Annotated in this window: 57 protein-coding genes; 36 read left to right on the top strand and 21 right to left on the bottom strand. The window is 68.6% G+C overall.

The genetic code is table 11. The features are described from left to right. Together A5764_RS08595 and A5764_RS08590 are read left to right on the top strand one after the other, a co-directional pair. On the top strand, nucleotides 1-521 hold a 521-nt coding region (locus tag A5764_RS08595; protein ID WP_067111608.1), incomplete at its 5' end, for an RDD family protein. Between the two features lie 54 nt (nucleotides 522-575). Beyond that, nucleotides 576-1,754 carry a cystathionine gamma-synthase gene (locus tag A5764_RS08590; protein WP_067111606.1) on the top strand — a complete coding sequence of 393 codons (1,179 nt, stop codon included), beginning with the start codon at nucleotides 576-578 and terminating at the stop codon, nucleotides 1,752-1,754. A gap of 13 nt (nucleotides 1,755-1,767) precedes the next feature. Here A5764_RS08590 and greA read toward each other — a convergent pair whose 3' ends face one another. Together greA and A5764_RS08580 are read right to left on the bottom strand one after the other, a co-directional pair. Next, nucleotides 1,768-2,262, bottom strand: coding sequence for a transcription elongation factor GreA (gene greA / locus A5764_RS08585; RefSeq protein WP_067111631.1), 495 nt, complete (start codon nucleotides 2,260-2,262; stop codon nucleotides 1,768-1,770). 216 nt (nucleotides 2,263-2,478) lie between these two features. Further along, nucleotides 2,479-2,913, bottom strand: a complete 435-nt coding sequence (locus A5764_RS08580; RefSeq protein ID WP_067111603.1) for a DUF4307 domain-containing protein — start codon at nucleotides 2,911-2,913, stop codon at nucleotides 2,479-2,481. A 121-nt stretch (nucleotides 2,914-3,034) separates the two neighbouring features. Here A5764_RS08580 and mca point away from each other — a divergent pair, with 121 nt between their 5' ends. From mca to A5764_RS08560, 4 genes are read left to right on the top strand one after another with little or no spacing between them, the layout of a single operon-like run. Further along, a complete protein-coding gene (gene mca / locus A5764_RS08575; RefSeq protein WP_067111600.1) occupies nucleotides 3,035-3,907 on the top strand; it encodes a mycothiol conjugate amidase Mca in 873 nt (290 codons plus the stop codon). Continuing rightward, nucleotides 3,904-4,206, top strand: coding sequence for a hypothetical protein (locus A5764_RS08570; protein ID WP_067111597.1), 303 nt, complete (start codon nucleotides 3,904-3,906; stop codon nucleotides 4,204-4,206). Before mca ends, A5764_RS08570 begins: the two co-directional genes overlap by 4 nt. Beyond that, entirely contained in the window at nucleotides 4,193-6,208 is a 2,016-nt protein-coding gene (locus tag A5764_RS08565) for a thioredoxin domain-containing protein (protein ID WP_067111628.1), read from the top strand. Before A5764_RS08570 ends, A5764_RS08565 begins: the two co-directional genes overlap by 14 nt. Nucleotides 6,209-6,229: 21 nt before the next feature. Then, the gene (locus A5764_RS08560; RefSeq protein ID WP_067111594.1) at nucleotides 6,230-6,610 is read left to right on the top strand and encodes a nuclear transport factor 2 family protein; all 381 of its coding nucleotides are present in this window, start codon (nucleotides 6,230-6,232) and stop codon (nucleotides 6,608-6,610) included. A gap of 6 nt (nucleotides 6,611-6,616) precedes the next feature. Here A5764_RS08560 and A5764_RS08555 read toward each other — a convergent pair whose 3' ends face one another. Beyond that, a complete protein-coding gene (locus A5764_RS08555; protein ID WP_067111591.1) occupies nucleotides 6,617-7,375 on the bottom strand; it encodes a hemolysin III family protein in 759 nt (252 codons plus the stop codon). A gap of 155 nt (nucleotides 7,376-7,530) precedes the next feature. On the opposite strand from A5764_RS08555, the gene A5764_RS08550 reads away from it, so the two are divergent. The 5 genes from A5764_RS08550 (at nucleotide 7,531) to A5764_RS08530 (ending at nucleotide 12,777) form a co-directional block, all read left to right on the top strand. Beyond that, nucleotides 7,531-8,319, top strand: a complete 789-nt coding sequence (locus A5764_RS08550) for a (2Z,6E)-farnesyl diphosphate synthase (RefSeq protein ID WP_067111625.1) — start codon at nucleotides 7,531-7,533, stop codon at nucleotides 8,317-8,319. Between the two features lie 42 nt (nucleotides 8,320-8,361). Next, the gene (locus tag A5764_RS08545; RefSeq protein ID WP_067111589.1) at nucleotides 8,362-9,744 is read left to right on the top strand and encodes a hypothetical protein; all 1,383 of its coding nucleotides are present in this window, start codon (nucleotides 8,362-8,364) and stop codon (nucleotides 9,742-9,744) included. A 232-nt stretch (nucleotides 9,745-9,976) separates the two neighbouring features. Next, the gene (locus A5764_RS08540) at nucleotides 9,977-11,065 is read left to right on the top strand and encodes a methyltransferase (protein ID WP_067111586.1); all 1,089 of its coding nucleotides are present in this window, start codon (nucleotides 9,977-9,979) and stop codon (nucleotides 11,063-11,065) included. 29 nt (nucleotides 11,066-11,094) lie between these two features. Then, a complete protein-coding gene (locus A5764_RS08535) occupies nucleotides 11,095-12,183 on the top strand; it encodes a methyltransferase (protein WP_067111583.1) in 1,089 nt (362 codons plus the stop codon). A gap of 159 nt (nucleotides 12,184-12,342) precedes the next feature. Beyond that, entirely contained in the window at nucleotides 12,343-12,777 is a 435-nt protein-coding gene (locus A5764_RS08530; protein ID WP_067111580.1) for a hypothetical protein, read from the top strand. Nucleotides 12,778-12,828: 51 nt separating this feature from the next. On the opposite strand, the gene coaA is transcribed toward A5764_RS08530, so the two are convergent. Further along, nucleotides 12,829-13,767, bottom strand: coding sequence for a type I pantothenate kinase (coaA, locus tag A5764_RS08525; RefSeq protein WP_067111577.1), 939 nt, complete (start codon nucleotides 13,765-13,767; stop codon nucleotides 12,829-12,831). A 127-nt stretch (nucleotides 13,768-13,894) separates the two neighbouring features. Between coaA and glyA the strand changes: the two genes are divergently transcribed. The 5 genes from glyA (at nucleotide 13,895) to A5764_RS08500 (ending at nucleotide 20,252) form a co-directional block, all read left to right on the top strand. Then, nucleotides 13,895-15,175: a serine hydroxymethyltransferase gene (glyA, locus tag A5764_RS08520; protein WP_067111574.1), complete on the top strand. Its 1,281-nt coding sequence runs from the start codon at nucleotides 13,895-13,897 to the stop codon at nucleotides 15,173-15,175. A gap of 88 nt (nucleotides 15,176-15,263) precedes the next feature. After that, complete coding sequence (locus tag A5764_RS08515) at nucleotides 15,264-16,091, top strand: acyl-ACP desaturase (RefSeq protein ID WP_067111622.1); 828 nt, start codon at nucleotides 15,264-15,266, stop codon at nucleotides 16,089-16,091. Nucleotides 16,092-16,351: 260 nt separating this feature from the next. Further along, on the top strand, nucleotides 16,352-17,653 hold the full coding sequence (locus A5764_RS08510) for a PhoH family protein (RefSeq protein ID WP_067111571.1): 1,302 nt from the start codon (nucleotides 16,352-16,354) through the stop codon (nucleotides 17,651-17,653). Between the two features lie 133 nt (nucleotides 17,654-17,786). Further along, nucleotides 17,787-18,662, top strand: coding sequence for a polysaccharide deacetylase family protein (locus A5764_RS08505; protein ID WP_067111568.1), 876 nt, complete (start codon nucleotides 17,787-17,789; stop codon nucleotides 18,660-18,662). Between the two features lie 120 nt (nucleotides 18,663-18,782). Further along, entirely contained in the window at nucleotides 18,783-20,252 is a 1,470-nt protein-coding gene (locus A5764_RS08500; RefSeq protein ID WP_082951582.1) for an adenylate/guanylate cyclase domain-containing protein, read from the top strand. On the opposite strand, the gene A5764_RS08495 is transcribed toward A5764_RS08500, so the two are convergent. From A5764_RS08495 to glpX, 3 genes are read right to left on the bottom strand one after another with little or no spacing between them, the layout of a single operon-like run. Continuing rightward, complete coding sequence (locus A5764_RS08495) at nucleotides 20,242-21,258, bottom strand: hypothetical protein (protein ID WP_067111564.1); 1,017 nt, start codon at nucleotides 21,256-21,258, stop codon at nucleotides 20,242-20,244. The two genes, A5764_RS08500 and A5764_RS08495, sit on opposite strands and share 11 nt — an antisense overlap. 31 nt (nucleotides 21,259-21,289) lie before the next feature. After that, complete coding sequence (locus A5764_RS08490) at nucleotides 21,290-22,714, bottom strand: class II fumarate hydratase (RefSeq protein ID WP_067111561.1); 1,425 nt, start codon at nucleotides 22,712-22,714, stop codon at nucleotides 21,290-21,292. A gap of 27 nt (nucleotides 22,715-22,741) precedes the next feature. Then, entirely contained in the window at nucleotides 22,742-23,812 is a 1,071-nt protein-coding gene (gene glpX, locus A5764_RS08485) for a class II fructose-bisphosphatase (protein ID WP_156664572.1), read from the bottom strand. Nucleotides 23,813-23,892: 80 nt separating this feature from the next. On the opposite strand from glpX, the gene A5764_RS08480 reads away from it, so the two are divergent. From A5764_RS08480 to A5764_RS08470, 3 genes are read left to right on the top strand one after another with little or no spacing between them, the layout of a single operon-like run. Further along, nucleotides 23,893-24,567 (top strand): DUF4245 domain-containing protein, encoded by a 675-nt coding sequence (locus A5764_RS08480; protein ID WP_067111556.1) that lies wholly within the window; start codon nucleotides 23,893-23,895, stop codon nucleotides 24,565-24,567. A 24-nt stretch (nucleotides 24,568-24,591) separates the two neighbouring features. After that, on the top strand, nucleotides 24,592-25,389 hold the full coding sequence (locus tag A5764_RS08475; protein WP_067111553.1) for a dienelactone hydrolase family protein: 798 nt from the start codon (nucleotides 24,592-24,594) through the stop codon (nucleotides 25,387-25,389). Nucleotides 25,390-25,396: 7 nt separating this feature from the next. Then, nucleotides 25,397-26,953: a carboxylesterase/lipase family protein gene (locus tag A5764_RS08470; protein ID WP_067111550.1), complete on the top strand. Its 1,557-nt coding sequence runs from the start codon at nucleotides 25,397-25,399 to the stop codon at nucleotides 26,951-26,953. Between the two features lie 6 nt (nucleotides 26,954-26,959). Here the strand turns inward: A5764_RS08470 and A5764_RS08465 are convergent, their stop codons facing one another. The 5 genes from A5764_RS08465 to A5764_RS08445 all read right to left on the bottom strand — a co-directional run bounded on the left by A5764_RS08465 (nucleotide 26,960) and on the right by A5764_RS08445 (nucleotide 31,427). Beyond that, a complete protein-coding gene (locus A5764_RS08465; protein ID WP_067111547.1) occupies nucleotides 26,960-28,093 on the bottom strand; it encodes an AI-2E family transporter in 1,134 nt (377 codons plus the stop codon). 79 nt (nucleotides 28,094-28,172) lie between these two features. Beyond that, nucleotides 28,173-29,273, bottom strand: a complete 1,101-nt coding sequence (locus tag A5764_RS08460) for an NAD-dependent epimerase/dehydratase family protein (protein ID WP_067111544.1) — start codon at nucleotides 29,271-29,273, stop codon at nucleotides 28,173-28,175. 72 nt (nucleotides 29,274-29,345) lie between these two features. Then, on the bottom strand, nucleotides 29,346-29,591 hold the full coding sequence (locus A5764_RS08455; RefSeq protein WP_067111541.1) for an exodeoxyribonuclease VII small subunit: 246 nt from the start codon (nucleotides 29,589-29,591) through the stop codon (nucleotides 29,346-29,348). Next, nucleotides 29,581-30,831 (bottom strand): exodeoxyribonuclease VII large subunit, encoded by a 1,251-nt coding sequence (gene xseA, locus A5764_RS08450; RefSeq protein ID WP_067111537.1) that lies wholly within the window; start codon nucleotides 30,829-30,831, stop codon nucleotides 29,581-29,583. Before xseA ends, A5764_RS08455 begins: the two co-directional genes overlap by 11 nt. After that, a complete protein-coding gene (locus A5764_RS08445; protein ID WP_067111534.1) occupies nucleotides 30,828-31,427 on the bottom strand; it encodes a lipid droplet-associated protein in 600 nt (199 codons plus the stop codon). The genes xseA and A5764_RS08445 overlap by 4 nt, the downstream gene beginning before the upstream one ends. Before the next feature lie 87 nt (nucleotides 31,428-31,514). Here A5764_RS08445 and A5764_RS08440 point away from each other — a divergent pair, with 87 nt between their 5' ends. Next, nucleotides 31,515-32,513, top strand: coding sequence for a 4-hydroxy-3-methylbut-2-enyl diphosphate reductase (locus tag A5764_RS08440; RefSeq protein ID WP_067111531.1), 999 nt, complete (start codon nucleotides 31,515-31,517; stop codon nucleotides 32,511-32,513). On the opposite strand, the gene A5764_RS08435 is transcribed toward A5764_RS08440, so the two are convergent. Next, complete coding sequence (locus A5764_RS08435) at nucleotides 32,510-33,730, bottom strand: DUF6542 domain-containing protein (protein WP_082951581.1); 1,221 nt, start codon at nucleotides 33,728-33,730, stop codon at nucleotides 32,510-32,512. The two genes, A5764_RS08440 and A5764_RS08435, sit on opposite strands and share 4 nt — an antisense overlap. Nucleotides 33,731-33,850: 120 nt before the next feature. On the opposite strand from A5764_RS08435, the gene ychF reads away from it, so the two are divergent. From ychF to A5764_RS08415, 4 genes are all read left to right on the top strand, one after another. After that, nucleotides 33,851-34,942: a redox-regulated ATPase YchF gene (gene ychF / locus A5764_RS08430; RefSeq protein WP_067111528.1), complete on the top strand. Its 1,092-nt coding sequence runs from the start codon at nucleotides 33,851-33,853 to the stop codon at nucleotides 34,940-34,942. 34 nt (nucleotides 34,943-34,976) lie between these two features. Next, complete coding sequence (locus tag A5764_RS08425) at nucleotides 34,977-35,384, top strand: hydrogenase (protein WP_067111525.1); 408 nt, start codon at nucleotides 34,977-34,979, stop codon at nucleotides 35,382-35,384. A gap of 133 nt (nucleotides 35,385-35,517) precedes the next feature. After that, nucleotides 35,518-35,898, top strand: coding sequence for a DUF2255 family protein (locus A5764_RS08420; RefSeq protein WP_067111522.1), 381 nt, complete (start codon nucleotides 35,518-35,520; stop codon nucleotides 35,896-35,898). A 243-nt stretch (nucleotides 35,899-36,141) separates the two neighbouring features. Further along, entirely contained in the window at nucleotides 36,142-36,570 is a 429-nt protein-coding gene (locus tag A5764_RS08415) for a hypothetical protein (protein WP_067111519.1), read from the top strand. An 89-nt stretch (nucleotides 36,571-36,659) separates the two neighbouring features. Here A5764_RS08415 and A5764_RS29675 read toward each other — a convergent pair whose 3' ends face one another. Then, nucleotides 36,660-36,839 (bottom strand): DUF2510 domain-containing protein, encoded by a 180-nt coding sequence (locus A5764_RS29675; RefSeq protein ID WP_156664574.1) that lies wholly within the window; start codon nucleotides 36,837-36,839, stop codon nucleotides 36,660-36,662. A gap of 252 nt (nucleotides 36,840-37,091) precedes the next feature. Here A5764_RS29675 and A5764_RS27310 point away from each other — a divergent pair, with 252 nt between their 5' ends. The 5 genes from A5764_RS27310 to A5764_RS08390 all read left to right on the top strand — a co-directional run bounded on the left by A5764_RS27310 (nucleotide 37,092) and on the right by A5764_RS08390 (nucleotide 39,745). Continuing rightward, on the top strand, nucleotides 37,092-37,490 hold the full coding sequence (locus A5764_RS27310) for a hypothetical protein (RefSeq protein WP_197501239.1): 399 nt from the start codon (nucleotides 37,092-37,094) through the stop codon (nucleotides 37,488-37,490). 79 nt (nucleotides 37,491-37,569) lie between these two features. After that, entirely contained in the window at nucleotides 37,570-37,968 is a 399-nt protein-coding gene (locus A5764_RS08405) for a VOC family protein (RefSeq protein ID WP_067111514.1), read from the top strand. Between the two features lie 8 nt (nucleotides 37,969-37,976). Continuing rightward, complete coding sequence (locus A5764_RS30015; RefSeq protein WP_082951580.1) at nucleotides 37,977-38,336, top strand: hypothetical protein; 360 nt, start codon at nucleotides 37,977-37,979, stop codon at nucleotides 38,334-38,336. Between the two features lie 216 nt (nucleotides 38,337-38,552). Further along, nucleotides 38,553-39,095: a glycoside hydrolase gene (locus tag A5764_RS08395; protein ID WP_067111511.1), complete on the top strand. Its 543-nt coding sequence runs from the start codon at nucleotides 38,553-38,555 to the stop codon at nucleotides 39,093-39,095. A 326-nt stretch (nucleotides 39,096-39,421) separates the two neighbouring features. After that, a complete protein-coding gene (locus tag A5764_RS08390) occupies nucleotides 39,422-39,745 on the top strand; it encodes a putative quinol monooxygenase (RefSeq protein WP_067111508.1) in 324 nt (107 codons plus the stop codon). Here the strand turns inward: A5764_RS08390 and A5764_RS08385 are convergent. Then, a complete protein-coding gene (locus A5764_RS08385) occupies nucleotides 39,742-40,422 on the bottom strand; it encodes a guanylate cyclase (protein ID WP_067111505.1) in 681 nt (226 codons plus the stop codon). The two genes, A5764_RS08390 and A5764_RS08385, sit on opposite strands and share 4 nt — an antisense overlap. Before the next feature lie 184 nt (nucleotides 40,423-40,606). Here A5764_RS08385 and A5764_RS08380 point away from each other — a divergent pair, with 184 nt between their 5' ends. Then, entirely contained in the window at nucleotides 40,607-40,816 is a 210-nt protein-coding gene (locus A5764_RS08380; RefSeq protein ID WP_067111610.1) for a hypothetical protein, read from the top strand. On the opposite strand, the gene A5764_RS08375 is transcribed toward A5764_RS08380, so the two are convergent. Beyond that, a complete protein-coding gene (locus A5764_RS08375; protein ID WP_067111502.1) occupies nucleotides 40,768-41,601 on the bottom strand; it encodes an adenylate/guanylate cyclase domain-containing protein in 834 nt (277 codons plus the stop codon). The genes A5764_RS08380 and A5764_RS08375 overlap by 49 nt on opposite strands. A 123-nt stretch (nucleotides 41,602-41,724) precedes the next feature. Here A5764_RS08375 and A5764_RS08370 point away from each other — a divergent pair, with 123 nt between their 5' ends. After that, a complete protein-coding gene (locus tag A5764_RS08370; protein ID WP_067111499.1) occupies nucleotides 41,725-43,134 on the top strand; it encodes a glucose-6-phosphate dehydrogenase in 1,410 nt (469 codons plus the stop codon). A gap of 15 nt (nucleotides 43,135-43,149) precedes the next feature. Beyond that, nucleotides 43,150-44,172 (top strand): phosphogluconate dehydrogenase (NAD(+)-dependent, decarboxylating), encoded by a 1,023-nt coding sequence (gnd, locus tag A5764_RS08365; protein WP_067111496.1) that lies wholly within the window; start codon nucleotides 43,150-43,152, stop codon nucleotides 44,170-44,172. 107 nt (nucleotides 44,173-44,279) lie between these two features. Here gnd and A5764_RS08360 read toward each other — a convergent pair whose 3' ends face one another. Then, entirely contained in the window at nucleotides 44,280-45,146 is an 867-nt protein-coding gene (locus tag A5764_RS08360; protein WP_067111493.1) for an alpha/beta fold hydrolase, read from the bottom strand. A 136-nt stretch (nucleotides 45,147-45,282) separates the two neighbouring features. On the opposite strand from A5764_RS08360, the gene A5764_RS08355 reads away from it, so the two are divergent. From A5764_RS08355 to A5764_RS08345, 3 genes are all read left to right on the top strand, one after another. Further along, nucleotides 45,283-45,765 carry a VOC family protein gene (locus A5764_RS08355; RefSeq protein WP_067111491.1) on the top strand — a complete coding sequence of 161 codons (483 nt, stop codon included), beginning with the start codon at nucleotides 45,283-45,285 and terminating at the stop codon, nucleotides 45,763-45,765. A gap of 121 nt (nucleotides 45,766-45,886) precedes the next feature. Further along, nucleotides 45,887-46,792, top strand: coding sequence for an alpha/beta fold hydrolase (locus tag A5764_RS08350; protein WP_067111488.1), 906 nt, complete (start codon nucleotides 45,887-45,889; stop codon nucleotides 46,790-46,792). A 30-nt stretch (nucleotides 46,793-46,822) separates the two neighbouring features. Continuing rightward, complete coding sequence (locus tag A5764_RS08345; RefSeq protein ID WP_067111485.1) at nucleotides 46,823-48,058, top strand: WS/DGAT domain-containing protein; 1,236 nt, start codon at nucleotides 46,823-46,825, stop codon at nucleotides 48,056-48,058. A gap of 1 nt (nucleotide 48,059) precedes the next feature. Here the strand turns inward: A5764_RS08345 and A5764_RS08340 are convergent, their stop codons facing one another. The 3 genes from A5764_RS08340 to A5764_RS08330 form a co-directional block, all read right to left on the bottom strand. Next, nucleotides 48,060-48,674, bottom strand: a complete 615-nt coding sequence (locus A5764_RS08340) for a hypothetical protein (protein WP_067111482.1) — start codon at nucleotides 48,672-48,674, stop codon at nucleotides 48,060-48,062. Then, complete coding sequence (locus A5764_RS08335) at nucleotides 48,671-50,296, bottom strand: pyruvate, phosphate dikinase (protein WP_231989650.1); 1,626 nt, start codon at nucleotides 50,294-50,296, stop codon at nucleotides 48,671-48,673. The genes A5764_RS08340 and A5764_RS08335 overlap by 4 nt, the downstream gene beginning before the upstream one ends. Before the next feature lie 71 nt (nucleotides 50,297-50,367). Continuing rightward, nucleotides 50,368-50,982 carry an NADPH-dependent F420 reductase gene (locus A5764_RS08330; RefSeq protein WP_067111477.1) on the bottom strand — a complete coding sequence of 205 codons (615 nt, stop codon included), beginning with the start codon at nucleotides 50,980-50,982 and terminating at the stop codon, nucleotides 50,368-50,370. 45 nt (nucleotides 50,983-51,027) lie between these two features. Here A5764_RS08330 and A5764_RS08325 point away from each other — a divergent pair, with 45 nt between their 5' ends. After that, entirely contained in the window at nucleotides 51,028-51,537 is a 510-nt protein-coding gene (locus A5764_RS08325) for a DoxX family protein (protein ID WP_067111474.1), read from the top strand. Between the two features lie 102 nt (nucleotides 51,538-51,639). On the opposite strand, the gene A5764_RS28805 is transcribed toward A5764_RS08325, so the two are convergent. After that, nucleotides 51,640-53,204 (bottom strand): hypothetical protein (locus tag A5764_RS28805; RefSeq protein ID WP_067111471.1); only part of this gene is annotated, 1,565 nt, incomplete at its 5' end.

Genomic DNA, 53,204 nt, shown 5'->3' with positions numbered 1-53,204 from the left:
GCTACGCACCGCCGCCGCCCGGGCCAGCGATCCGCACCCTGCCCACGGAGGCCTACGCCCCGTGGGTTTCGCGAGCGCTGGCCTTCGTCATCGACTACCTGCCGTACGTCGTCCTGCAGGCCATCGGGTCGTGGATCATGTTCGCCACCCAGCAGTCGGGGTGCGTCACCGATGTCACCCAGTACACCGTGAACCAGTACTGCGCGACCCAGGACTCCACCACCGGCGTGCTGGCGCAGTGGTTGGCGACGCTGATCGGTCTGGGCTACCTGGTGTGGAACTACGGCTACCGCCAGGGCACCACGGGGTCGAGCGTCGGCAAATCGGTGACGAAGATCAAAGTGGTCAGCGAGGTCACCGGCCACCCCATCGGTTTCGGGATGTCGGTCGTTCGCCAGATCGCGCACATCGTCGACGCGATCGTCTGCTTCATCGGTTTCCTTTTGCCGCTGTGGGATTCCAAGCGGCAGACGCTGGCCGACAAGATCATGTCGACGGTGGTCCTGCCGATCGAACAATGACGGCGTTGCGTGGTGACGGAGCCGGGGCCGCGGCTGTCACTAGGCTTGTCGTCGATGAGCGACGACCGTAACGGCCACCACGGGTTCAACGGGCTAGCCACCAAGGCCATCCACGCCGGCTACCGTCCGGATCCGGCGACCGGGGCGGTCAACGCCCCGATCTATGCGAGCAGCACCTTCGCCCAGGACGGTGTCGGGGGCCTGCGCGGGGGATTCGAATACGCGCGCACCGGCAACCCGACCCGGGCCGCGCTGGAGGCTTCGCTGGCCGCCGTCGAAGACGGCGCGTTCGGTCGGGCGTTCAGTTCGGGGATGGCCGCCACCGACTGCGCCCTGCGGGCGCTGCTGCGGCCCGGCGACCACGTGGTCATCCCCAACGACGCCTACGGCGGCACCTTCCGGCTGATCGACAAGGTGTTCACGCAGTGGAATGTCACCTATACGCCGGTGGGGCTGTCCGACCTGGACGCCGTCCGCGCCGCCATCACGCCGCAGACCCGGCTGGTGTGGGTGGAAACCCCGACCAATCCGTTGCTGTCCATCGCCGACATCGCGGGCCTCGTCCGGCTGACGGCCGAGCTCGGCACACAACGCTCGGCAAAGGTGTTGGTGGACAACACGTTTGCTTCACCGGCCCTACAACAGCCGTTGCCGCTGGGCGCCGACGTCGTGCTGCACTCGACGACCAAATACATCGGCGGCCATTCCGACGTGGTGGGCGGCGCGTTGATCACCAACGATCAAGAGCTGGACGACGCGTTCGCCTTCCTGCAGAACGGGACCGGCGCGGTGCCGGGGCCGTTCGACGCCTACCTGACGATGCGCGGCCTGAAAACGTTGGTGCTGCGGATGCAGCGACACAGCGAAAACGCGTTGGCCATAGCGGAATTCCTCGCCGGGCATCCCGCGGTGAGCACGGTTTTATACCCGGGCCTGCCCGGCCACCCGGGGCACGACGTCGCCGCGCGGCAGATGCGCGGCTTCGGCGGCATGGTGTCGGTGCGCATGCGCGGCGGCCGGCAAGCCGCCGAAGATCTGTGCGCCCGCACCGAGGTGTTCATCCTGGCCGAGTCGCTGGGCGGCGTCGAGTCGCTGATCGAGCACCCGAGCGCCATGACGCACGCGTCGACGGCCGGTTCTCAGCTGGAAGTGCCCGACGACCTGGTCCGCCTGTCGGTCGGCATCGAAGACGCCGAGGACCTGCTGGCCGACCTCGACCAGGCGCTGGCCTAGCGGCGAGCAGACGCTAGGAGTGGTACGGCTCCGCGCTGACCAGCGTGACCTCGACGGTGTTGCCGTTGGGCACGGTATAGCTGCGGGTCTCGCCCACCTTGGCGTCGATCAGGGCGCCACCCAGCGGCGAATTCGGTGAGTACACCTCGAGCTTGCCGTCGTTGATGCCCTCCTGGCGGGTGGCGATCAAGAACGTCTCGGTGTCGGACTCGTCGCCGTTGTAGTACACCTTGACCACCGAACCGGGCAGCGCGACGCCGGACTGCTTGGGCGCCTCGCCGACCTTGGCGTTGTTGAGCAAGTCCTGCAATTGGCGGATGCGGGCCTCCTGCTGACCTTGCTCTTCACGCGCCGCGTGGTACCCGCCGTTCTCGCGCAGGTCACCCTCCTCGCGGCGGTCGTTGATTTCCGCGGCGATGACCGGACGATTGGCGATCAGCTGCTCGAGCTCGGCCTTGAGTCGGTCATGTGACTCCTGGGTCAGCCAGGTCACCTGGATATCCGTCATCTCGTCGTGCTCCTCGTTATTGTCGTTCCGCGTTTCGCGCAAGCCTCAAGATCCCCGCCGCCGGAGTGCCCGGGTCCCACCCCGCCTACCGCCGCTCCGTTCTGCTCGCGGCCTTTAATGCAGCAATACACGGTCCCATACGGAACCGTGCATTCACCCATGTTACCACCGCGCAAACAATTGATGACGCCATATTCGCAGTTCGGCCTCCGCTGATCAGCCCGGGCGCAGGTAGCCCGGCACGTCGGCGCCGCACCCGTAGACGTCCGCCATCACCGGCGGCTTGCTGGACTTCACCGTGGTCGTCACCTGCACGGTTCCCTGGTCTGACGGCGGGACCAGGACCTCGCGCCGGCCCGTCTCGCTGCCGTCCTTGGCGCGCACCCGCACGATGCAGTCGACCGGCCGCGACGGGTCGGATCGCGTCACGCTGATCGTTACCGACGCCGTCTCGTCGTCGATCACCTGGTAGCCGGCCAGCGAGCCCGCGACCTCGCTGGTGCCGAGCCGTTGGTAGCCGACGACGGCCACCACGACACCGGCGCCGACGACCAGCACCCCCAGGCCGATCACCACGCGGCGCCGCGAGACGCGCGACAGCCGCGAACGCCCGTAGCGGGCCTCGGGGCGCCGAAGGGGAGTTTCGCTCATGCCTGGGTATGCCTGGACTGTGGCTGCCGGACGCCTGCCGACAGAATGCAACGATCGAAACTGGAATTATAGGGTCGCTTCTAGCTCTTCAGTGAAGACCAGGGAATCGACAAGGGGGCACGTGAGCAAGCTGCGGTTGATGGCGGTGCACGCCCACCCGGACGACGAGTCCAGCAAGGGTGCGGCGACGCTGGCCCGCTACGCCGACGAGGGTCATCGGGTGCTGGTGGTGACGTTGACCGGCGGCGAGCGCGGCGAGATTCTCAACCCCGCGATGGACCTGCCCGACGTGCTGGAACACATGGCCGAGATCCGCCGCGACGAAATGGCCAAGGCCGCCGAGATCCTCGGCGTGGAACACACCTGGCTGGGATTCGTCGACTCGGGCTTGCCCAAGGGCGACCCGCCGCCACCGCTGCCCGAGGGCTGCTTCGCGCTGGTGCCGCTGCAGGAGCCCGTCGAGGCGCTGGTGCGGGTGATCCGCGAGTTCCGGCCACACGTGATAACCACCTACGACGAAAATGGCGGCTACCCGCATCCCGATCACATTCGCTGCCACCAGGTTTCGGTCGGCGCCTTCGAGGCGGCCGGCGACTACGCCCGCTTCCCCGACGCCGGCGAGCCGTGGGCGGTGTCCAAGCTGTACTACGTGCACGGCTTCCTGCGGGCGCGCATGCAGCTGCTGCACGACGAATTCGTCAAACACGGCCAGCAGGGCCCGTTCCAAAAGTGGCTCAAGCACTGGGATCCCGAGCATGACCCGTTCGAGTCGCGGGTGACGACGCGCGTCGAGTGCTCGGCATATTTCAGCCAGCGCGACGACGCGTTGCGCGCGCACGCCACCCAGATCGACCCGAACGCCGAGTTCTTCGCCGCCCCGATCGAATGGCAGCAGCGGCTATGGCCGACCGAGGAATTCGAGTTGGCCCGTTCCCGCCTTCCCGTCAAACTGCCCGAGGACGATCTGTTCGCCGGAATCGAGGGCGACGAGTGAACCACCATCTGCTGCGGGCGATCGCCGACGCACCCCACAATCACGGCCCCGACTTCGGCAAGGCCAGCCCGGTGGGGCTGCTGGTCGTGGTGCTGCTGTTGATCGCCACCCTGTTCCTTTTGCGATCGATGAACCGCCAGCTGAAGAAGGTGCCCGACTCGTTCGACCCCAAGCACCCCGAGCCGGACCAGGCCGCCGACGAGGGCACCGATGCGGTCGGCGACGAGGGACCCGAGCAGCCCCCCGGGCAGCCGAATGGGCCGGCGCGGGGACCGGGACCCGGCGATGAGCCCGGCTGAATCTTCGTCGACGAACACCCTCGGGCTGGCGACGAGCCCGTATCTGCGCCAGCACGCCGACAACCCGGTGCATTGGCAGCAGTGGACGCCGCAGTCGCTGGCCGATGCCGCCGCGCGGGACGTGCCGATCCTGCTGTCGATCGGCTACGCCGCCTGCCACTGGTGCCACGTCATGGCCCACGAATCGTTTGAAGACGACGAGGTGGCCGCCGTGATGAACGCCGGATTCGTATGCATCAAGGTCGACCGCGAGGAACGGCCGGACATCGACGCGGTCTACATGAACGCCACCGTCGCGCTCACCGGCCACGGCGGGTGGCCGATGACGTGTTTCCTGACGCCGGACGGCCGGCCCTTCTTCTGCGGCACGTACTACCCGAAAGACTCGTTCCTGCAGCTTCTTTCGGCCGTCTCCGCCACCTGGCGGGACCGGCGGGGCGAGGTCGAAGAGGCGTCGGACCGGATCGCCGGCGAGCTGCGCGACATGACCTCGGGACTGCCTGGGGGCGGACCCCGCGTCGAGCCGGCGTTGTGTGACCACGCCGTCGCGGCCGCGCTGCGCGACCAGGACACGGTGCACGGCGGGTTCGGTGGCGCGCCCAAGTTCCCGCCGTCGGCGCTTCTCGAGGCGCTGCTGCGCAACCACGAGCGCACCGGATCGGCGGCGGCGCTTCAGGCGGTGCAGCGCACCGGCAACGCGATGGCCCGCGGCGGCATCTACGACCAGCTTGCCGGCGGCTTCGCCCGCTACAGCGTCGACAACGCTTGGGTGGTGCCGCATTTCGAGAAGATGCTCTACGACAACGCGCTGCTGCTGCGCTGCTACGCCCACTGGGCCCGGCGGACCGGAGATCCGCTGGCGCGCCGGGTCGCCGCCCAGACCGCGGGGTTCCTGCTCGACGAGCTGGCGGACGGCGGGATGTTCATCTCGTCGCTGGACGCCGACGCCGCCGGCCGCGAGGGCCTGACCTACGTCTGGACGCCCGGGCAGCTGACCGAGGTGCTCGGCGCCGACGACGGACGCTGGGCCGCAGAGGTTTTCGCGGTCACCCGGACCGGCACGTTCGAACACGGCAGCTCGGTGCTGCAGCTGCGCGCCGACCCCGACGATCCGCAACGATTCGAGCGGGTGCGGACCGCGCTGCTGGCCGCCCGGCTCACCCGCCCCCAGCCCGGCCGCGACGACAAGGTGGTCACCTCCTGGAACGGGCTGGCGGTCACCGCGCTGGCCGAGGCCAGCGTGGCCCTGGGGGAACCGGAATTGGCCCAAGCGGCGCGGCGCTGCGCGACGGCGCTGCTGGACACCCACGTCGTCGACGGCCGGCTGCGGCGCGCCAGCCTCGCCGGAGTGGTCGGCGACAGCGCCGCCATCCTGGAGGATCACGCCATGCTGGCCACCGGGCTGCTCGCGCTGTACCAGCTGAACCCGGAGGCGCCGTGGCTGGCCGCGGCGACCGAGCTGCTGGACACCGCGCTGCGCCACTTCGCCGACCCGCAGCGCCCCGGCCGCTGGTTCGACACCGCCGACGACGCCGAGCGGTTGGTGCTGCGGCCCGCCGACCCGCTGGACGGGGCGACGCCGTCGGGTGCGTCGTCGATCACCGAAGCGCTGCTGACGGCGGCGCACCTGGTCGACGGCGACAGCGCTGGGCGATACCTGCAGGCGGCGGACGACTCCCTCAGCGCACATGCGGTGCTGCTCGAGCGCGCGGCGCGCTCCGCCGGACATTGGCTGGCCGTCGCCGAGGCCGCCGTGCGCGGACCCCTGCAGATCGCGGTCGTCTGTGACCCGGCGCGGTCGGCATTGCTGGCCGACGCGCGACGGCTGGCGCCCGGCGGGGCGATCGTCGTGGGCGGGGAGACGGACTCGTCGGCGCTGCTGGTCGGCCGGGACCGGCTGGACGGCGCCGACGCCGCGTACGTGTGCCGCGGGCGGATCTGTGACCTACCGGTGTCCCGGGCCACCGAACTGGCGGCCGCCCTGGGTGTTTCGGGCCGGTAGCCCGGCGGCTACCCTGCGCCCATGCCGAATGCCGACAGGGCCCCCGCGATCACCGAGACCGTCAACCGCTACATCGAGCTGGTCGCCAAGGGCAGCGCCGACGAGCTCGTCGAGCTCTACGCCGACGACGCGACCGTCGAGGATCCGGTCGGCGGCGAGGTGCACATCGGGCATCAGGCGATCCGCCGCTTCTACTCCGCGGTCAACGACGTGCAGCGCGAATGCGAGCTGCTGTCGCTGCGGGTGGCCGGCAACGAGGCGGCCTTCCAGTTCCGGGTGACCGCGACCGCCGGCGAGCACCGGATGGTGATCGAGCCGATCGACGTGATGGTCTTCGACGACCGCGGCAAGGTCACCGCGATGAAGGCCTACTGGTCGGCGGCCGACGTCAGGCAGCTTTAGCGGGGATCAGGCCGGGTGGCCGACGTAGAAAACGGCGAGCCACATGGCGATGTAGTGCAGGATCGCCGCGATCGCGGTGAAGGCGTGGAAGAACTCGTGATACCCGAACGTCTTCGGCCACGGGTCCGGCCAGCGCAGTCCATACAGTAGGCCACCGATGCTGTACAGCGCGCCGCCGACGGCCAGCAGCACCATGGCGGCCACCCCGGCGGTGTGAATGATGGTGGGGGCGTACCACACCGCCACCCAGCCCAACAGCAGATACAGCGGCACGCCGACCCAGCGCGGCGCAGCGGGCCAGCACACCTTCAGCGCGATGCCCGCCAGCGCGCCGCCCCACACGATCCACATCACCAATCGCCCATCGGCGGGAGGCATCGCCAGCATCGCAAACGGCGTGTAGCTGCCCGCGATGAACAGGAAGATCATCGAATGGTCGAGCCGTTTCATCCGCTTGCGGGCGGCCTCCGACTTCCAGTTCACGCGGTGGTAGGTGGCGCTCACGGCGAACATCGCCACCGTGGTCAGGGCGTAGGCAAACGTCGTAAGTCCGGCGCGGGTGGATGCCACCGGCCACGACACCGACACCAGAGTCGCTCCGCAGATGACCGCCAGCCACGCGGAGTAGAAGTGGATCCAGCCGCGCATGCGGGGCTTTTCCAGGGTCTGGGCAGCACCTTCGACGACTTGTTCGACGGTGTTGCCCGGCATGATTGCCTGCGATTCGGCCTCCGAATTCTTGAACGCGCTGGTCTGGGTGCTCATGTTCTCCTGTTGCCTTGTCGTGCAGGTCGGGAATTGCCGGTGGCTGCTCTCAATCCAGAGTAATAGGGAATAGTCACGACACGGCGTCGCCGTGCGGTGACATTGCGTGCGATGTGGACCGGAAACTGGTGCCGCTCACAGTAGGGTGGAGCTTCGTGGAGATCATCCCGCCACGGCTCAAAGAGCCGTTGTACCGCGTCTACGAGCTGCGGCTGAGGCAGGGTCTGGCCGCCTCCAAATCCGAGCTGCCCCGCCATATCGCGGTCCTGTGCGACGGGAACAGGCGATGGGCGCGCAACGCCGGTTACGACGACGTGAACTACGGCTACCGGATGGGTGCGGCCAAGATCGCCGAGATGCTGCGCTGGTGCCAAGAGGCCGGCATCGAGATGACCACCGTGTACCTGCTGTCCACCGAGAACCTGCAGCGCGATCCCAACGAGCTGGCCGGGCTCATAGAGATAATCACCGACGTGGTCGAGGAGATCTGCGCGCCCGCCAACCGCTGGAGCGTGCGCACCGTAGGGGATCTGGGGCTGATCGGTGAGGAACCGGCCCGCCGGCTGCGCGGCGCGGTGGAGTCCACCCCGGCCGTCGCGCCGTTTCACGTCAACGTCGCCGTCGGCTACGGCGGGCGCCGCGAGATCGTCGATGCGGTGCGCGCGTTGCTGAGCAAGGAACTGGCCAACGGGGCCACCGCCGAGGAGCTCATCGACGCGGTGACCGCCGATGGCATCTCCGAAAACCTTTACACCTCCGGGCAGCCCGACCCCGATCTGGTGATCCGCACGTCGGGCGAGCAACGACTGTCCGGGTTTCTGCTGTGGCAGAGCGCGTACTCGGAGATGTGGTTCACCGAGGCGCACTGGCCCGCGTTCCGCCGCGTGGACTTCCTGCGCGCGCTGCGCGACTACAGCCAGCGGCACCGCAGATATGGCAAGTAGCGTGCGGGCCGGCACGAATTAGACCCGTGCCACACTGGATGCATGGCTGCGCTGTCGGCGGTGGTTTTCACGCTGAGCGGGTGGCTGGGGTTGTATCTACTGGCCCGCGATCCCCGCAAGCCGGTGCTTGCGTTGGCGGCGATCGGACTCTGCGGTTTCGCGCTGGTGGTGGCGCTGGACGCGGTGCGCACGGGCGGCGCTTCGCATGCCGTCCTGCTCGGCCGGCTGGAGATCTATCTGGCCGCCGTGCCCAGCGTGGCGTGGTTTGCGGTGCTCGTCGAACTGTCCGTTCCGTGTGAGAGCTGGCGGGCGCGAAGCCGCGAGGTGCTGCTCATCGTCGGCGTCGCCGCGCTCACCCTGGTCGGCGCCACGATGGCGGGCAGCGTCGAAGGGCCGCTGCGGCCGGGCCATGTGCTGATGATGGCGGTGATCTCGGTGTCCACCCTGGGCGCGATGGTCTTCGCGGTCCGGCGATCCGACCAGCCGGTGTCCGTCGGCCGGCGCGGTTTGGGACTGGTCGTCGTTGCGACGCTGTTCTTCGCCCTGGCCAACGCCATCCTCATCATTCCGCTGGGCCTGGTGCCCAGCTGGCTGGCGCTGGCGTCCACCGGTTTCGACGTGCTGATGCTGGGTGTGGCCGTGGCCCTGTGGGACGCGTTCGACGAGGGCCAGGCGCTGCGCGCAGACATGCTTCGCTCCTTCGCGGGCTGCTCGGTGGTGGCACTCCTGTTCGGCGGCCAGGCGCTGATCGGCCTGGCCCTGACGCGGCACGAGCACACCGCCCGGACGGTGCTGACCGTGCTGTTGTTCACCACCCTGGCCATCGCCATCACGGTGCAGGTGCTGGCCGACCCGCTAGCCGGGCTGCTGGACCGGCTGGCCTTCTGGAAGTCGCCGACCCTGCGGGCGGACCGGGCCGCGTTGCGGCACACCGGGGCGGCGTTGCCGCTGCGCTCGGAGGACCCGTTGGTCGACGTCGACGACGAAGCCTTCGCCCGGCTCACCCGCCGGGCGCTCGGCCACTACGGTGACCTGACCAAGCTGGTCGCCAGCCCCCTGACCGCTTTGCCGGTGATCGACCAGCGGCTGGCGGCGCGGGATGCGCCCGATCACCCGCTGGAGCGGGCCAACGAGCTCAAGGCCGTTCTCGCCGACGGCATCGCGCGGCTCAAACCCCGCGACGGTGGTGAGTTCGGAACCACCGAGGAGTGGCGGTACTACAACTCGCTGTATTTCCCCTACGTCGTCGGGGTGCGTGCGTACGCGCAGAACGCCACCGCCGCCGGGTTGGATCCGATCGCCCGGCAGGCTTGGCAGTGGCTGGTGACCGAGGTCCCGCAGCGCTCGCTGCACAACTGGCAGAACGCCGCGGCCCGGCTCATCGCCGCGGACCTGCGCGGGCGGGTCCCGGTTCCCAGCGAATAGCCGCGCGCAAGTGCGGTAGGGCGCGCCGTCGTAACGTCGCTGCGACAAATCGCCCGAAATTTCACCGTGACGTTACGTCCGCGGCTCGCCAAGATGTGGCATCGGAATGACAACGTCGGTTGTAGTGGTCAATTCCGTCCGGGTCGATCAGTCTTGCAGTGGCACGGCGCCGAATACGTGGTGTGCGACTAACCGGTCCGCATGCGCCAACCCGAATATGCAAGGGGGCTCTATGTTTTCGTCGACCCTTCCGCCCGCCCAAGTCGTGCGGGTCATCGAAATGATCCGACATCATCTCGGTCAGCTGCACCGGCGGATGGTGCCTCCGCCGGCGGCGATGCTGGAAATGATCGCAGACGCCTGGGCCGCACAGGCGATTACCGCCGCGGCGGACCTCGGCATCGCCGACGCGCTGGCCAAGGGGCCGTTGTCGGCCGCCGAGTTGGCCGCTGTGGTGGACGCCAACGCTGACACCGTGAGTCGACTGCTCAGGGCCCTGATCAGCCGCGGCGTCTTCCGCCAATTGCGCGACGGCCGTTACGATCTCAACCCGCTGGCGGAGACCCTGCGTACCGACGGCAATGTCTCGCTGCGCGCCTTCGCCCGGTTCGTGGGCTCACCCCAGGAACGAGAGCATTGGAGCCACATCACCGAAGCGATTCGCACCGGCCGATCCGTTGTTCCCGGCCTGCGCGGTAAATCGATTTTCGAGTACCTGGCTGAAAACAAAGAACTCGACGAGATTTTCAATGACGCGATGACGGGCGTATCCGGGCTCGGGATCGAGGCGGTGACCGCCGGCTACGACTTCGGCCGGTACGCCACCATCGTCGACGTCGCTGGTGGGCACGGCCGGTTTCTGGCAACGATCTTGAACGCCACGCCGGGAGCCCGCGGCATTCTCTTCGACCAGCCCCACGTTGTCGCGGGCGCCCCGGCGCTGCTCGAGCAACTTCTGGTCGCCGACCGCGTCCAGGTGGTCGGCGGTTCGTTTTTCGACGCCGTGGCTGAGGGTGGCGACGCTTATGTCCTCAAACACATCATCCACGACTGGCCCGACGAAGAAGCGGTACAAATTCTCACCAACGTGCGCAAGGCGGCCGGGGCCGAGAAACACGTGCTGCTTGTCGAATTCGTCATTCCGCGGCACAACCGGGAATTCGTGGGTAAGTGGGTGGATCTGCAAATGCTCGTCGACGCAGGCGCGCGCGATCGCACCGCCCCCGAATATGGCCGACTTCTCAGCCGCGCCGGCTTTCGCATGACGCGGGTGGTGGAAACGGCCTCACCGGTCAGCATCGTTGAAGCGGTTGCCATCTAACCAGACGCTCGATTTCGCAAGGGAGGACTATGTTTTCGTTGAAGCTGCCACCCGCCCAGGTCGTGCCGGTCATCGAGATCATCCGGCATCGCATCGGTCAGCTGAGCCGGCGCATGGTCCCGCCACCGGCCGCGATGTTGGAAATGATCACGAATGCCTGGGCGGCGCAGGCGATTACCGCGGCGGCGGACCTCGGCATTGCCGATGCGCTGGCCAAGGGGCCGCTGTCGGCCGACGAGTTGGCCGCTGCGGTCAACGCCAACGCTGACACCGTCAGCCGACTGCTGCGGGCCTTGATCAGCCGGGGCGTTTTCCGTCAGCGTCGCGACGGGCGTTACGAGCTCACGCCGCTGGCGGAGACGCTGGGCACCGGCGGTGATGTGTCGCTGCGCGCCCTCGCCCGGTTTCTGGGTTCGCCCCAGCAGCGCGAACACTGGAGTCACCTCACCGACGCGATTCGTACCGGGCGGGCAGTCGTCCCCGAACTGCGCGGCAAACCCGTGTTCGAGTACCTGGCCGAGGAGCCGGAATTCGCCGCAATCTTCAACAGCGCGATGACGAGCATGTCCGAGCTCGCGATCGCGGCGGTGACTGCGGCCTACGACTTCAGCCGCTACGCCACCATCGTCGACGTCGGCGGCGGTCACGGGCGGCTGCTGGCCGCAATTCTGGAAGCCACTTCGCACGCCCGCGGCATCCTGTTCGACCTGCCACAAGTGGTCGCAGGAGCTCACGACATCCTTGCCGAACGCCACGTCCGAGACCGGGTGGAAGTTATTGCAGGGTCGTTCTTCGATGCCATACCCGACGGCGGTGACGCGTACGTGCTGAAGAACGTGATACACGACTGGCCCGACGACGACGCTGCGCACATTCTCGGCAACGTGCGCAAAGCGGCGGCCGCCGGGCATCACGTATTGCTTGTCGAATTCGTCATTCCGCGCCACAAGCGCGAATTTTTCGGCAAGTGGGCAGACCTGGAAATGCTCGTCGTGGCCGGTGCCCGCGAGCGCTCCACTGGCGAATATGCCCGGCTGCTCGACCGCGCCGGCTTCCGCATGAGCCGGGTAGTGAAAACGGCGTCACCGTTCAGCGTGGTCGAGGCGATCGCAATTTAGCGAAAATTGTCCCGGCATCCGGGAATAGCCCGGGGAAATGACCCGTAGTTGTACACGTGGCAGTAGTTGGCAGTGCCACGAGTCGATATGGCAGTGCTTCGGCGGCACGCTCAAACCTGTTCGACCGCCCCATTCCCGCCATCGCCGAGGAGTAATCACATGACATCTGCTTCTGATGCACCTGGTCTGCACACCCGACCCCTATACGACTCGACCGACTCCCTGCTGCGTTTCGCCATGCGCGCCGATGCCACGCTGACGGGATTCTGCGGCTTGGCCGTCGCCTTTTTCGCCGACCCGATCTCGTCGCTCACCGGCCTGGCCGCGGGGCAGGAATACGCCCTGGGCGCGTTCTTCGTGCTCTACGGCCTGGCGGTGTTCAGCCTGGCGGCGATGCCGAACCTGCGGCGCGCCGGCATCGGAGTCGTCGCGGCCAACATCGTGTACACGCTGGCCGCCTTCCTGGCCGGCTTCCTGCCCGACGAAGCCGTGCCTATGACGCCGACCGGCGTCGCCGCCACACTGGCCACCGGTGTTTACACCGCGGGGTTCGCCGGCCTGCAGTACCTGGGGGTGCGTCGCCTCGCGGCGTAACCAACCGGCCGAGCGGGGTCCTCTGGAGCGGGGGCCCCGCTCCGGGCGCCGCTACAGCTTGCGCAGACGCAGCCGGTTGATGGAGTGGTCGGCGTCCTTGCGCAGCACCAGGGTGGCGCGGGGACGGGTCGGCAGGATGTTCTCGACCAGGTTGGGCCGGTTGATCGACCGCCAGATCTCGCGCGCGGCAGCGACCGCCTTGGTGTCGTTGAGCGCCGAATAGTGGTGGAAGTGGGATTCCGGGTCGGCGAACGCCGTGCCGCGCAGCGACAAGAACCGCGACACGTACCACTGCTCGATGTCCTCGATCCGGGCGTCCACATAAAGCGAAAAGTCGAACAGGTCCGACACCATCAGTGTCGGACCCGTTTGCAATACGTTGAGGCCCTCCAGGATCAAGATGTCGGGGTGGCGGACCACTTGCTTGGCCCCCGGAATGATGTCGTATTTCAGGTGCGAATACACCGGCGCGCACGCGTAGTCCGAACCGGATTTGATCGAGGTCACAAACCGCAGTAGCGCCCGACGGTTGTAGCTTTCGGGAAAACCCTTGCGGTGCATCAGGTTTCGCTGATCCAGCTCGGCGTTGGGGTATAGGAAGCCGTCGGTGGTGACCAGGTCCACCCGGGGGTGATGGTCCCAGCGGGCCAACAGCGCCTGCAGCACGCGGGCGGTCGTCGACTTGCCCACCGCCACGCTGCCGGCCACGCCGATGACGAACGGCACCGGCCGGTCGGGGTTCTGTTGCGGTTCGCCGAGGAACTCGGCGGTGGCAGCGAAAAGCCGCTGGCGGGCGGCGACCTGAAGGTGGATCAGCCGGGCCAGCGGCAGGTAAACCTCTTCCACCTCCAGCAGGTCGATCTGCTCGCCAAGGCCGCGCAAGCCGACCAGTTCCTCTTCGGTGAGGGCCAGCGGCGTCGACATGCGCAGCGCACGCCATTGCTTTCGGTCGAACTCCACATAAGGGCTCGGCTCGCTAAGCCGCGGCATGGTGCCAGTCTTGCAGGGACGGACGCGCCCCCGACGGCTGGGCTGGGTAAAAGCGCCGCTGGATAGACTGGCGCCCGTGACTGCTGCACCCGACGCTCGCACCCGTATCCCCGCCAACGCCTCCCTTATGTCCGCGCCCCTCGCGGAGGTCGACCCCGACATCGCCGAGTTGATGGACAAGGAGCTGCACCGGCAGCGCGACACCCTGGAGATGATCGCGTCGGAGAACTTCGTGCCGCGCTCGGTGCTGCAGGCCCAGGGCAGCGTCCTGACCAACAAGTACGCCGAAGGCCTGCCGGGCCGGCGCTACTACGGCGGCTGCGAGCACGTCGACGTGGTGGAGAACATCGCGCGCGACCGGGCCAAGGCGTTGTTCGGCGCCGAGTTCGCCAACGTACAACCGCATTCGGGTGCCCAGGCCAACGCCGCGGTGCTGCACGCGCTGATGACGCCGGGGGAACACCTGCTCGGCCTGGACCTCGCCAACGGCGGCCACCTGACCCACGGCATGAAGCTCAACTTCTCCGGCCGGCTCTACGACGCCGGCTTCTACGGTGTCGACCCCAAGACCCATCTGGTCGACATGGACGCGGTGCGGACCAAGGCGCTGGAGTTCAGGCCCAAGGTGATCATCGCCGGCTGGTCGGCCTACCCGCGGATCCTCGACTTCGCGGCGTTCCGGTCGATCGCCGACGAGGTCTGCGCCAAGCTGTGGGTGGACATGGCGCACTTCGCCGGGCTGGTGGCCGTGGGCCTGCACCCCTCGCCCGTGCCACACGCCGACGTGGTGTCTACCACCGTGCACAAGACGCTGGGCGGGGCGCGCTCCGGGATGATCCTGGGCAAGCAGGAGTACGCCAAGGCGATCAACTCGGCGGTGTTCCCGGGCCAGCAGGGCGGCCCGCTCATGCACGTCATCGCGGGCAAGGCGGTGGCGCTCAAGATCGCCACCACGCCCGAGTTCGCCGACCGTCAGCAGCGCACGCTTTCCGGGGCGCGCATTGTCGCGGACCGGCTGCTGGCCGCCGACGTCCGGCAGGCCGGCGTGTCGGTGGTCAGCGGCGGCACCGACGTGCACCTGGTGCTGGTCGACCTGCGCGACTCGCCGCTGGACGGCAAAGCCGCCGAGGACCTGCTGCACGAGATCGGCATCACCGTCAACCGCAACGCCGTCCCGAATGACCCGCGGCCCCCGATGGTGACGTCGGGCCTTCGGGTAGGAACCCCGGCGCTGGCGACCCGCGGCTTCGGCGACGACGAGTTCACCGAGGTCGCCGACATCATTGGCACGGCGCTGGCGGCGGGCACCTCGGCGGATGTGTCCGCGCTGCGGCAGCGGGTGACGCGGCTGGCCCGCGACTTCCCGCTCTACGAGGGGCTCGAAAGCTGGACGCTGGTCGACCGCTAACGCGCCGGCCGGGGTACAAAGTCACCGTTTAGCCTCGACACACGCCGGCGATTTCACAGCATCTGTGTCCACGGGTTACGGTTACTTCATGGCACAGAAACCTGTTCCTAACGCCCTGACCCTCGAACTCGAGCCGGTCGTCGAGCAGCTCATGGACCACCACCTCAACACCGAGGAACTCTGGTTCGCACACGACTACGTGCCGTTCGACCGGGGCGAGAACTTCGCCTTCCTCGGCGGGCGCGACTGGGACCCGTCGCAGGCCTCGCTGCCCAGGGTCTTCACCGACGCCTGCGAGATCCTGCTGCTACTCAAGGACAATCTCGCCGGACATCACCGTGAGCTCGTCGAGCACTTCATCCTCGAGGAGTGGTGGGGTCGCTGGCTGGGCCGGTGGACCGCCGAGGAGCACCTGCACGCCATCGCGCTGCGCCAATACCTGGTGGTGACCCGCGAGGTCGATCCCGTCGCCAACGAAGAGGCGCGGGTCCAGTACGTGATGAAGGGCTACCGCGCCGACACCTACAGCCAGGTCGAGACCCTGGTGTACATGGCGTTCACCGAGCGCAGCCACGCCGTGTTCTGCCGCCACCTGGCCGCTCGGCTCGAGGAGCCGATCCTGGCCGGGCTGATCGACCGCATCGCCCGGGACGAAGAACGCCACGAGGAGATGTTCTCCAAGCTTGTCGCGCACTGCCTCGAGTACACCCGCGACGAGACGATCGCCGCGATCGCCGCGCGCGCGGCCGACCTGCAGGTCGTCGGCGCCGACATCGACGCCTACCAGGACAAGGTCCAGAACGTGGCCGACGCGGGCATCTTCGGCCCCGCGGACCTGCGGGAGGCGATCTCGGACCGCATCACCGCGTGGGGCGTGGGCAAGGAGCCCGCGCTCAGGCAATTCGTCCTCGGTTAGGCCTCTCTCAACGCGCTTGCGCGCGGCAGACGGCCGTCATTTGGTGTCGCCGTGCCGGTCTCGGCGCGCCTGCGCGGCGGCCGAGCGGCGACGAGAGTAGCGTCGTTGCCGATGGCCAGCGACTTGCTCAGCTGCCAGGGCGGCACCTCCCGTCACCACTCAGGTGGTTCTAGGCAGGACCGGCCCCGGTCCTGGTGCTGCGGCTCCCGCCGACATGCCCGTGCGGGTCCGCGCGGGCTTACCCGCTCGAGGAGCGCTTCGTGACCGATCTCCGGACCTATGTGCTCGACACCTCCGTGCTGCTGTCCGACCCGTGGGCGTGCAGTCGGTTCGCCGAACACGAGGTGGTGGTTCCGCTGGTGGTAATCAGCGAGCTGGAGGCCAAACGCCACCACCACGAACTGGGCTGGTTCGCCCGGCAGGCGTTGCGCCTGTTCGATGACCTTCGGCTCGAGCACGGACGGCTGGATCAGCCGATCCCCGTTGGGACACAAGGCGGAACGCTGCACGTCGAGCTCAATCACACCGACCCCACGGTGCTGCCCGCGGGATTCCGCACCGACAGCAACGACTCGCGCATCCTGAGTTGCGCCGCCAACCTCGCCGCCGAAGGCAGGCGAGTTACGTTGGTAAGCAAGGACATTCCCCTTCGGGTGAAGGCCGCCGCGGTGGGCCTGTCCGCCGACGAGTACCACGCGCAGGACGTCGTGGCCTCCGGCTGGTCGGGGATGCGCGAGATCGAAACCGCCGCCGAGGACATCGACGCGCTGTTCACCGAAGGTGAGATCGACCTCGTCGACGCCCGGGACCTGCCCTGCCACACCGGAGTTCGGCTGCTGGGCGGCAGCTCGCACGCGCTCGGCCGGGTCACACCCGCCAAGCGCGTCCAGCTGGTTCGCGGCGACCGCGAGGTCTTCGGGCTGCGGGGCCGTTCGGCCGAGCAGCGGGTCGCGCTCGACCTGCTGCTGGACGAGTCGGTGGGCATCGTGTCGCTGGGCGGCAAGGCCGGCACCGGCAAGTCGGCGCTGGCGCTGTGCGCGGGGCTCGAGGCGGTGCTGGAACGGCGGACCCAGCGCAAGGTGGTGGTGTTCCGCCCGCTGTATGCCGTCGGCGGCCAGGAACTGGGCTACCTGCCGGGCAGCGAGAGCGAAAAGATGGGCCCGTGGGCGCAGGCGGTCTTCGACACCCTCGAGGGGCTGGCCAGCCCGGCGGTGCTGGAGGAGGTGCTCTCCCGCGGCATGCTCGAGGTGTTGCCGCTGACCCACATCCGCGGCCGCTCGCTGCACGACTCGTTCGTCATCGTCGACGAGGCCCAGTCGCTGGAGCGCAACGTCCTGCTGACCGTGTTGTCCAGGCTGGGGACCGGATCGCGGGTGGTGCTGACCCACGACATCGCCCAGCGCGACAACCTGCGCGTCGGGCGCCACGACGGGGTCGCGGCGGTGATCGAGAAGCTCAAGGGCCATCCGCTGTTCGCCCACATCACGCTGCTGCGCAGCGAGCGGTCCCCGATCGCCGCGCTGGTCACCGAGATGCTCGAGGAGATCGCCGGGCCGCACTGAGTGTGCTTCCTCGGCGTTGAGAGTGCTTCCAGGGCGGGAAAATCGCGCGGATCCCGCCCGGTACGCCCACTGAAAGCCCTCAGTGCACACTCGACACCAAGGTCGCACCCTCGATCGCGGGTAGGCTGCCCACGTGCCGAAACGACCCGATAGCCAGGCCTGGCGCTATTGGCGGACCGTTTTGGGTGTCGTGGCGGCCGCCGCGGTGCTGGTGATCGGCGGGCTCACCGGTCACGTGACGCGCGCGGACAACCTCAGCTGCGCGGTGGTCAAGTGCGTCGCGCTGACGTTCGACGACGGCCCGGGGCCCTACACCGACCGGCTGCTGCAGGTTCTGAAGGACGCCGACGCGAAGGCCACGTTCTTCCTGATCGGCAACAAGGTCGCCGCCAACCCGGCGGGCGCCAAGCGCATCGCCGACGCCGGCATGGAGTACGGCAACCACACGTGGGAACACCCAAACATGACGACGATCCCGCCCGAGGACATCGCCGGCCAGTTCTCGCGCGCCAACGACGCGATCACCGCCGCGACCGGCAAGGCGCCGTCGCTGTGGCGTCCCGCCGGTGGGCTGTCCGACCCGATGGTGCGCCAGACCGCGGGCAAGTTTGGGCTGGCCGAAATCCTTTGGGATGTCATCCCTTTCGACTGGATCAACGACGCCAACACCGCCGCGACGCGGTACATGCTGATGACGTACATCAAGCCGGGCTCGGTGGTGTTGTTCCATGACACCTACTCGAGCACGGTCGACCTGGTGTACCAGTTCATCCCGGTGCTCAAGGCCAACGGCTACCGCCTGGTGACGGTCAGCGAACTGCTGGGACCGCGCGCGCCCGGCAGCAGTTACGGCGGCCGCGACAACGGGCCCCCCGCCAACCAACTCCACGACATTCCGGCCAGCGAGATCCCGTCGTTGCCCAACACGTCCTCGCCCAGGCCGATGCCCAACTTTCCGATCACCGACATTCCGGGCCAGAACTCGGGCGGGCCGAACAACGGGGCGTAGCACGAAGTCGGGCCTACCCACGGTTACCGTTAGAGGGTGATCAAGGCCGAATGGCTTCGCGCATGGGCCCCCTCACGATCACGCGCCGACGCTGCGGGGAAACGAAAGTCCGCGCGCAGGTTGTCCATTGAATACGCGGCGGCCCTCGACATCGCCTACATCGTGGCCGTCATCGACGCGGCCGCGATCCTGATCCCGCTTCGGGGCCACACGTCGGTCGCGGTCAGCACCGATTTCGTGGAGAAGAACACGGTTGCGGTGCTGGCGCTGGTCGCGTTGGGCATGGCAGGCGTCGCGGTGGGTGGCGTCCTGAACCTGGCGCCCACGCTGCGCTGGTACGTCGCCGGGGACGAACCGACCGACGAGCAACGGCAAGCGGCGATGAAGATGCCCGGACGCCAGTCGGCGATCCTCCTCGGGGCCTGGGGAGTGGTGGGGGCCGTCTTCGCGGCGCTGAATCTGGCCGGCGGCACGCAGCTGCTGCTGCCACTCCTGCTCGGCGTGGTGCTGGGCGGACCGGGCGCCGCCGGCATCGGGATGCTGCTCGGGCAGCGCACGCTGCGCCCGATCATGGGTGCCGCCACGCGGGGTCGCGAGCCCCGGCTGGCGGTGCCCGGCGTCTACGCCAGGCTGGTCCTGCTGTGGTTCATATGCAGCGCGCTTCCCATCGGGTTGATCGCGACCTTCGTCGTTCTTCGCTCGCACGGGTGGTTGATCCAGAGATCCGCCTCGCTCGACGCGCCCGTGCTGGTGGTGTCGCTGGCGGCGCTGCTGCTTGGGCTGCCGACGATGCTCCTGACCTCGCGATCGATTTCCGATCCGCTCTGCGAGGTCGTCGACGCGATGGCAGAGGTCGAGCACGGCCGCATGGAAACTTATGTCGGCGCCTACGAACGTTCCCAAATCGGGCGCCTGCAAATGGGATTCAACCGCATGGTCACTGGCCTCGCCGAACGGGACCGGCTGCGGGATCTATTCGGACGACACGTCGGAACGGACGTCGCCCAGCGCGCCATTCAGGAGGGCGCGTCGCTGTCCGGGGATGTGCTCGAGGCGGCCGTTTTGTTCATCGACCTGGTGGGTTCGACGCAGCTCGCGGAAAGCCGCCCCCCGCAAGAGGTTGCCGAGGTGCTTAACGACTTTTTCCGCATCGTCGTCGACGCCGTCGACCAAAACAACGGGCTGATCAACAAATTCGCCGGCGACGCGGTGCTGGCCGTCTTCGGGGCGCCGCTGCGCATCAGCGAACCGGCATCCGCGGCGCTGGCGACCGCGCGTGCGTTGGGCACCCAGTTGCGGCGCTTGCCGGTAGATTTCGGCATCGGTGTCTCGGCGGGCCGGGTCTTCGCCGGCAACGTCGGCGCGGAAAACCGCTACGAGTACACGGTGATCGGCGACGCGGTCAACGAGGCCGCGCGGCTGGCCGACCTCGCTAAGACCGCCGACCGGCGAATCCTGTGCTCGGCGGCCTCCATCGACCGGGCCGACGAGGCCGAGCGGTCGCACTGGGCCGAATGCTATTCCACCGTGCTGCGCGGGCGCTCCGAAGCCACCCACGTCTCGGCGCCGGCGGGCCCGGCTACTTACTGACCTTCAGCGCCCCGATGACCTTGTTGATGATGCCCGCCGAACCCGCATCGCCGATCGGCGTCGCGCCCATGAAGATGGTGACCGGCTTGGTGTTGACCGCGATGATGACGACCGAGTCGCCCTTGACGTTTCGCGCCGGGTCGGCGATCGTGATGTCAGCGTCCACCCGGGCGGCCTTGACCCCGTCGACAGTGAGCGACGACGTCTTCGTCGGGCCCAGCGTGGGCGTCGCGTTCGCGTAGCCGGGCCCGGTGGCCACGCACTCCATCAACTTCGACGCCTGCGCGCCGACGTCCATGCTGGAGGCGAAGTTGGTGACGGCGACCTCGGCCTGCATCATCCACTGATTGGCGCCGGGCACCTCGGCACCGACGCCGACGGCGCCGATCAGGTTGGGGGTCTGGTCGTCGGAAAAGCCTTGCCAGCCAGGCGTCGCGCTGGCCGGGAACGACAGCTTGCCCGCGCTGATGGTGTCCCCGGTGGGCTTGTCACCGCCGGACACATTGGGCGTGCACCCGGTCGCCGTCTGCTGCGAATTGTTCGGCTGCGACGTCGAACTCGGGGCGCTCGTCGTAGACGACGGCCCGGCCTTGCTCGACTTGTTCCCGCCGCTCAGCCCGATGACCAGGATCACCACCAGAACGATGACACCGAGCACCGCCAGGCCGGCCAGGATAAACCACGGCGCCTTCGAGCGGGGTCCGCCCGGCGGCGGCCCGGGCGGGTACGGCCCACCCGGCCACCCCGGGGGCACCTGCTGGCCCGGCGGGGGGAACTGCTGGCCCGGAGGCGGGTAGCCGCCCGGCGCATAGGGATTCGGCGCGCCTTGGGGAGTGCCGTAGGGACCGCCCGGTGGCGGGTACGGGTAGCCGCCGCCGGGCGGCGGGCCCTGCGGTTGGCCGCCCTGCGGCGGGCCCTGCGGCTGGCCACCCCAATATTGGCCCTGGCCATAGGGATTGGCGCCGTAGGGATCCTGACCGTAGGGACCCCCGGGCGGAGTCGTCATCGTTGAACCACCGTCATCTAGTCCTCCGGTTTCACTGGTCCTGAACGCGGGCCATCGCCAACACGTCGAGGCGGCGGTCCAGCTCTTCGAGCGACAGCTTGTCGCCGATCAGGCCGCGGTCGATGACGGTTTGACGAATCGTCTTGCGCTCCTTGAGCGCCTGCTTGGCCACCGCGGCGGCCTCCTCGTAGCCGATGGCCGAGTTCAACGGTGTCACGATCGACGGCGACGATTCGGCCAGCTCCCGCAGGTGCTCGACGTTGGCGACCAGTCCGGTCACGCAGCGCTCGGCGAACAGCTTCGAGGCGTTTGTCAGCAGCTTGAAGGACTCCAGGATGTTGCGGGCCATCATCGGGATGTAGACGTTGAGCTCGAAGGCGCCATTGGCGCCGCCCCAGGCGATGGCGGCATCGTTGCCGATCACCTGCGCGGCGACCTGGGTAACCGCCTCCGGCAGAACCGGATTCACCTTGCCCGGCATGATCGAACTGCCCGGCTGCAGGTCGGGCAACTGGATCTCGGCCAGGCCGGTCAGCGGTCCCGAGCCCATCCAGCGGATGTCGTTGGCGATCTTGGTCAACGACACCGCGATGGTGCGCAGCGCGCCAGATGCCTCGACCAGCCCGTCGCGGGCAGCCTGGGCCTCGAAGGAGTTTGCCGCGGTGCGCAATTCGCTCAGGCCGGTGGACGCGACCAGCGTCTCGACCACCTTGGCGCCGAAGCCGTCGGGGGCGTTGAGGCCGGTGCCCACCGCGGTCCCGCCAATCGCCAGCTCACCCAGCCGCGGCAGGACGGCCCGGACCCGTTCGATCCCGGCCTCGATCTGGCGGGCGTACCCGCTGAATTCCTGCCCCAGGGTTACCGGCACGGCGTCCATCAGGTGCGTGCGGCCCGACTTGACCACGGTGTGCCACTCGCGCGCCTTGCTGGCCAGCGCGTCGTGCAGGATCTCGAGCGCCGGGATCAGGTGACGCACCGCGGCTTCGGTGGCCGCGATGTGGGTGGCGGTGGGGAAGGTGTCGTTGGACGACTGCGACATGTTGACGTCGTCGTTGGGGTGCACCGTGACGCCGGCCCCGGCCGCGATGGACGCAATCACCTCGTTGGTGTTCATGTTCGAGCTTGTCCCCGAACCGGTTTGGAAGACGTCGATGGGGAACTGGTCGTCGTGGCGGCCGTCGGCGATCTCGGCCGCCGCGGCGATGATCGCGTCGGCCTTCTCCGGCGCCAGCAACCCGAGGTCCTTGTTCACCTGCGCGCAGGCGCCCTTCAGCAGGCCCAGCGCGCGGATCTGCGTACGCTCCAGGCCGCGGCCCGAGATCGGAAAGTTCTCGACCGCGCGCTGGGTCTGGGCGCGCCACAACGCTTTTGCGGGCACGCGGACCTCGCCCATGGTGTCGTGCTCGATGCGGTACTCGGTGTCGTCTTCGGAGCCGTCGTCAGAATTTAGCGCCATAGATCGGGCTTCCTTGGTTGGGATGGGTCAGGGCAGGGGATATGCGGCAGAGCTGTCGCCGGTGAAGTCGATGGCGGAATATTCGTTGAGCTTGGACAACCGGTGGTAGGCCTCGATCATGCGGACGGTGCCCGACTTCGACCGCATCACGATCGACTGCGTGGTGCACCCGCCGGGGTAGTACTGCACGCCCTTGAGCAGGTCCCCGTTGGTGACGCCGGTGGCACAGAAGAAGACGTTGTCACCGGAGACCAGGTCCTCGGTGGTGAGCACCTGGTCGAGGTCGTAGCCGGCGTCGATGGCCTTCTGGCGCTCCTCGTCGTCCTTCGGCGCCAGCTGCGCCTGGATGGCGCCGCCCATGCAGCGGATCGCTGCCGCGGCGATGATGCCCTCCGGCGTGCCGCCGATGCCGGCCAGCATGTCGGTGCCCGACAGGTAGCGGCAGGCGGAGATGGCGCCGGCCACGTCGCCGTCGGTGATCAGCCGGATGCGGGCTCCGGTCGCCCGGACGTCCTCGATCAGCTGGGCGTGCCGCGGCCGGTCCAGGATGCACACGGTCATGTCGCGGACCGACAACGCCTTGACCTTGGCGACGGCCCGAATGTTCTCGGCGATCGGCGCGGTGATGTCGAGCACGTCCGCGGCCTCAGGCCCGACGGCGATCTTGTTCATGTAGAACACCGCGGACGGGTCGAACATCGCGCCCCGGTCGGCCACCGCCAGCACCGAGATGGCGTTGGGCATGCCCTTACTCATCAGCGTGGTGCCGTCGACGGGGTCGACGGCGAAGTCGCAATCGGGGCCGTCGCCGTTGCCGACCACCTCGCCGTTGTAGAGCATCGGCGCGTTGTCCTTCTCGCCCTCGCCGATGACGACCACTCCGCGCATCGACACCGAATTGACCAGCTCGCGCATGGCGTCGACGGCCGCGCCGTCGCCGCCCTCCTTGTCACCGCGGCCCACCCAGCGGCCGGCTGCCATGGCACCGGCTTCGGTGACCCGGACCAGCTCCAGGGCCAGGTTGCGGTCCGGGGCTTCACCGCGCGACCGCGCCGGCGACGAACGGGGTCCGGGTGAGCGGTCACCCTCAGCTGTCATGGTTGCTGATTGTCCCAGAAGCGCATCGGTGCGCTGGAGCTGGGCTGTGGCGGGTGACGGCCGGCTGGGATACTCGGGGGATGACCGAGGAGCCGCAACCTTACGCCGAGGCGGGCGAGCCGGCTCCTGTGCCCAGACCGGCCAAGCCGCGCTTGCTGCAGGACGGCCGCGACATGTTCTGGTCCCTCATCCCGCTGGTGGTGGGCTGCATCGTGCTGGCGGGGCTGGTCGGGATGTGTTCGTTCCAGCCCGGTGGGACGGACAAGGGCGTGGTCCCGTCCTACGACGCGGCGGCGGCCTTGCGCGCCGACGCCCAGACGCTGGGCTTCCCGGTCCGGTTGCCCCGCCTACCCGCGGGCTGGCAGGCCAACTCCGGCGGCCGCGGCGGCATCCAGAATGGCCGCACCGACCCCGCGACCGGCCAACGGCTGGACGCGGCCACCTCCACCGTGGGATACCTCAGCCCAACGGGCATGTACCTGAGCCTGACCCAGAGCAACGCCGACGAGGACAAGCTGGTCGCCTCGATCCATCCGTCGGCCTATCCGACCGGGGCGGTCGACGTCGACGGCACCCACTGGGTCGTCTATCGCGGTGCCGGTGACAGCGGCGCCGACGCCGAGCCGATATGGACCACCCGGCTGGCCGGCCCGGTCGGGGCCACGCAGATCGCGATCACCGGCGCTGGCAGCACCGAACAGTTCCGTACGCTGGCGTCGGCGACGCAATCGCAGCCGCCCCTACCTGGACGCTGAAGAAGGCTCGAAGAAAGGGAGAGCGTGACCGCACCCGAAACCGACCTGTCCGGATGGTCTGCGGCCCCGTTCACCGGCGGCGGCTACACCCACGACGTCTACCGCAAGGGCGGCGGCCCGGGGGTGGTGCTGATCCCGGAGATCCCCGGCATCCATCCCGGCGTACTGGGCCTGGGTAATCACCTGGTGGACAACGGCTTCACCGTCGCCATCCCTTCGCTCTTCGGCGAGCCCGGCAGGCCTGCGACGGTCGGCTACACCGCGGCAGCCATCGCCCGGGCTTGCGTCGCAAGGGAATTCGCGGCCTTCGCGACCAACAAGCAGCGGCCGGTGTCGTTGTTCCTGCGCGCGCTGGCGCGCGACCTCAACGCGTCCACTCCGGGCAAGGGCGTCGGCGTCATCGGGCAGTGCTTCACCGGCGGCTTCGCGCTGGCCGCCGCGGTGGACGACAGCGTGCTGGCCCCGGTGCTCAGCCAGCCGTCGGTGCCGCTGCCCTTGGGCCGTGCGCGACGTGCCGATCCGGGACTGAGTGAGGCCGAACTGGCCACCGTCGCCGAGCGCTGCGCCAACGACGGCCTGTGCGCCATGGGGTTGCGGTTCAGCGCGGACAACATCGTGCCGCGGGAACGGTTCGCCGCGCTCAAGGAGCGGCTCGGCGACGCATTCGAAGTCATCGAGATCGACTCGGGCCCCGGCAACGAGGGCGGCTTCGGCAAGAGGGCGCACTCGGTGCTGACCGACGAGGTCCGCGAGGTCGATGGGCAGCCGGCCTACGAGGCCCGCAAGCGGGTAGTGGAATTCCTCACCGTGCGGCTGAATTAGGGCCGGCATGGCGATCGACAACCACGTGGTCGTAACCAGCTACGGCCCGGTCCGCGGCGCCGACGCGGCCTGGTCAGGGGGACATGTCAAGGCCTGGAAGGGCATTCGGTACGCGGCGCCGCCCGTCGGTGAGCTGCGTTTCCGGGTGCCGCAGCCGCCGCAACGTTGGACCGAGGTCGCCGATGCCACCAATTTTGGGCCGGCCTGCCCGCAACCGTCTTTCCCGACGATGCCCTTGGACCTGGGGGCGACGCAGGGCGAAGACTGCCTGAGGCTGAACGTCTGGGCGTCGTCGGACACCGAACCCGGCGACGCGAAACCGGTGATGGTCTGGCTGCATGGCGGAGCCTACGTGCTGGGATCGGCCAGCCAGGCGCTCTACGACGGGCGCAGGTTGGTCGGCGGCGGTGAGGTGGTGGTGGTCACCGTCAACTATCGGCTCGGCGCGCTGGGCTTTCTGGATTTGTCGTCGTTCGACACCGCGCGGCGGCGCTTCGACTCGAACACCGGTCTGCACGACGTGCTGGCGGCGCTGCGCTGGGTGCGCGACAACATCGCGGCGTTCGGCGGCGACCCGCGGCGGGTCACGCTGTTCGGGGAATCCGCGGGTGCGGGGATTGTCACCAGCCTGCTCGCCGCCCCGGCCGCCGAGGGACTGTTCGCCGCCGCGATCGCCCAAAGCTCGCCGGCCACATCGGTGTACGACCGAGAACGGGCGCGCCGCGTCGCGGTGAGCCTTCTCGACAAGCTGGCGATGACGCCGTCGGACGCGGACCGGTTGGTCGACGTGCCGATCGCGGCGATCCTGGCGGCGTCGCAGCGGGTGTTCGACGAGGTGCCCGTGCGCAACCCGGGCACACTCGCGTTCGTCCCCATCGTCGACGGCGATCTGCTGCACGACTACCCGGTCAAGCTGGCGCAACAGGGGCGCTCCCATCCGGTCCCGCTGATCATCGGCACCAACAAGCACGAGGCGGCGCTGTTCCGGTTGATGAGATCGCCGTTGATGCCGATCACCCCGAACGCGCTGACGTCGATGTTCACCCAGATCGCCGCCGAGCAGCCCGACCTGCAGCTGCCCAGCCCGGAGCAGATCGGGTCGGCGTATTCGCGATCGCGGCGCAGGGCACGCTCTTTGAGCATCGCCACCGACGTCGGGTTCCGGATGCCGTCGGTGTGGCTGGCCGAGGGACACAGCGGGGTGGCACCGGTCTATCTGTACCGGTTCGACTACGCTACGCCGTTGTTGAAGTTGCTGCAGGTCCGCGCCGCCCACGCCACCGAATTGCCTTACGTGTGGGGCAATCTCGGCGCGCCGAAGGATCCGACGTTGAAGCTCGGCGGCGCCAAAACCGCGAAGGCGGTCTCAAAGAGGGTGCGCACCAGGTGGATCAACTTCGCCACGCACGCCAAGCCCGCGGGCCCGGCCGGCGCGCCGGACTGGGCGCCCTATCGGGAGGCCGATCGCGCCTGCCTGGTCATTGGGAAGCGCGACACCGTCGCCCACGACGTCGACGCGCAAATCCGGGGCGCCTGGGGCAGCGAGATGGTGAGCTTCCGGTAAACGGCCTTAGCTCCCTTGCGTTTTCGCTTTCCGGCGCGGGAGCCAACTGCGGCGGACGGGTTCTTCGTCGGGCACGTCGAGTTCGACACCTTTGTACACGGCAAGGTAGACGTCGACGGTGGTGACGATGAGGATCATCAGCACCGGTCCGATCACGATGCCCCAGGGGCCGAACATGGCGATGCCCGCGAACACCGACAGCAACATCAGCGCCGAATTCAGCCGTGCGTCGCGCGGAACGAGGATCGGGCGCAAGAAGTTATCGATGTTGGTGACCACCAGTAGATGCCAAAGCACGACGAACGCGCCACCGGCGACATTGCCGAAGAAGATCATCCCGATGCCGAACGGAATCGTCACGATGCCGCTGCCGAGCGGAATGATCGACAACGCGGTCAGCACAATCGCGAAGATGAAGAAGCCGTGGTGGAATCCGGCGACGTAGATGGAGGCGGCTCCGGCCACGCCTTGGCATAACGCGATGACGAACTGGCCGCTGACGGTGCCGCGCACCATCGCCCCGGCCTTCTTCAAGTACAGCTCCGTGACTTCATCGCCGAGCGGGTTGAGCTGGCCGATCAGCGTTCGCACCCTTTCGCGATGCACGAGCAGCGCGACGAAGACGTAGAGGAAGACGACGGCCGACGCGACGGCGCCGGCGATGCCGCCGACGGCGCCCTGCAGGAAGTGCAGCAGCCATTCACCGGCGCTGCGCCCCACCGTGACCATCGCCTTCCGCAGCGTCTCCGTCGTTATTGTGGTGTGCACGAACGGAACCCGGGCCAGGACATCGTTGACCGCATGCAGGGCTTTGTCGCCGAGCCCGCTCAGATCGGTGGTCTTGACCCATCCGGCGATGCTGTCGAGCATGCGCGATATCTGAACGAATGCCAGGGCCACCAGGAGCCCCACCGGCACGATGACGACGGCCAGCGCCGACAGCAGCGTGCAGGTGACCGACAGCCCGGTGCCGAGGCGTCTGTTGAACCAATTGAACAGTGGTGTGAACAAATACGCGCCGACCGCGGCCACCACGATCAGCACGAAGTAGTTCCGCAAGAAATACGCACTGAACAGCAGAGCGAACAGCGTGAGGACCGCGAGGGCGCGTCGTTGAGTGAGCGTGAATTCAGTGTTCATGCCCACCGGGCCGCCCTCCGCGTCGTCGCTGCTCAGCTGAACCTTAACCGGAGGGCCGCGCTCGGCGAGACGGTTCCTGCTACTTCGCGCCGCCGGCCGTCGCCTTGGCCGCCCGCGCTTGGCTTTTCATCTGCTTGAACATGTCGACGTAGTAGGGCAGGCACTCGGCCATCGCCTTCTCGGTGGTGAACAGGGGCTCATAGCCGAGGTCGCGCCGCGCCTTCTCGATCGAGAAGTAGTTGTCCAGATACAGCCGCTCGACGGCCAGCGGTTCCAGCAGCGGCGCCGGTATACCGAACCGGAAATGCATTCGCTGCCAACCGGTCATCGCCGCGCGGACCATCGGTCCGTGGAGCCGGATCCGCGGCCAGTTCTCCCCGCAGGCCTCCATCACCGGCCGGGCGAACTCGAACATGTTGATCGGGTCGGCGTCGTTGATGAAGTACGCCTGACCTGGCGCGGTCCCGCCCGGCACCAGATGCTGGGCGGCCAGGATGAAACCGTGAATCAGGTTGTGCACGTAGGAGTTATCCAGCCGGGCCGACTTGCGGCCGATCAACACCTTGACGTGGCCGGCGATCACGCTCTCGAACATCTTGCGGAACATCGTCTGGTCGCCGCGGCCCCAGATGCCGCTGGGCCGGATGGCGCACGTCAGGAGGCCACCAACCCCGTTCTGCGACAACACGAATCGCTCGGCAACCACCTTCGTCTCGGTGTAGAGGTCGTTGAACCGGTGGGTGTAGGGCAGGGTCTCGTCGCCGCCGGCGATGTTCTGGCCGCCCATCACCACGCTGTTGGACGAGGTGTAGACGAACCGCTGCACGCCGACCGCCTGCCCGGCGTGCACCAGGTTCTCCGTTCCGCCGACGTTGACCGCGAAGCTGCGCTGGCGGTATGCGTCGGTCACCGACGCCCCGCCCATCAGCTCGATGATCGCGGCGGTGTGGAACACGGTGTCGATGCCGTCGACGGCCGTGGCGCACACCCCCGCGTCGGTGATGTCGCCGGCCAGCACCTCCAGCTGGGGGTGGTCCGGCAGGGGCGACGGGGCGCGGTCGAACGAACGCACCTGATATCCGCGGTCGAGCAAGGTGGTCACCAGGTTGGCGCCGACGAAGCCCGAGCCGCCGGTGACCAGGACGCGGCCGAGTTCGGTTGTCAACGATGCATCACCCATGCGGGAAGGATAACTGAAACGTGTTCCACTTTTAAGAACACGTGTCAACTCGCCGCCCGGGCCGGCCGGCGATCAGCCCTCCTCGGACTGGCCTGCCGACAGCGCGTCCTCGATCCGCTTGCGGGCGCCAGCTAAGTGCTCCTCGCACCTTTTGGCGAGTTGCTCGCCCCTTTCCCACAGCTTCAGCGACGCGTCGAGGTCCAGTCCACCCTGCTCCAGGAGCCGCACGACTTCGATGAGCTCGTCTCGGCAGGCTTCGTAGCCGAGCTGACTAATAGGCGTAATCGACTGCATCGATTCCTCATCGTTAGCCGCCATTTGTCGGCCCCTCGCTGATCGCCGCCACGGCGCCGTCGGCGACCCGAACCCGGAGCCGGGTGCCCGGCGGTGCGTCGTCAACCGACCGCAGCACCGCCGCCGACCCGGCGGCCGGAACGGTCTGCACCACGGCATAGCCGCGGGCCAACGTGGCCGCGGGCCCCAGCGTGGCCAGCCGGGCACCGAGGTGACCGATGCGGTCGGTCTCGGCGGCGACCAGCCGCCGGATGTCGCGGCGGACCGCCGTTCGCGCGCGGTGAACTTCGTCGGTGCGCGCAGTCAGGACCGTTAGCGGCTCGGCCAGCACCGGCCGGCTGCGCAGCTGGGCCAGCGCGCGCTGCTCGCGGGACACCCAGCTGCGCAGCGCGTGCGCGCTACGCCGGCGCAGCTCGTCGATCAGGCGCTGCTCGGCGGCGGTGTCGGGGACCACCTTCTTGGCCGCGTCGGTGGGGGTGGCCGCACGCAGGTCGGCCACCAGGTCGCACAGGGGGTTGTCGGGTTCGTGCCCGACCGCGCTGATCACCGGCGTGCGGCACGCCGCGATCGCCCGGCACAGGGTCTCGTCGGAGAACGGCAGCAGGTCCTCGACGCTGCCGCCGCCGCGCGCGAGCACGATGACGTCGACCTCAGGGTCGCGATCGAGGCCGGACAGCGCCTCGACGATCTGCGCGACCGCGTTCGGCCCCTGGACGGCGGTGTTGCGCACCGCGAACCGCGCCGCGGGCCAGCGCGCGTGAGCCACCGTCATCACGTCGCGCTCGGCTGCGCTCGCGCGGCCGGTGATCAGGCCGATCATGTTGGGCAGGAACGGGATTGGTCGCTTGAGCCGCGGATCGAAGAGGCCTTCGGCGTCCAGCAGCCGGCGCAGCCGCTCGATGCGTGCCAGCAGCTCGCCGACGCCGACCGCGCGAATCTCGCTGAGCCGCAACGAGAATGTGCCCCGCCCTGTGTAGAAGGTGGGTTTGCCGCACACCACCACCTGGGTGCCCTCGGCCAGTTTCACCGGCGCGCTGGCCACCAGGTCGCGCGAACACGTCACGGTCAGCGACATGTCGGCGGCCGGGTCACGCAGCACCATGAACACCGTCTTGGCGTCGGGCCGCACTGTGACCTGCGCCAACTGGCCCTCGACCCAGACGGTGCCCAGCTTGTCGATCCACCCGGCCACCCGGATCGCCACCGCGCGCACCGGAAAGGGATTCTCGGCGGAGTTCGGTTCGGAATTCGCCGCTCGGGTCACTTCGCGTTCGCGCGGGTGATCCTGTTGGCCAGCAGCGTCTGGAACGGCGCGCGGGCCTTGGTGGCCTGCTCGTAGGCCAGCAGAGCTTCCAGTTCGTCGACGCTCAGCGACTGCAGCCTGGCCCGCAGCTGGGCCAGCGTCAGCGTCGGGTAGTCGAGCTCGGCCGCGACCGCCGGTTGCGGCACCGCGGGGCCGGCCGCGGACTTCTTGGATGGCCGGGTGGGCTTTACCAGGGCGCTGGCGTCTTCGTGCGCGTCGGCCACCGAGTACAGCGCGAACCGTCCCTCGGCCCGGCGGTCGCCGTCGCCGCCCTCCGCCAGTGCGGCGGGGCCCCCGTCGGCGTCCTCGGGCAGGTCCTCGTCGAACGTCGCCCACTCCGGCTTTTCGTCCTTGGGCGGGAAAATCGATTCCAGGGTGCTATCGCCCTTGATCACCAGTTCAGCCAGGTTCTGCTGAAAACGCATCACCAGGTGTGCCGCCGTGCTGGCCAGCGTCATCGGGTACATCAGGATGGTCTTCGGCAGCTTCATGGTCTCCTCGACGGCGACCGTCGCCGCGCCGACCAGTAGCCGAACTCCATACGGTGCAGTAGCCATGGCTCCCAGCCTGCCTCAACCGGCGGCTGAGTACCAAGCCACGCGCGCCATGTGCCCTCCGGCGCGCGGGAACGTACCCTGGATGCCATGCCGCCGACCGTCGACATGGGAATTCCCGGCGCGTCCCGATCGGTAGCCTCCGACCCAATCAGCAAGAGGGTGCTCCTGGCCGAGCCGCGTGGCTACTGCGCGGGCGTGGATCGGGCCGTCGAGACGGTGGAACGCGCGCTGGAAAAGCACGGCGCCCCGGTCTACGTGCGCCACGAGATCGTGCACAACCGCCACGTGGTCGACACCCTGGAGAAGGCCGGCGCGGTCTTCGTCCAGGAAACCGACGAGGTTCCCGAGGGCGCCATCGTGGTGTTCTCCGCGCACGGCGTGGCGCCGACGGTGCACGCCGCGGCCGCCGCACGCAACCTGCACACCATCGACGCCACCTGCCCGTTGGTGACCAAAGTGCACAACGAGGCCCGGCGCTTCGCCCGCAACGACTACGACATCCTGCTCATCGGCCACGAGGGCCACGAGGAGGTCATCGGCACCGCCGGGGAAGCGCCCGAGCATGTGCAGCTGGTCGACGGCGTTGCCGCGGTGGACAACGTGACGGTCCGCGACGAAGACAAGGTGGTCTGGCTGTCGCAGACCACGCTGTCCGTCGACGAGACGATGGAGATCGTCGAGCGGCTCCGGGAGCGTTTCCCCAAGCTGCAGGACCCGCCCAGCGACGACATCTGCTACGCCACCCAGAACCGGCAGGTCGCGGTCAAGGCGATGGCGCCCGAATGCGAGCTCGTCATCGTCGTCGGCTCCCGCAACTCATCGAATTCGGTGCGGCTGGTCGAGGTGGCCTTGGGCGGCGGCGCCGCGGCCGCCCACCTGGTCGACTGGGCGGACGACATCGACCCGGCGTGGTTCGAGGGTGTCACGACGGTGGGCGTCACCTCCGGTGCGTCCGTCCCCGAGGTCCTGGTGCGCGGCGTGCTGGAGCGGCTCGCCGACTGCGGTTTCGACCTGGTACAGCCCGTGACGACGGCCCAGGAGACGCTGGTCTTCGCGCTGCCCCGAGAAATCCGCTCGGTTCGCTAGACGTCGTACTCCCAGGACTCCGCCGACGGCCGTGCCGAGCGTGACCGGCCCCGGCGCTCACCTCGCGGTTCGGCTCGTGGCTCGTCTCTCAGCTCGTCTGGTGGGGCATCGCCGCGGTAGCGGACCCGCGAGATCGGGTGGTGTGTCGGGTTGGCGCCGTTGCCGCCCGGCGCGGTGCGACGGCGCCGCGGCTCGTAGCTCGGCTCGTACGGCTCATACCGATCGAAGCCGTCGGGCGCCGCGGGCGGCTCGTACCTGTCGTACCCGTCCAAGCGGCTGCCGCGAGATGTCGGCCCGTCGTAAGGCCATTCGTACGGGTTCCTGCGGGTTTGCCGCCGATCGCGACGGGAGTCCCGCGGCGGCTGGGAGCGCGTGTCCGGGTCGCCCTCCGGCCTGGGGCGGCGGCGCGAGCGGCGCGGCGGGTCGGCCGGGTCGAAGTCGCGCGGCGACGCCTGACCCCGGCGACCGGTGCGCCGCGGACGTTCGGCCGTGGCGTCTGTGGGGTCTTGCTCGGCCTCCAGCGGTGGCCGACCGTGCCGGGAGCGGCTGGCACGCGAGGCGGACGAACCGTTGCGCGACGTCCGGCCGGTCCTCGGGGCGGCTTTCGTCGAGCGACCGGAAGCGCGGGTCCGTTTCCGCTCGGCCGGGGCCTCCTCGTCGGACTCGTCGTCGCCGGAAGCCAGGCCGAGAAGCGAATTCAGTTTCCCCGCAACACCACTGAAGAACGAGCCGGACTTCACTGCCGCGGCGTCGTCGTTGTTGTCGGCCCCCGCCTTCGTCCCGTGTGACATCCCGAAATACCACCGCACCAGGCCGATCAACAGGACGCCGCCGGCGGTGCCGAGCATCAGGGGGAAGCGCTCGATCAGCGGGTAGCCGCAGTTGATCAGGAGGTCCTTGAGATTGCCGACCTTGCGCCCGTGGAACATCCAGTAGGCCCCCGGCACCGCGCAGAACAGGATCAGCGGCGGCTGGATTACCGCGGTGAATACGCCGTCCTGGCGCACGGCCAGCACCCCGGCCACGCAGCCGGCTATATAGAGGCCGGCGAAGACGTGGGTGAGCTCCTTGTGACCCCCTGCGGCGTCGATTCCGTACCCGATGGCAGTCGCGGTTATGGCGATGAGCAGGGCTGCCCACCACGGCACACCTGGAATGTTGGGGTGGGCCGAACGGTGGGAAGCCTCGACCGCCGACCTTGCCCGCTGTTCTGACACATGTAGACCGTACCGGGAATGAGCCGAAAGGCCCGTAAAGACCTCGTTAGGGACCGCGGGCGTGCCACGGGTTCGTGCAGGAAACGGCGATGCCCTCGCTGCGCATAGACTTGACTCCCCGTGAGCCTGAGCCTGGGAATCGTGGGTCTGCCCAACGTCGGCAAGTCGACGCTGTTCAACGCGCTGACCCGAAACAATGTGGTGGCGGCGAACTATCCGTTCGCGACGATCGAACCGAACGAGGGCGTCGTGTCGCTGCCGGACCCTCGGCTGGCCAAGCTCGCCGAACTTTTCGATTCCGAACGCATCGTGCCGGCGCCCGTGACCTTCGTCGACATCGCCGGCCTGGTCAAGGGCGCGTCCGAGGGGGCCGGGCTGGGCAACAAGTTCCTGGCCCACATCCGCGAATGTGACGCCATCTGCCAGGTGGTCCGGGTGTTTTCCGACGACGACGTGACGCACGTGGCGGGGGAGGTGGATCCGAAATCCGACATCGAGGTGGTCGAGACCGAGCTGATCCTCGCCGACCTGCAAACCCTCGAGCGCGCCCTGCCGCGGCTGGAGAAGGAAGCTCGCACCCACAAGGAGCGCAAGCCGGTGTACGACGCGGCGCAGGCCGCTCAAACCACGCTGAACGGCGGGACGACGCTGTTCAGCGCGGGCGCCGACGTCTCGCTGCTGCGGGAGCTGAACCTGCTGACCACCAAGCCGTTCCTGTATGTCTTCAACGCCGATGAGGCGGTGCTGACCGACGCGGCGCGGGTCGCCGAGCTGTGCCAGCTGGTTGCGCCCGCCGACGCGGTGTTCCTGGACGCGGCGATCGAATCCGAGCTGGTCGAACTCGACGACGAGTCGGCCGCCGAACTGCTCGAGTCCATCGGGCAGACCGAGCGCGGGCTCGACGCCCTGGCCCGGGCGGGCTTCCACACGCTCAAGCTGCAGACGTTCCTGACGGCGGGACCCAAAGAGGCGCGGGCGTGGGTCATTCATCAGGGCGACACCGCGCCCAAGGCCGCCGGGGTGATCCACAGCGACTTCGAGAAGGGTTTCATCAAAGCCGAGATCGTCTCCTATGACGACCTGATGGCGGCCGGGTCGATGGCGGCGGCCAAGGCGGCCGGCAAGGTTCGGATGGAAGGCAAGGACTACGTGATGGCCGACGGCGACGTGGTCGAATTCCGGTTCGGATCAATGTCTACGAGCAAGAGTTGATGTCGACGGTGGCGCGCTCTCTTAGTATCCGACCATGCAGACGCTCCTCTTCGCTCTGGGGCTGATCCTCTTCCTCCTCGGTCTCGTGACGGGGTTGGTGATCCCGGCCCTGAAGAACCCGCGGATGGGGCTGGCCAGTCACCTGCAAGGCATGACGAACGGCCCGTTTCTCATCGTCATCGGTCTGCTGTGGCCACACCTCGATCTGGCGCACGTGTGGCAGGTCGTCACGGTGGCTCTGCTGGCCTACGGCACGTACGCAAACTGGTTGGCAACACAACTCGCAGCGATCTGGGGCGCCGGTCGAAAGTTCGCGCCGGGCGCGGCGGGCGGTCATGTCGCATCTGCCGCCAAGGAGAGCATCGTCGACGTCCTGCTCGTATCGCTGGCGCCTGCGATGATCGCAGCCAGCGTCATTCTCATCGTCGGTGTCTTGCGGTGACACTCATTGTGCCGACTGGTGAGCAGGGTTCGGCCGACGGCGACGTCGTGGAGTTCCGGTTTAAAGCAACGTCTGGTCAGCGGAAGTAACGGTCAGCCAGCAATGACGGGCTCGATGCGTACGCTCCGGAACCATGAGCTGGACACCTGAGCAGCTCGCTCGGTTCGACGCTGCCCGCGAACTCGAAATCGCCGTACGCCGTGCGGACGGAACACTTCGGCCGTGGACGCCGATTTGGGTAGTGCACGTCGTCGGCGACGTGTATGTCCGCACCTGGTACCGCAGAGATACCGGGTGGTTTGGCCTTGCCTTGAGCACGAGACGCGCGCGTGTGCGCGTCCCCGGCGTAGAAGTCGACGTGCGCATCGAGGACGTCGGGGTCGGCCCGTCGGGACTGCGGGAGGACGTGGACGCCGCCTACCGTGGCAAGTACGGCGGCGGTTCGACCGGAAACATGGTCGGAGACGAAGCCGCAGCGACGACGCTTCGGTTGCTCAGAAGTGATTGGGCGTGACGAGATCGCACTGGGTGCGGTCGACTGTCATCTGCGTACCTCGATCTGCGCGGCGCATTGTTCGACGCCTGGCCAAGTGCGGCAACGCATTCGGGTCGAGTTCCGGTTCAACGTCGGAGTATGGAGCAGCCGACGAAGTGGGGCTCCTCCGGCTACCCAACTCTGCTCAGGCCCTTCCGGCTGGACAGGTGTCCAGCTATCGTGGCGACAGCGTCAACCGTAGGCGAGCGGAGGTGGGGGCTGATGAGCAAGGTTCCAAGTCGTCATGCGCGCCTGGCGCATGCCGCCAAACACGCCGAGCTGTGGAACGCGGGCAACAAGGACGAGTGGGTCGCGTCGTGGCGCACGATCTGCCCCGGCGAGGTCCGCATGTTCGACCCCGTCGGCACGGAAGAAAAGCATGGCTTCGAGGTCGCCACTTCCGATGCGTTCGACATGTTCCAGTCGATCCTGAAGATCAACATGGTCACGGTTCAGGTCAACGGAAGCGAGATGGCCTGGGTGTGCGAGAACCGCTTCGGGACCGAGCCGAACGTCCAAATGGCGTACAGCATCGAGACATTCGCGTGGGACGACGACGGCAATCTCCTGATCAAGACGTACTACCCGATGCCCGAATCAGTGGACGCCGACAGCGACCCCTACGCGCACCTGCTGGGGAAGCAGCAGTAGCGGCTGGACGCGGTGTCCCGTTTCAGCGGCGACGTGGCCAAGTGCCGCTTCAACCTGGGCGATCACCAAACACAAAGCGGGGCAATCGATTAAGCGTGAGGCTGAGTCTGCGCGGTCCAGACTCGACCGTCGTAGTAGCGCATCAGGCTCGGATCGTTCTGGTCCGGGTACCAACCGGGTGCCAAACCACTGGCGACCGGCGGCGCTTGGCGCACCACTGGTTGCTCCACTGGCCGCTCCACGACGGTGGCATCCCTCGGCCTCGCCATAGCTCGGGCGACGGCAACCACGACCGCGACGATCGCGATGAGGATCAATATCCATACGAGGGAGTTAATAGCGCCGGACAGCATGGAGCTTGCACCTCCTGTGGCGGCTTGTTCGACGCCGGTTAAGTACCCTGGACACTTCGCGGTTAAACGGCGGTCGCCGGAGGTCCGAGGCGGCCAGGCGCGGTCCGTTGTGACGCCAGAACTACGGTGGCCTTGATTTCGCTCGGGTCCAAGGGAAATCCTTGGGGGATGGCGGCTGCAAACCAAACGAGACGGTGGGTCCGGCGGGTTGGGAGCGCGCTGGCGGGTGGCGCGTTGGTGGTGTTGTCCGCTCTCGGGCTGGCCGGCGGCGCCGGCCCCTGGGCCCAGGCCTCGCCGGGCCCTGCGCCGAGCGCCCACTGGTGCCCGGGCGATTCATGGAACCCGGGCTGGGGCAAGGTCTCGGACTGGGACTGGAATCGCTGCCATGACTGGCTGGGCCCGGGAGCCCCGTTCGGTCCGGCGGGCTGGGGGCCCTGGGGTCCACCGCCGCCGTGGGCGCCGCCGCAACCACCACCGGCGCCGTGGGCGCCTGGGGCGAACCTGATGTGGAACCCCACCGCCGGCAATTGGGGATTCTGGAACAACGGGGTGTGGACCCCGATCTAGTCCTACGCCGGCTCTGGCACGAGCCTGTCGGTGGCGGTCCCTAGCATTCCTCGGGTCAGACGCCTACGGGGAGGACCGCATGAAGTTCATCTCGACCCGCATCATCACGGCCGATGTCAATCGGCTCGTCGCTTTCTATGAGATGGTCACCGAAATTTCCGCGGTATGGGGGAACGAACTCTTCGCCGAGATACCGACGCCAATCGGCACCCTGGCCCTCGGTAGCGACAAGACCGTCCCGCTGTTCGGAGAGGGATCGGCCGAGCCCTCGGCCAACCGAAGCGCGATCGTCGAATTTCTTGTCGACGACGTGGACGCGGAATACGAGCGCCTCCGCGAGCGCCTCGACGACGTCGTGACGACGCCGACAACCATGCCGTGGGGCAACCGCGCGCTGCTGTTCCGGGATCCCGATGGAAACCTGGTCAACCTGTTTACGCCGGTTACGGCCGGGGCTCGTGCCAAGTTCGAGCGCTAAGGTGGGGTGTGGCCGCTGAGGATCGTGCCAACACGTCCGGCGAGCTCGAACGCCGAAACGCCGCGCTCGGTGAGCGCGAGGACGACGTTATGCATCGCGAGGCCGAGGTCTCACGACGCGACTTCCTCGCTGACAGAAGAGACGGGATCGCTGACCAGCGTGAGCAGATCGCAGACGATCGCGAGCGTGTGGCGGACGAGCGAGAGCGCCGCGCCGACGAACGCGAGGGCACGGCCTCCGAGCGGGAACGCGAGCGACTTCGGCGCGCGGACGAACAAAGCAAGCGCACAACGGCTGGTGCTCGACGGGACCAAGCCGACATCGACCGCGAGATAGCCGAAACCGAACGACTCAGCGACCACCGCTGATCCCTTCCCGGCCGCTCGGCACGGCCTCGGCCTGAATCAAGTCCCGGACCGAAGCAGCCCGGCGGCCGTCGTCCAGTTCTTTCAGGGCGGTTCGGTGAAGCCACATTTCACATAATGAATTTGCTAGGTATGTGGCGGCCGCCATTACAGGATTTGCGCATGACGCAGGCCACAAATTTTGGCTTTCTATGAATGGCGTTGCTAGCGTGCCTGCCCATGGTTGTACTTGCAACGTTGATGACGCTCATCAATCAGGTCTCCGGGTCGCCCTATATCACTGGTGGCGATTCGCCCGCCGGGACCGATTGCTCTGGGCTTGCTTCGTGGGTTGCCAACGCGGCGACCGATCGGCCGGTTTTCGGAAACAGGTTCAACACGGGCAACGAGGAAGCCGCCCTTTTGGCGCGGGGCTTCCAGTACGGAACCGCTCCCAACGCGCTGGTGATCGGCTGGAACGGTGGCCACACGGCGGTGACCTTGCCGGACGGGACGTCCGTGTCCAGCGGTGAGCGCGGAGGGGTGCACGTCGGTGGTCCGGGCGCCTACCAGGCCGGATTCACGCACCACATGTTCCTTCCGATGCCGCCCGAGGGTGACGTTGCCCCGCCGCCGCCGGACGCGCCGCCCCCGCCGGCGGATGCGCCGCTTCCGCCGCCGGACGCGCAGCCGGTGCTCGTCGATGCCGCGGCTCCGGCCCCACCGACGCCGCCGGCCCCCGACGTACTGCAGCCGGGTGACCCGGCGATCCCGAATCCATAACAAATCAAATTGCGGATGTGTTCATCAGCGATGAGCGAATTCACAACCGGCGGATGGTGAACTCATCCGGATGGAAGCCGGTCTGTGTGATTCGTCACAGCCGTTAGCTTTCGAGAGCACCGCCTGACAAGAAGGTCAATAGCAAAGCTTGCCAGGCGTCAGTTAAGGCGCCTAGCCAAGTTTTGCTGGATGTGGAAAACAACGGTGACCGCCGCCAGGCGAAGGCCGCGGCGGGCCCGGCGCACGTATCCTGACGCTGCCCGCTCCGGGTCGGTCACCGATCCTGCGGGCGAACTGGAAGCGGCAAGCATAGGCGGGGGACCGGCATGATCTTCATCGTCGTCAAGTTCGAAACCAAACCGGAGTGGAGCGAGCGCTGGCCGGAACTGGTCGCCGCGTTCACCGCCGCCACCCGCGCCGAAGAGGGCAACCTGTGGTTCGAATGGTCGCGGAGTCTGGACAACCCTGCGGAGTACGTCCTGGTGGAGGCGTTCCGCGACGGCGACGCCGGCGGCGTCCACGTCAACAGCGATCACTTCAAGCAGGCGATGCGGGAGCTGCCGCAGGCGCTGAAGTCCACGCCCAAAATCATCAACCAGGCGATCGATGCGACCGGCTGGTCGGAGTTGGCTGAGATGTCGGTCGACTAGCCGACCACGACGGCGATTTCCTCGCCCAGCCGGTAGCCGGGCGCGAGCGGAAGCGTGTCGCCGCTCCAGAACGAGCCCGGGTCAAACCAGTTCGAGTACTTCTCCGTGGACAGCAAGCCCATTTCCTCGTAGGTGATCGCCACCGTCTCCGCGCAGTACGCCGCTTCCAGGCCGACGCGTTGCCGTGCCTTGCGGCGCTGTGTCGATTCTCGAATCTTCTTGTCTACGACGGGAATTCCGCGCGTCCAGTCGTAGGCGGTGGGCAGCCGGCCGCGCAGCCAGCGGCCGGTGAGGCGCGCGGTGGCCGGGAAGGGCGTCCCGTCCATGCGCGCGATCACTCGCAGCAGTTCGTTCTCCTGTCGGCGATTGGCGTACGGCATCAGCTGTCGCAGCCAGCAGCGCTGGTGGTAGCGCTCCATCCATTGCAGGACAGCGTCGCGCAGATCGTTGAGCTGCACGCCGCGGTGGTTGGTGCCGGTCCACATGTCGGTGAGTTTGTCGCCGAGTTCGGCGTGCCAGATGAGCGGCGGAAGATCGTCGATCGCCACCGTCATCCCAACGTGGTTCACCGGGCTGTTGGTCAGGGTTTGGATGGCGCGATCGGGCCCCGAAATGCCGCGGAACAGCCAAAGGTCGCCCGTCCGCGTCTCCTGGGCCGCCTGGTCCAACGTCAGCATCTATGACCCTTGGCGCGGTGGTCGGCCATCGTTGTCCGCCTTCCATTTTCGAGGTTCGTGTGAGATCGGATAGTTAGCCGTCCCGGTCGTCCAGCACGGAGGCCTGCCCGCAAACGGTGTCGATCGGGCGCCTCCTACCGGGATCGGACACATGCGGTCCGGCTGCGGTAATAGCCTGTCAACCATGCGCAGCATTTGGAAGTGGCTCGGCCTGGCCGGTGTCGCCGGTGTCGTCGCCGGGGGCGCGCTGGTGGTTCGCGATCAACGCAAGCGACGCTCCTACACCGCCGACGAGGTCCGGGCCCGCCTACATCAGCGGCTGGCCGAATCCAACGGGCAAAGCTTTCAATCCAAGTCGGGGTCGGCCGCGGGTTCGACGGCGAACAAACGATAGCTGCCCGAGAAGCCCTTCAGCTCGACGTCGCTGCCGTCGTCGAACGCGATGTCGTCACAGTCGCGAAGGGCGTCTCGCACCGGCTCGCTCACGAGGATCTGTCCGCCCACGGCCTCGGCTGCCACCCGGGCCGCCATCGCGACGTTGCGCCCGAACAGATCGTCGCCGCGGCGTACCGAGCGTCCCATGTGGATGCCGATCCGAACGCGAATCTCCTCGTGCCGCTTGGGTTTTCCGTTACCGTGCAGGGCGTCCTGCAGGTCGAGGCCGCATTGCACCGCCTGCTGGGCGCGCGAGAAGGCAATCATGAAGCCGTCGCCCTGGCTTTTCACGACATGTCCGGAGTGCCGTTCTACGAGCTTGTGAACGAGCTTGTCGTGCGAGGCGATCAGCTTGACGAAGGCCCGGTCGCCGATCCGCTCGTTGAGGGCGGTGGACTCCTCGATGTCGGAGAAGAGGATCACCACCCGGCCGTCCGGGGTGACCCGCGCGAGGTCGGGGCGCTCGACCTCGGCCCAGTCGGCGAGCTCCTCGATCGAGCTGCGCACCACCGCACCGAAGCCCTCCTTGCGCATCAGGTTGGCCGTGTTCCACACCGTCTTGACGGCCTCGCGGCCGCCCGACAGCAGCCGACTGCGGGTGTCGGCCCGCTGTCGCAACTCGTCGAGCTCGCGCCGGCCGCGCACCAGCAGGACGGACAGCACGACGAGCGCGCCGGCCTCGATTGCGGCGAGCGCGGCCAAGGCGTAGACCGCGACATGCATGGCGTCACCCACTCCAGGCATCCTGCCAAAGGTCGCGATGGCTACCGGTTGTCGGGCCTATGCACGCTGTCTAGTGTTGAGGTCGGCCGCCGCGGGTAGTGGATTTCACATGAGCCGATTGGGTGACTTTCGGGAGGTGGGGTCTTGACCGACGGCGGTGATGGTTCCTCGAACCTGCTGGTGATCTTCGGTATCACCGGCGACCTGGCCCGCAAGATGACGTTCCGGGCGTTGTATCGGCTCGAATCCCGCAAGCTTTTGGACTGCCCCATCCTGGGCGTGGCCAGCGACGACATGCCCGTCGAGAAGGTGATCGCGCTGGCCCGCGACGCCATCAGCGGAGCGGGCGAGAAGATCGATGACGCGGTCTTCGACCGGTTGGCGGGCCGACTGGACTACATGTCCGGCGACGTGACCGACGGCGAGCTCTACAGCAAGCTCGCCGAGCTGATCGGGTCGGACTACCGCCCGCTGTATTACCTGGAGATGCCGCCGGCGTTGTTCGCGCCGATCGTGGAGAACCTCGGCAAGGTTGGCCTGCTCGAGCGGGCGCACGTGGCGGTGGAGAAGCCGTTCGGCCACGACGTGGAGTCGGCACGCGAGCTCAACACGAGGCTGCGGGCGGTGCTCGAAGAAGACCAGATCCTGCGGGTGGACCACTTCTTGGGCAAGCAACCCGTGGTCGAACTCGAGTGCCTGCGCTTCGGCAACCACGCGCTCGCCGAATTGTGGGACCGGCGCAGCGTTTCGGAGATCCACATCACGATGGCCGAGAACTTCGGGGTCGAGACCCGGGGCCGGTTCTACGACGCGGTCGGCGCGTTGCGCGACGTCGTGCAGAACCACCTGCTGCAGGTGCTGGCGATGGCGGCGATGGAGCCCCCGGTCGGCCCCAGCGCCGACGACCTCAACGACAAGAAGGCCGAGGTGCTGCGCGCCATGCCGCCGCTGAAGCCCGAACGGTGCGTGCGCGGTCAGTACCGCGGCTATACCGATATCCCCGAGGTGTCCAAGGATTCGCAAACCGAGACTTTCATCGCGCTGCACACCGAGATCGACAACTGGCGCTGGGCCGGGGTGCCCATCTTCATGCGGGCCGGCAAGGCCCTGCCGGAGAAGGTCACCGAGGTGCGGCTCTTCCTGCGTCGCGTTCCCTCGATGGCCTTTCTGCCCGAATGCCGACCGGCGGAGCCCAACCAGATCGTGCTGCGCATCGACCCCGACCCGGGGATGAGGGTGCAGATATCCGCGCAAGTCGGCGACGCGTGGCACGACATCCACCTCGATTCCCTGTTCGCCCACGACCTGGGCGAGCCAGAACGGCCCTACGAGCGCCTCTTTCATGCCGCGCTGACCGGCGATCGCCAGCTCTTCGCGCGCATCGACGGCATCGAACAGACGTGGCGCATCGTGCAGCCTCTGCTGGACGAACCGGGCGAAATCCACTATTACGACTGCGGCACCTGGGGCCCCGACGCCGCGCACGCGCTACTGCGCGGTCACCACGGCTGGCAACAGCCGTGGCTGCCGCAAGACACGCATCCAAGACAGTAAGGAGACAGGAGAGAAATGCAGCTAGGGATGATCGGTCTGGGCCGCATGGGCGCGAACATCGCACGGCGGGTGACCACGGACGGGCACGAATGCGTGGTCTATGACCACAACCCGGACGCGGTCAAGGCGATGGCGGGCGACGAGAGGACGACCGGCGTCGCTTCGCTGCAAGAGCTCGCCGAGAAACTCACCGCCCCGCGAGTGGTTTGGGTGATGGTTCCGGCCGGCACCATCACCACGGGAGTGATCAACGAGCTGGCCAAGACCCTGGACTCCGGCGACATCGTCATCGACGGTGGCAACTCGTATTACCGAGACGACTTGCGGCACGCAAAGACCCTGTCCGAGAACGGGATTCACCTACTGGACTGCGGCACCAGCGGCGGTGTATGGGGTCGGGAGCGCGGCTACTGCCTGATGATCGGCGGCGACGACTACGCCTTCGAGCACGCGGAGCCCCTCTTCGTGAGCATCGCGCCGGGGTTCGACGCCGCACCCCGAACGCCCGGCCGGGAAGGCGAGGTCGCCCAACCGGAGAAGGGCTACCTGCACTGCGGCAAGACCGGAGCCGGCCACTTCGTGAAGATGGTGCACAACGGCATCGAGTACGGGATGATGGCGTCGCTCGCCGAGGGGCTCAATATCCTGCGCAACGCCGACATCGGCACCCGCATCCAAGAGTCCGACGCCGAAACGGCACCGCTGGTCAATCCCGAGTGCTACGAGTACGACTTCGACATCCCGGACGTCGCCGAGGTGTGGCGCCGGGGCAGCGTCATCGGCTCCTGGCTGCTGGATCTGACCGCGAGCGCGTTGCACGATTCGCCTGACCTGAAGGAGTTTTCGGGCCGGGTCTCCGATTCCGGGGAGGGCCGCTGGACCGCCATCGCGGCCATCGACGAGGGGGTGCCGTCGCCGGTGCTCACCACCGCGCTGCAGTCTCGATTCGCCTCGCGTCAGCTCGATGACTTCGCCAGCAAGGCGCTTTCGGCGATGCGCAAGCAGTTCGGTGGCCACGCTGAGAAACCGGCCAACTAGTGGCGATCGCGAGGGCGGCGTAGCCGGGCGAAGCGGGTCGCCACCATCGGACTAGTGGCGATCGCGAGGGCGGCGTAGCCGGGCGAAGCGGGTCGCCACCATCGGAATCACCCGCGGTTGACGAAAGCCACCACGGCGTCGCTGAAGGCGTCGTTGTCATCGCCGGCGGCGGTATGCCCGGCGTTGGAAAGCTCCACGAACTCGGCGCGCGGCACCTGGGTCAGGAAGTGCTCAACACCCTCGGGGCTGACGACGTCGGACAGCTTTCCGCGGATCAACAGGACCGGGATGGTCAGGCCGGCGGCCGCGTGCTCGAATTTCTCGGTGCGCAGTTCGGGGTCGTCGCCCGGCTTGGTCATGAACGCGGGGTCCCAGTGCCAGTACCAGCGGCCGTCGCGCAGGCGCAGGTTCTTTTTCAGCCCCTCCGGGCTGCGGGGCTTTTTCCGGTACGGCAGGTAGGCCGCAACGGCGTCGGCCGCCTGGTCCAGCGAGTCGAACCCGTCGAGGCCGCTGAACATGAAGTCGCGGATGCGGGCGCTCCCGCCCTTCTCGAATCGGGGCACCACGTCGACGAGCAGCAGCTGTGTCACCCTCTCGGGGCCGGCCCGGTGGGCGGCGAGGATGCCGGTCAACCCGCCCATGCTGGCCCCGATGATCATCACCGGCCGGCCGATCGCGTCGAGGACACCCATGACGTCGGCGGTCAGCGTCTCCACGGCGTAATCGGCGCCGGGGGCGCGATCGCTGTCGCCGTGCCCGCGGGAATCCAGGGCCACGACGTGAAACCCCTCGTCGGCCAGGATCTGGCCGGTGTTTTTCCAGGAGAATCGGTTCTGGCCGCCGCCGTGCAGCATCAGGATCGTGGGGTGATCGGCCGCCGCGACCGAGCCGCGGTTCCATTCGTCGGCGACCAGGGTAATCCCGTCGACGCCAGCGAACTCGACCGTCTGGGGAATGCTGTTCACGGTGCTCACGGGCGCCCTCTTTCGTCGTTCGCTCCGACGTTACCTAGGCCAACTATTCACCGGGGAGCGGGGCCCAGGTCGCGGTGAGTTTTCACGGGGGCCGGGGTCAATCACTAAGACATTGCTCTGACATAAAGGAGGCGGCATGCCATCGATTACGCCCACGCTGTGGTTCGACAACAACCTCGAGGAAGCGGCCGAGTTCTACACCTCGGTGTTCCCCAACTCGCACGTCGAGGGCCTCAACCGAACCACCGAAGCCGGACCCGGCGAGCCCGGCACGATCCTGTCTGGCAGCTTCGTGCTCGACGGCACCCGCTTCATGGGCATCAACGGCGGCCCGCAGTTCCCAATGACCGAAGCCGTGTCCTTCACGGTCAGCTGCAAGGACCAGGACGAGGTGGACTACTACTGGGACCGGTTGACCGACGGTGGCGAGGAATCGCAATGCGGCTGGCTCAAGGACCGCTTCGGGCTGAGTTGGCAAATCATCCCGGACCGGCTCTTCGAGTTGATCAGCGATCCGGATCGGGCCAGGGCTGCGGCCGCCACCCAGGCGATGTATGGCATGCGCAAGATCGTCATCGCCGAGATGGAGGCCGCGGCGGATTCAGCGCTCACACCGTAGCGCGCGGCCCGAAATCCGTTGCAGCCTCGGTCATTTAGTCCATCCGGCACCACGGTCGGTGCGTCCTGGGCCCACACGCGTTAGGTTGGTCCGTGCGAGACGCGCCGAGCATGGAGTGGACATGGGTGGACCAGGCTGGATCGACGTACCCGGTGGCGCCGGAGACCTGAAGGCTCTGACGTGGGGACCGCCGGATGCCCCGATCGCGTTGTGCCTGCACGGCTTCCCTGACACCGCCTACGGGTGGCGCAAGATGGCGCCGCGGCTGGCCGAGTCGGGGTGGCGGGTCGTCGCGCCGTTCATGCGCGGATACGCGCCGTCGTCGATCCCTTCCGACGGGTGTTTCCACGTCGGCGCGCTGATGGACGACGCGCTGCGGGTGCGCGAGGCCGCGGGCGGCACGGAGCACGACGTGGTGATCGGACACGACTGGGGCGCGTTCGCCGCCACCGGCCTGGCCGCGATGCCCGACAGCCCGTTCGCCAAGGCGGTCATCATGTCCGGGCCGGTCCCGGCCGGCTTCCGTCGGCGCGGCCCCGTGGCCGACCGGGTGCGGCTGCTCGGCCACCTGCCTGCGCAGCTGCTGCGCTTCTGGTACGTCCTGTACTTCCAATTGCCTTGGCTGCCCGAGCGTTCCGCGTCCTGGGTGCTGCCGCTGCTGTGGCGACGGTGGTCGCCGGGCTACCGCGCCGACGAGGACCTGCGCCACGTCGACGCCGCCATCGGCACACCGGAGAGCTGGCGGGCGGCGCTGGGGCCGTACCGGGCCACCATCCGCAACCCGCGGCCGCCGGCGCGCTACGCCGCGTTGAACCGGCTGTGGACCGAGGTGCCCGTACTGGCCTGCCTCTACCTGCATGGGCGCGACGACCGTTGCATGACACCGGTTTTCGCCCGCTGGACGGAAAAGGTGCTGCCGCCTGGCAGCGAGGTCGCCGTCGTCGATCACGCCGGGCACTTCCTGCAGCTCGAACAGCCGGACAAGGTCGCCGACCTGGTGCTGGCGTTCATCGGCAAACCCGGCTGAGCCGATGGCTTGATGGTATTCAGGCACCGGATGGGGGCCGTCGATGCGCAGTTCTACTGGATGTCGGCCAAGGTCCCGAACGACCAGTTCCTGCTGTACGCGTTCGATGGTGTGCCCGCGGATCTCGAGGGCGCCATCGAGCGGGTGCGCCGACGGGCGCGCGCGTGCCCGGACCTGGCGATGCGCGTCCGGGAGACGAGCAGGCTGACCTATCCACTGTGGGTGCCGGCGGACGTCGGTCCGCCCAATGTGGTCCACCACGAGCCGGCCGAGCAGACGTGGCCGCTGTGCCTGGAGGCCGTCGTCCGCCTCGCCGACGATCAGCTGGACGTTTGCCGGATGCCGTGGCGGCTGCACATTTTCGCCCCGGTGCTCGGGATCCCGGGCGTCCCCGGCGCGGGCGCGGTCGCGGTCATGCAGGTCGCGCACGCCCTGGGCGACGGCGCGCGCGCCTCGGCGATGGCGGCGTGGCTCTTCGGCCGGGACGCCCCGGTACCCCGCCCGGCGCGGCAGTCGGCCGGGTTCTTTCCGTGGCGGGCCGTCGATGCGGCGCGCGCCCACCGAGGGCTGGTGCGCGATATGCGCGCCGGGTTGCTGGCGCCGGGGGTCGGGTCGCCTCCGCCGCAAACCACCAACGCCCGCCCGGCGGGCGCCCGCTCGGTGCGCACCGTGGTGCGGCGCCGCTCGCAACTGCGCGGTCCCACGGTCACCGCCGGGGTGCTGGCCGGGGTCTCCGAGGCGCTGTCGACCCTGCTCGGCGACGGGGCCGACGCCTTGGGCGCCGAGGTTCCGATGGCCAAACCCGGTGTGCCACAAGCGCACAACCACTTCGGCAACGTCGGGGTCGGGCTGTACCCGAAGCTGGACATCGACGCGCGTGTCGAGCGAATCGGGACGGACTTGGCCAACGGGCGGCGGCGCTTCGAACACCCGGCCACGCGGGCCGCGGACCGGGCGTTCGCCGCGGTGCCGGCGGCGCTGTTGCGTTGGGGCGTCGCACAGTTCGATCCCGATGCCCGGCCGACGCAGGTGGCCGGCAACACGGTGGTGTCCAGCGTCAACCGGGGCCCGGCCGATCTGAGCTTCGGCGATGCGCGGGTGGTGCTGACGGCCGGATACCCGGCGCTCTCGCCGGTGATGGGCCTGACTCATGGGGTGCACGGCATCGGCGACACCGTCGCGATCAGCGTGCACGCGGCGGAGTCGGCCTTTCCAGGGGGTGCCGACATCGACGCCTACCTGCGGCTGCTCGACGCGGCGCTGTGAGCTACTGCGCGTCACCCGATCTGGCCGCTTGTTCGCGGGTCATGCCGACGGCGCCGATCAGCTCCTCGTGCAGCTCGAACCACACGGTGTGGTAGGAGTCGATCAGCGGCCTGGTCAGCCACTCCGTCTCGCCGGCTTTGACTTTGTCCAGTGCCGCAACGAGTTTCGTCGAGTAGGCACCCAGCCGCGGCACCTGAGTGGCGGCCACCTCGACGATCGGTATCACCCGCGCGTGCACGCCGTCGAGGCGGGCCAGGACCGCGGCGTCGTATCCGGGGTCGTCGTGAGGGTTGGGCGTGCCTTGCGGGCCGCCCTTGAGCTGCCAGTCGGTGACCAGAGACTTGAAATCGGCGTTCACCGAGCGGAATTCGTCGTAGGCGGCGGCCATCGCGGCCGAATCGACGCCCAGGCGCTCCTCGGCGAGCAACGCGTCGAGCCGGGCGCGCCCGCTGGGACTGATCCGCAGCGTCGCGCCGTCGACCAGCAGGCCCGCTGCGGTGAGCCGCTCGACGACGCCGATGATCTCGCCGAGCTCGCGGCCCAAAGTGGCGGCCAGGTCGGCGGGGCGGACGCGGCCCTTCAGCCGAACCGCCTGCAGCACAGCCAATTCCGTCACGGGGCGGCCTCGTCCGCCAGCCGCAGCGCGGTCAGCATGACGATGAGGGGAGTGGCCGAAACCACGTCGGTGTGCCCGGCGCCCAGGGCCGCGCGGACCGCGGCGTCGGAGGCGTCTTCGAGCCTCGGGTGGTCGCCGGAGGCGTGCGCGCGCAGCGGGCTGATCCGTCGCGCGATGTCGGCCACCTCGCACAGCTCCGGCGTATCCTTCTCCGACCATGCGGACAGCGTCAGATTGCCTTCGCGCACTTCGCCTTCGTAGCCGTCGACGGTGATCTGCCTGCCGGCCAGCGTCGCCGCGGCTCCGCGGCCGCAGCCCACCACGGCCACCCGGCCGAGTTCACGGCTGACCACGGCCGCGTGGCTGGCGGCGCCGCCGACCTCGGTGACGATGCCCTGCGCGGCCAGCATGCCCAACACGTCCTCGGGCCTGGTGTGATCACGCACCAAAATCACCGGCTCGCCACGCTCGGCGGCGGACAGCGCCTCGTCGACGTCGGTGTACGCCATCCCCGATGCAACGCCCGGGCAGGCGGGCAAGCCGCTAGCCAAAAGCGGTGCGGTCAGACGGATTTCGGGCTGCAGGGCGGGTCGCAGCAACGACTGCACGTGCGCCGGGGTCACCCGACGCAGCGTCTCGGCATCGTCGATGAGCCCCTCGCGCCGCAGCTGCAGCGCCAGTCGCACCGCCGCCTGCGCGGATCGCTCCGCCGACCGCGTCTGCAGCAGCCACAGCGTGCCGTCCTCGACGGTGAACTCGATTTCTTGGACGTCGGACCCGTGCCGCTCCAGTCGGCGGGCGGTGTCCATCAACTCGTCGTAGACGGCCGGTTGCTCGTCACGCAGGGCCGTGATCGGTTCGACGTCGACGAGGCCCGACACCACGTCGTCGCCCTGCCCACCGGGGAGCCATTCGCCGAACGGTTCGTCGGCGCCGGTTATCGGGTTGCGCGAAAATAGGGCTCCCGCACCGGAATCCGGGCCGCGGTTGCCAAACACCATCGCCTGCACGACGACGGCGGTGCCGCCCCGATCGTCGATGCGGTGATGGGCGCGGTAGGCCACCGCGCGCGGAGAATTCCATGAGGCGAACACGGCCTCGATGCCCGAGCGCAACTGCGCGTAGGGGTCGGCGGCCAAGGCCTGGTCTGCGGCGCCGACGATTCGTCGATACATGCGGTCGAACCGCCGGCGGGTGTCGCGGGCGAACGCGGGGGTGTCAGACGATGCCAGCGCCTGTTCCACGGCGTCGTTCATGCCCAGATCCAGGATCGTGTCCATCATGCCCGGCATAGACTGCGCGGCACCCGAGCGCACGCTGACCAGCAGCGGGCGCGGGCCCCGTCCGAACGTGCGGGACGTTTCGGCTTCCAGCCAGCGGATCCCGTCGAGCACGTGGTGCCAGATCGCGTCCATCGTGGCGGTCGGATCGGCGAGATACCTCAGGCCGACCTCGGTGGTGATGCAGAACGCGGGGGGCACCGGCAGGTTCTGCCGGCGCATCGCGTCGATGCCGTGGCCCTTGTTGCCCAGCAGCTCTCGCGGGTGACCGGCGTCGCCGGTCAGGGGCACCACGGCGGCGCTTTCAGGGACGCCCCGAGCGGGGTCGACGCCTCGGTCGATGCGAGTCGTGCTACACCCCCTCGTCGTGCGGCCCCCCGCCAGGACCGTCCCGGCAGGCCCCGACGAGTATGTCAGGACTGTCCGCGCAGCAGCCCGAAGCCGAAGTTTGTGCCGAGCCCGCGGCGCAGCGCCAGGTGGATCCAGAGCAGCCCGTAGGGCTCGAGCAGCCGCGCCAGCGCCAGGTCGCCGACGTCGACGGTCTGGAACCCGAGCTCGGAGACGAGTCCGGCGGTCACCGATCGAGCGGCGTCGTCGTCGCCGCAGACGAACATGACCGGTTTGCCCGGCAGCTCGGGCGCGTCCATCATCGGCGCGCCGATTTGGTTCATCGCCTTGCAGACCCGCGCGCCGGGCGCCCACTTCGCGATCTCTTCCGCCCCGGAGGTGTGGTGTCCGACCTCGAGGCCGGCGAAGTCGGGTGTCAGCGGGTTGGTGCAGTCGATCAGGGTCTTGCCGCCCAGGTCGCCGCAGCCCTGCACCGCCGCCTGGGTGGTCTGCCACGGCGTGCAGAGCACCACGACGTCGGCTGCGGCCGTGGCCGATTCGTTCGTTTCGACGGCGCCGAGCGCCGCGTACTTCGGGTCATCGGGGTTGCGGACGCCGAACGTGACGTCGTGCCCGCGGTTGCGCCACGCGGTGCCCAGCGTGGTTCCGACGTTGCCGGCTCCGATGATCGCGATCTTCATGGGCGCTCCTCTCGGTCGACGCTGCCATGATCTAGGTTTGCACCTATGAGTCCCTATGACGTCGGGTTACTGATTCTGAGGCTGGCGTTGGGCGTGACGTTGGCCCTGCACGGCTTCAACAAGTTCTTCGGCGGCGGTCGCATCCCGGGCACGGCGCGCTGGTTCGAAAGCATCGGCATGAAACCCGGTCGGTTCCACGCCACCGTCGCCGCCACCACCGAGGTCTCTGCGGGTCTGGGCCTGGCGGCCGGGCTGCTCACCCCGATCCCGGCGGCCGGCTTCGTCTCGCTGATGCTGGTCGCGGCGTGGACAGTGCACCGGGCGAACGGCTTCTTCATCGTCAAGGAAGGCTGGGAATACAACCTGGTGCTGGCGGTCAGCGCCGTCGTGGTGGCCACGCTAGGTGCCGGCCGACTCAGCCTGGACTGGCTGATCTTCGGCAAGAACTGGTTCGACGGCTGGCCCGGCCTGCTGATCTCGGCGGGCCTCGGTCTGGCCGGTGCGCTCGGCCAGTTGGTGATCTTCTACCGGCCGCCGGTCAAGCAAGCCGGATAGGCGCCGCCGCTCCTCGGATTGGCCGCGGCTGGCGTAACGCCACGGCGAAACTCAGCCACATTTTTCGCCAGGGCGTTACGTACGCGCACCGCCTAGGTACACCTAGGGCGTCCCGTTGTGCCCGTTCTGGCCGAGCAGCAACCCACCGGCTCCGCCGGCGCCGGACGTGGCGGGCGGCGTACCGGTCCCGCCGTTGCCGCCGTTGCCGCCGTCGCCGATCACCACGGCGTTGCCGCCGGTCCCGCCGGCGCCGCCGGTGTTGCCGTTGCCGGCTCCGCCGGCGCCGCCGTCACCACCGTTGCCGATCCCCCCGCCCTTGCCGCCGGCCCCGCCGGCGCCACCGGTGGTCAGCGCGCTGTCGCCGGAGTTTCCGCCGGCGCCGCCGGCCCCGCCGGAGCCGGTGAGCATGCCGGCGTTGCCGCCGGCCCCGCCGGCCGCGCCGGTGAACCCGCCGCCGCCACCGGCGCCGCCGGCCCCGCCGTCGCCGAAGAGCACGCCGCCGTTGCCGCCGACGCCGCCCGTCCCACCGGTGCCCGTGCCGGTGTTGTTCCCCCCGCCGCCGCCGGCCCCGCCGGCCGCGCCGAGGCTCAGCATGCCGGCGTTGCCGCCGTGCCCGCCGGCGCCGGCGGTGGTTTGGCCGCTTCCGCCGGTCCCGCCGTTGCCGCCGGCCCCGAACAGCCCGCCGTTGCCGCCCGCCCCGCCGGCCCCGCTGCTGCCGTTGAGGTTGCTGAATCCGCCAGCCCCGCCGGCGCCGCCGTCGCCGGAGAGCATGCCGCCGCTGCCGCCGGCCCCGCCGGCGCCGCTGGTGAGGCCGAAGCCGCCGTCCCCTCCGATGCCGCCGCCGGCGAACAGCCCGCCGTTGCCGCCGGCGGTGCCGGTCGCACCGATCGTGCCGGACCCGCCGATCCCGCCGTTGCCGAACAGGATCCCGCCGGCCCCGCCGGAGGCCCCCGTTCCCGCGGCGCCGTTGGCGCCGTTGCCGATCAGCGGTCGTCCCGTCAGCGCCTCGGTGGGCGCGTTGATCGCGTTGAGTGCCTGCTGCTGCACCGTGTGCAGCGGGTTGGCGCTGGCGGGGGCGTTGAAGCCGTCCAGGCCCAGCAGCTGACCGCCGACGCCGCCGGCGCCGGTCGTGCCCCGGGTCGCGCCGAGCCCGCCGTTGCCGCCGTTGCCGCCGTCGCCGATCAGCATGCCGTTGCCGCCGGCCCCGCCCGCCCCGCCGGTGCTGCTGGCGCCGGTCTGGGCGGTGCCTCCGCTGCCGCCGTTGCCGCCGTTGCCGATCAGCCCGGACCTGCCACCGGCGCCGCCCGCGCCACCCTGAGCGGTGGCGCCGTCACCACCGGCGCCGCCCGCGCCACCCTGAGCGGTGGCGCCGTCACCACCGGCGCCGCCCGCGCCGCCGGAGCCGACGAGCATGCCGGCGTTGCCGCCCGTCCCTGCGCGCCCGCCGGTCTGGGGGCCGAACCCGCCGTTGCCGCCGGCGCCGCCGTCGCCGAAGAGCAGGCCGCCGTTGCCGCCGGCCCCCCCGGCCCCGCCGATGCCGCCGACCGGGGTGATGCTTTCGCCGCCGGCGCCGCCCGCGCCGCCGGCTCCGAGGCTGAGCATGCCGGCGTTGCCGCCGTTGCCGCCCGCCCCGCCGGCGGTTGAACCGTGCCCACCCGCGCCACCGG

The organism is Mycobacterium sp. 852002-51057_SCH5723018 (genome assembly GCF_001667035.1).
Taxonomy (GTDB): domain Bacteria; phylum Actinomycetota; class Actinomycetes; order Mycobacteriales; family Mycobacteriaceae; genus Mycobacterium.
The sequence above is the reverse complement of the archived record's forward strand: the minus strand, read 5'-3'. Positions and strand labels throughout refer to the sequence as shown.

Bases quoted from the DNA above. Each gene is read 5' to 3' on its own strand.
- A5764_RS08375 (WP_067111502.1), bottom strand. From the start codon at position 41,601: ATGCCTGGAGTGGGTGACGCCATGCATGTCGCGGTCTACGCCTTGGCC.
- A5764_RS08325 (WP_067111474.1), top strand. From the start codon at position 51,028: ATGAGTCCCTATGACGTCGGGTTACTGATTCTGAGGCTGGCGTTGGGC.
- A5764_RS08445 (WP_067111534.1), bottom strand. From the start codon at position 31,427: ATGGCTACTGCACCGTATGGAGTTCGGCTACTGGTCGGCGCGGCGACG.
- A5764_RS29675 (WP_156664574.1), bottom strand. From the start codon at position 36,839: ATGGCGAGGCCGAGGGATGCCACCGTCGTGGAGCGGCCAGTGGAGCAA.
- A5764_RS08390 (WP_067111508.1), top strand. From the start codon at position 39,422: ATGATCTTCATCGTCGTCAAGTTCGAAACCAAACCGGAGTGGAGCGAG.
- A5764_RS08545 (WP_067111589.1), top strand. From the start codon at position 8,362: ATGGCTGCGCTGTCGGCGGTGGTTTTCACGCTGAGCGGGTGGCTGGGG.
- A5764_RS08415 (WP_067111519.1), top strand. From the start codon at position 36,142: ATGAGCAAGGTTCCAAGTCGTCATGCGCGCCTGGCGCATGCCGCCAAA.
- A5764_RS08590 (WP_067111606.1), top strand. From the start codon at position 576: ATGAGCGACGACCGTAACGGCCACCACGGGTTCAACGGGCTAGCCACC.
- A5764_RS08480 (WP_067111556.1), top strand. From the start codon at position 23,893: ATGACCGAGGAGCCGCAACCTTACGCCGAGGCGGGCGAGCCGGCTCCT.
- A5764_RS27310 (WP_197501239.1), top strand. From the start codon at position 37,092: ATGGCGGCTGCAAACCAAACGAGACGGTGGGTCCGGCGGGTTGGGAGC.
- A5764_RS08350 (WP_067111488.1), top strand. From the start codon at position 45,887: ATGGGTGGACCAGGCTGGATCGACGTACCCGGTGGCGCCGGAGACCTG.
- A5764_RS08440 (WP_067111531.1), top strand. From the start codon at position 31,515: ATGCCGCCGACCGTCGACATGGGAATTCCCGGCGCGTCCCGATCGGTA.
- A5764_RS08565 (WP_067111628.1), top strand. From the start codon at position 4,193: ATGAGCCCGGCTGAATCTTCGTCGACGAACACCCTCGGGCTGGCGACG.
- A5764_RS08385 (WP_067111505.1), bottom strand. From the start codon at position 40,422: ATGCTGACGTTGGACCAGGCGGCCCAGGAGACGCGGACGGGCGACCTT.
- A5764_RS08395 (WP_067111511.1), top strand. From the start codon at position 38,553: ATGGTTGTACTTGCAACGTTGATGACGCTCATCAATCAGGTCTCCGGG.
- gnd (WP_067111496.1), top strand. From the start codon at position 43,150: ATGCAGCTAGGGATGATCGGTCTGGGCCGCATGGGCGCGAACATCGCA.
- A5764_RS08355 (WP_067111491.1), top strand. From the start codon at position 45,283: ATGCCATCGATTACGCCCACGCTGTGGTTCGACAACAACCTCGAGGAA.
- glpX (WP_156664572.1), bottom strand. From the start codon at position 23,812: ATGACAGCTGAGGGTGACCGCTCACCCGGACCCCGTTCGTCGCCGGCG.
- greA (WP_067111631.1), bottom strand. From the start codon at position 2,262: ATGACGGATATCCAGGTGACCTGGCTGACCCAGGAGTCACATGACCGA.
- A5764_RS08560 (WP_067111594.1), top strand. From the start codon at position 6,230: ATGCCGAATGCCGACAGGGCCCCCGCGATCACCGAGACCGTCAACCGC.
- A5764_RS08555 (WP_067111591.1), bottom strand. From the start codon at position 7,375: ATGAGCACCCAGACCAGCGCGTTCAAGAATTCGGAGGCCGAATCGCAG.
- A5764_RS08465 (WP_067111547.1), bottom strand. From the start codon at position 28,093: ATGAACACTGAATTCACGCTCACTCAACGACGCGCCCTCGCGGTCCTC.
- A5764_RS08455 (WP_067111541.1), bottom strand. From the start codon at position 29,591: ATGGCGGCTAACGATGAGGAATCGATGCAGTCGATTACGCCTATTAGT.
- A5764_RS08495 (WP_067111564.1), bottom strand. From the start codon at position 21,258: ATGACGACTCCGCCCGGGGGTCCCTACGGTCAGGATCCCTACGGCGCC.
- A5764_RS08535 (WP_067111583.1), top strand. From the start codon at position 11,095: ATGTTTTCGTTGAAGCTGCCACCCGCCCAGGTCGTGCCGGTCATCGAG.
- A5764_RS08530 (WP_067111580.1), top strand. From the start codon at position 12,343: ATGACATCTGCTTCTGATGCACCTGGTCTGCACACCCGACCCCTATAC.
- coaA (WP_067111577.1), bottom strand. From the start codon at position 13,767: ATGCCGCGGCTTAGCGAGCCGAGCCCTTATGTGGAGTTCGACCGAAAG.
- A5764_RS08330 (WP_067111477.1), bottom strand. From the start codon at position 50,982: ATGAAGATCGCGATCATCGGAGCCGGCAACGTCGGAACCACGCTGGGC.
- A5764_RS08515 (WP_067111622.1), top strand. From the start codon at position 15,264: ATGGCACAGAAACCTGTTCCTAACGCCCTGACCCTCGAACTCGAGCCG.
- A5764_RS08540 (WP_067111586.1), top strand. From the start codon at position 9,977: ATGTTTTCGTCGACCCTTCCGCCCGCCCAAGTCGTGCGGGTCATCGAA.
- A5764_RS08420 (WP_067111522.1), top strand. From the start codon at position 35,518: ATGAGCTGGACACCTGAGCAGCTCGCTCGGTTCGACGCTGCCCGCGAA.
- A5764_RS08345 (WP_067111485.1), top strand. From the start codon at position 46,823: ATGGGGGCCGTCGATGCGCAGTTCTACTGGATGTCGGCCAAGGTCCCG.
- A5764_RS08490 (WP_067111561.1), bottom strand. From the start codon at position 22,714: ATGGCGCTAAATTCTGACGACGGCTCCGAAGACGACACCGAGTACCGC.
- A5764_RS08580 (WP_067111603.1), bottom strand. From the start codon at position 2,913: ATGAGCGAAACTCCCCTTCGGCGCCCCGAGGCCCGCTACGGGCGTTCG.
- A5764_RS08425 (WP_067111525.1), top strand. From the start codon at position 34,977: ATGCAGACGCTCCTCTTCGCTCTGGGGCTGATCCTCTTCCTCCTCGGT.
- A5764_RS08405 (WP_067111514.1), top strand. From the start codon at position 37,570: ATGAAGTTCATCTCGACCCGCATCATCACGGCCGATGTCAATCGGCTC.
- glyA (WP_067111574.1), top strand. From the start codon at position 13,895: ATGTCCGCGCCCCTCGCGGAGGTCGACCCCGACATCGCCGAGTTGATG.
- A5764_RS08470 (WP_067111550.1), top strand. From the start codon at position 25,397: ATGGCGATCGACAACCACGTGGTCGTAACCAGCTACGGCCCGGTCCGC.
- A5764_RS08460 (WP_067111544.1), bottom strand. From the start codon at position 29,273: ATGGGTGATGCATCGTTGACAACCGAACTCGGCCGCGTCCTGGTCACC.
- A5764_RS08380 (WP_067111610.1), top strand. From the start codon at position 40,607: ATGCGCAGCATTTGGAAGTGGCTCGGCCTGGCCGGTGTCGCCGGTGTC.